We start from the raw sequence: 55,456 nt of genomic DNA, 5'->3' as shown, positions 1-55,456 counted from the left end.
CCGGAAATGCCCGCGCCCCTTGTGCGGGGGGCGCGGGCTTTGCCGCGAAAGGGCGCGCCCACCCGGTGTACCCTCGGCTCGAATCCGCTCGCACATGATCACTCACCGGAGCCGCCGATGGTGCGCCCCTGGCGCCGGGCCGGCCTGGCGGTGGTGCTGGCCGCCTGCCTGGTGGCGCCCTCGTCCGCCGTCCACCGGGAGCCCCCCGCCGTGGAGGACTACGTCACCGAGCAGCTGACCGTCGCCGCGCGGGCCTTCCTGGCACGCCGCTCCCAGGCCCTCGTCCACGCGCAGGACCGCCGCGCCATGCCGGTCGAGGTCCAGGGCGTGCGGATCTCCCCGACGCTGGCGCGCGCGCAGGAGCGGGCCGTCCGCGAACTGGAGACCCGCAACCGCGCCCCCGTGGCGGGCGGCCCCGCCTACACCGGCGCCCGCACCCGCCTGGACGCGAGCCGCGCCGTCCGCGACGGGAACCGCATCACGCTGGAGGCGGTCGAGCACACCGAAGTGAAGTACGGCGGCGGCAAGTTCACCCAGTCGGTGCGCCGCCGGTTCGAGTTCCGCACCCGCGGCGAGCAGATCATCATGGTCGCCGAGCGCGTCCTGGACCCGGGCGCCCGCCCGGTCAACGACCCCGTCACCCCGGACCGCTGACCGCGCTTTCGGCGCGATCTGAAATTCCCTTGACGCACAGTAAGTATGCGCGTCACAAGCCCGTGGTGGCCACATCCGGACAAGCCGAGATGGCGGGAATATGGCCGTTTCGGGGGAGGTGCGGCTGGATTGACGTGATCGATGGGGCGTAAGCTGGCGCCATTCTTTGCGCAGCACACGGCAAAACGTTCGGCGATCAGCGACGAAAGGGCCGGAGCGATGGGCGACAAGCGCGGAGCCAACCTCGGCGAACTCGAGGAACTGTCCCGCATCTTCAGCAAGCACTCCCGCAACCTCGACGCCCTGATCAAGGACCTCAACGGCCGCACGGTCAGCAGCAGCGCCGCCTGGTGGGGGCCGGGCGCCGACCGCTTCCGCGCCGCCTGGGCCGAGGCCAAGACCGCCTTCGACAAGATGGCGCTGGCCCTGGAGCAGGGCAGCCAGGACATCCGCAAGTCCCAGCAGAACATCGAGGCCGCCACCCGCTGACCTCGTCCTGAGCCGCGGGTCCCGGCCCATCCCCCCGAGGTCGGGACCCGCATTCAGCCCCCCGCCTTCGCTCCCGCTCCCGGCGACCCCGCGGCCGGACCCACGCCAGAGGGATCCTCGTGAGCACACCTTCGCCGCTGCAACTGCAGTTCCTCCTCGGCCGCATCCAGATGCTGTCCGACGAGCACTGGCACCTGTTCACCGCGTCCCGCCGGGCCATGGACGACCACGCCTGGGTCGGCGGCACCGCCTCCCGGGCCTTCGCCCGCGAACTCGACCGGAGCGACGCCGCCCTGCACGCCGAACTGCGCAGGGCGCTCCAACTCGTCCGAGATGAACTGAACCGCCCGTGACCTGGTTAGACCCCGACACCTGCGGCGTGAAGCTGGCAGAGTTCGAACAGATGACCCGCCAGCTGACCCAGGCCGCCCCGAAACTGGCCGACCTCGCCGACGAACTCTGGCAGGCCCTGCACGCCGCCCAGGTCAGCACCGCCCCCGCGATGGAGATCAAACGCATCGCCGCCTGGGCCGACCGGGCCGCCTCCGACCTGCGCCGCCGCAACCAGCTCGCGCACGACCTCGACCGCCAGCACCTCGCCTTCACGATCTGCCGCCCGGACGGCGACTACCTGAAGCTCCCCGACCGCTACACCGACCAGGTCGGCTACGCGGCCGGCCGCCGCAGCGCCGACCTCTTCCGCCGCGCGGCGTCCGGCGACCCCGCCGCCAAGGCCGCCCTGCGCGCCCTCCGCCCAGACGACATCACCCCGATGTTCGCCAAGGGCCTCCTGGAGTCCCTGGGCCCCGAGGCCCTCCTGAAGCTCCCGATGGACCTGACAGTCCCGCTCACCGCCGACGTCCGCCACGACCGCGAAGGCGTAGACGCACGGGCCGCCGAAACCCGAGCGATCCTGGCCCTGTTGGGCCGCAGCCTTGCCCTGTCGACCCGTCCCGGCACCGCCGCGTACCTGGGCGACGACTACCTGCGCAACCTCACCCGCGCGGGCCGCGCGAACTTCCCGCCCCTCAGCACACCCCCGCACGGCACGGCGGGCTACCAGTCCCTCTCAGCCCTCCTGGCCGCCGCCGGCGACACCCGCTTCTCCACCCACTTCATCGACACCGTCGGCAGCGACATGATCGCCTACGACGGCCGCCTCCGAAAAACCCTCGGCGAAGAACCGCTCCCCACCCTCGCCGGCAAGGCGGGCCTGGGCAACGCCCTAGACCCGACCACAACAAAGGTCGTCCCCAACGACAACAGAACAGACTTCCTGGCGGCCCTCCTCACCGCCGCCGCCCACTCCGGCAAGGAAGCCTCCCAAGCCCTCCTCACCCACACCTACATGGGCCCCTTCGAGCAGGGCACCGAACCAGGCTTCAAGGCCACCACCCTCCAATACCTCCTCCACGACCGCCGCCCCGTCTGGTCCGCCACCGACCACGGCACCGCCCTAGGCGAAGCAATCCAAACCGCCGCCACCGGCCAAGACGCAGAATCCACCCGCCTGGCCTTCGACGCCGCCAAGATCCTCATAGCCGACGCCCGCAAGAACTTCGTGGTCAAAGACGGGATCCTGCAGATCCCCGAACGGGGCCCGGCCGACGCCCTGGCGCATGGTGAGTTGGGCGACGCGATCGCCCGCCCGAAGCACTACGACGAACTCTCCGGCCTGCGCCCCGCCATGGCGACCGTCCTCGTCGCACACCTGGAAAAACTGCACGACATCGTCCAACTCTCCGAGTACACGGCCAAAGCACCGCCGGGAGGGCTCACCGGCGATGATCTGGACTACCTTCTCTTGGACGTGACCCGGGACGCCGCCGCCTACGAGCGCCTGCTCATGGGCCAGATCGCCCATTCCAAGCTCGCGATCGACCGGGCGGTCGCCGGCCACCACGATGTGGCCGACGCCATCAAGCGCGAGGGCTGGATGTTCGGTCACCTGGTCGAAGCCCGCAACCAGGCGATCGGCGCGGAGGAAACACGGCGCACCGAAGATCTCAACCGCATGCGCAAGTACGTCGGCACGGCGGTCGGGCTGGTGCCGATCGCGCCGACACTCGTCGCGGAGCGAATCCCGGGTGCGGGAAAGGCCGCAGAGGCCTCCTTGCTGGCGATGACCGGAAAGCTGACCGATGTCGCGGCGAAGAGAATGGTGGACGAGGCCGACCAGACGATCCTGGCCTCCACGACGGAGACGGAGGCGGTGGAGCAGTTGTTCAACCAGATGGTTCTGTCCTCGCTGGTGAGCCACGGCCGCCTCGACGGCCCCGGCCTGGCCGGCCAGCCGTTTGCCACAAAGGGGCCGCATCCCAAAGTTCGTCCGCTTGAATCGCTGAGCAGGGCTGAGTTGGCGCAACTCCTACGTTGGGCTAGGAGCAGATTGAGCCTAGGGGACCTCGCTGATTCGGTGAGAAATTCGATGCGCAACGGACGGGAGAAGACCGCAGGGCACTATACCGGTCCGGATGGCGCGAACGTCCCTGTCAGCCCCCAGCGGTGATCTCGGTGCGGCGACGGGTGTCGAGCCTCCTTCTCGTGCTCATGGTGATGCTGGTCACCGGGTGTAATGGTGGCGGTGCCGGGGGAACGAAGGTGTCGCCTGATGTGCGACCAGTGGTGGATGGTGCTCCCTACCTCTGCGACCTGGTGCCCGAGCCTTCTTTTCAGCGTGCAACGGGAGTGACTGCTCGGTTGAGGAATTATTGGAGTGGGCTTCAGAAAGATGGTGGGCTTTGTGTTGCGCTGCCTCAAAAAGGGGCGAGTGTACTGGGGCTCGAGTGGTCGTACAAGGACGGTGAGGAGATTCTTCGGACGCAGCGGAATAACTGGGCGCACAAGTCATCTCAGCGGCTCCCGGCGGAGTTGGGGCGGGGGCTGGCCGGATATGACCCGAGCGGTGGTCTCACCGGGCTTCCCAACTACGTGATCGCGTTGTTCAGGTGCGGGCAGAAGAAAGCGTGGATCAGCATCGACTTCGCGCGGGTGGTGCGGGGGCGGGATGCGGTGCAGGACATGTTCGAGTTCATGCGGATCGCGGAGAAGCGGTTCGGCGAGCTCCACAAATGCACGCCGAGGGCGTCATGAGCAGAGGTCCCGCGACTGCCCGCGTTGTTGGTGGTCGTTCGTTTATTGAGAGTGACGGACAGCGCTCGCGAGGGCTCGCGTGGCGCGAAGTTCCGGTAAGCCTCCAGCGATGATCTCGGTGCGACGACGGGCGCCGAGCCACCTTCTCGTGCTCATGGTGATGCTGGTCACCGGGTGCGATGGTGGGGGCACTGCCGGAACGAAGGCGTTGCCCGATGTGCGGCCAGTGGTGGATGGTGCTCCCTACCTCTGCGACCTGGTACCCGAGCCTTCTTTTCAGCGTGCAACGGGAGTGACTGCTCGGTTGAGGAGTCACTGGAGCGGGCCTCAGAAGGATGGTGGGCTTTGTGTTGCGCTGCCTCCGAAAGGGAGGAGTGCACTAGGGCTCGAGTGGTCGTACAAGGACGGCGAGGAGATTCTGCACACGCAGCGGGAGAACTGGACGCACAAGTCATCTCAGCAGATCCCGGCGGAGATGGGGCGAGGGCTGGCCGGCCATGACCCGAGCGGTGGTCTAACCGGGCTTCCCAACTATGTGATCGCGTTGTTCAGGTGCGGGCGGAAGAAAGTGTGGATCAGCATCAACTTCGCGCGGGTGGCGCGGGGGCGGGATGCGGTGCAGGACATGTTCGACTTCATGCGAATCGCGGAGAAGCGATTCGGGGAGCTCCACAAGTGCACGCCGAGGGCGTCATGAGCAGAGGTCCCGCGTTAGGCGTTGCCGAGTTCGAGCGATGGCGTGCGCGGCATGGCTGGTATGGATCCCTCGTTCGGGACAGTCGACCGGCACTATCAGTCAGCGGTGAGGTAGGACGGCCGCGCCGCAATCTCGCGGCTCCGCACTACCAGGGGTCGTCCCTATCGACAGCTGTTGCCCGCGCGTCACATCCCGCACCGCCCCTCGCCGTTTCCGCTTGTCGGGGTTAGTCGGTTGGGGGGAGGGCTACTTGGATTTGGGTTGTGGTGCCGGTGGCTACGAAGAGGCCGCGGCCGGTGGGGCCGCCCAGAGGGGCGTTGCGGGGGAGGCGTAGGCCGAAGAGGTCGCCGTCGTCGGGGGAGTCGATGGACAGCAGGACGCCGGAGCGGGAGCGGCGGGTGTCGGAGAGGAAGCCTCGGTAGCCGCGGCCGAGGTCGGCGGTGGTGCCGCCGATGATGACGGCGTGCTCGCCGTCGCGGGCGGTGCGGAGGACGTCGCGGAGGGCGTCGTCCAGGTCGGTCTCGTCGAGGAGTTCGGCGTCGTCGACGATGACGGCGTAGCGGTGCTCGTCGCCGATGGCGTCCGCGAGGTCGTCGGGGTCGGAGTCGGCGGTGAGGACGCCGAGGACGCCGGGGCGGTCCGCGAGGGTGCGGAGCGGGGAGCGGCGGGGCGTGACCAGGACGACGGGGACGAGGCCGCCGCCCACGGCCGGGTCGAGGAGCGAATGGACGATCGTGCGGAGGGTCGTGGAGCGGCCCGAGCGGGGCGGGCCGGCGACGGCGAAGCCGGGGCCCTCGTTGAGGAGGTCGACGCCGACGGGGGCGAGGGTGTCGCCGCCGACGCCGACCAGGGCCCACAGGGGTGAGGGGGCGGTGAACTCGGGGTCGAGGGACATGGCCTCGCGGTAGGTGACGCGGACGGGCAGCTCGTCCACGTGGAGGGGGCGACGGCGGCGGGGGAGGCGGCCGTAGCGGGACACGCAGGTGCGGGCGATCTCCTGGAGGACGGCCACCTGGGACGTGCCGGACGGGTCGTCCCCGAGGAGGCAGATCTGGGATTCGCGCGGGGGCGCGTTCGGGGCGGTGGGTTCGAGGGCGCGGCCGGGCGGCATGGCGGCGGGGATCTGGCGGTCCTGGAGGCCGCCGTAGCCGTAGTCGTTCGGGTCGGCCATGCGCAGCAGGAGGCGGCGGTCGAAGACGGTGGAGATCTGGCCGCCGAGGCCGGAGCGGTCGCCGGTGAAGACGGCGCGGAGGCCGACGGCGGCGCCCTCGCGCAGGAGGTGGACGGCCTGGTCGACGAGGCGGCCGTAGTCGTAGTGCTCGAACGCGCCGAGGAAGCCCTCCCAGCGGTCGAGGAGCAGCACCATCCAGGGGAGGCGGTCGGTGGCGGCGACGGCGGCGCGCTGCTCGGCGAGGGTGGCGAAGCCGGCCTCGGCGAGGAGCTGCTGGCGGCGGGCGACCTCGGCGGTGAGGGCGGTGAGGAGGCGTTCGCAGCGGTCGAGCTGGTCGCGGGTGACGACGGCGCCGCAGTGCGGCAGGGACACCAGGGGGAGCAGCGCGTTGGCGCCGCAGTCGATCGCGTACAGGTGGGCGTCGTAGGGGGAGCAGGACGAGGCGAGGGAGCCGGCGATGGTGCGCAGCGCGGTGGAGCGGCCCGACTGGGCGGACCCGGCGAGGTAGAGGTGGCCGCCGGCGGTGAGGTCGAGGGCGAGTTCCTCGCGGGACTGGACGGCGGGCAGGTCGGTGATGCCGAACCGGATCGGCGGGACGTCCACGACGGAGCCGCCCGCGGCGGTGCGCGGCGTCAGCTTGATCATGTCCGGCAGCGGGCTCAGCCACGGGGACGGCCGGCGGGCGATGCCGGCGCGGCGGGCGGCCTCGTCGACGGCCTGGACGAGGACGCCGAGGTCGGTGGCGAGGGTGGTGTCGTCGGCGGCCTCGCGGGGCGCGGGCAGCGGGTGGCCGAGGCCCTGCCAGGGCAGGGCGAGGACGGTGGTGCCGGGGCCGGCGGGGCCGCTGCGGCGGCCGCCGATCCGCGCGGACTGGACGGGCTGCGGCGCCGCCATGCCGGAGCGGACGTAGCAGCGGCCCGGGGTCGACTTGGAGATCTGCGCGGCTTCGGGCGAGTCGAGGACGTCGGTCGATTCGTCCGGGTCGGTGACGCGGAGCGCGATGCGCAGGTTGGTGTTGGCGCGGATGTCGGCGGTGACGACCCCGGCGGGGCGCTGGGTGGCGAGGATGAGGTGGACGCCGAGGGAGCGGCCGCGGCGGCCGATGTCGACGAGCCCGGTGACGAAGTCGGGCAGTTCGGTGACCATGGCGGCGAACTCGTCGATGATGAGGACGAGGCGCGGCATGGCGGGCAGGCCGGGGTCGGCGGTGCGCAGGTCGTTGTAGTCGTCGATGTCCTTGGCGCCGGCGTCGAGGAGGATCTCCTCGCGGCGGCGGAGTTCGGCGGCGAGGGATTCGAGGGCGCGTTCGGTGGCGTGGCCGTCGAGGTCGGTGACCATGCCGACGGTGTGGGGGAGGCGGGCGCAGTCCTTGAACGCGGCGCCGCCCTTGTAGTCGATGAGGACGAACGTCATCTCGTCCGGGCGGTTCGCCACGGCGAGGGAGGCGATGAGGGTTTGCAGTAGTTCCGACTTGCCCGCGCCTGTGGTTCCGGCGATGAGGCCGTGGGGGCCGTCTGTGCGGAGGTCGATCTCGTAGGGCTGCCCTGAGCCGAGGCCGATGGGGACGCGTGTGGTGCGGCCCGTCCTGCCCCATGACTGGAGGATGTGCTCCGCTGTGGGTTCGGGCATGCCGAGGATGTCGAGGAGCCGTACGTCGGCCGGGATGGAGTCGGCCGGGTCTTCGCGGGACACGTCCCGGACGGGGGCCAGCGCGCGCGCCACCCGGTCTGTCCAGGCCGGGGAGACCTGGTCGGCGAGCACCGGGCCGACTACTTCGAGCCCTTGCCCTTGGAGGCGGAGCTGGGACGGGCGCTGCGGGTCCCAGGCGGCGACCAGCTGGCACTCTTCGGGGAGCAGGCGTTCCTCGTCGTCCACGCAGATGGCGTAGAGGCCGTACTCGGCGCCTCGTGACAGGAGCATCGGCATGCCGGGCAGGCGACGCAACGCGCGCGCGCCGTCGAGCACGATCAAGATGTTGTACGGGACGGACGGCACCGCGTCCTGCCCGAAGAACGACGACTCGGCCTGTGCGGTACGGCGCCGTTCGGTGACGCGGATCGCGAGTTCGGTGATGCGGTGCGCGGCCGACTCGGTGTCGGCCCCGACGAGGGCCACGCAGTCCTCGCCTTCGCGCGGCGCGCAGTGCGGCAGCCAGCGCACCCAGTTCCACTCGTCCCCCGCCTGCTGGTCGGCGGAGAGGACGACGATGGCGAGGTCGCGGGGGCTGTGCAGGACGGCGGCCTGCGCGACCATCCACCGGGCCAGCGCGCGAGAGGCGTACCGGGGGCCGGTCAGCCCGACGACGCCGAGTTCGCGGAGCGGCAGCGCCACCGGGACCCGCCGGGCCGCCGGGATCGGCACCGCGCGCGGGTCGCCGGTCAGCTCGATGCGGGCGGGCAGGTCGGCGAGCCCGACCCGCAGGTGCAGGACGTCGGCGTCGTCGCGGCGCCGCTCCCACAGGCGGCGGCGCGGGCCCGTGGCGGTGAGCAGCACCTCGGCGGGGTCGGGGTGCAGGGCGCGCCGCTCGGCCTCGTCCGCGCGCCGCAGCCGCTCCAGCTCGCCGTCGAACTCGCCCGCTCTGCGGTGGTACTCCTTCAGCGCCTTCTTGTACGACTTGCGGCCGTGCAGCCGGTCGCCGATCCACTCGCCGACCGTCATCACCGGCCAGGCCAGCGCGAACAGCGCCCACCACCACTGGCCGAGCGCGAACGCCATGACCAGGCCGAACGCCGAGAACAGCAGCGCGCCGAACAGCCGGAGCCGTTCGCGCGGGTTGCGTTCGGGGCGCTTCGGGACGTCCAGCGTCCGCACCCGGTCGGCCGGGTGCAGCCGCGGCGGCCGGTTGAACGCGAGCCCGCCCTCGGGGAGCGGTTCGAGGTGGGTGTCGGGCGCGGCGCTCGGGGCGAGCGCGAGCACGCTGTCGCCGACCGTCAGCAGCGCCTCGGCGGGCCAGGCGGTCTTCGCGCCGAGCGGCGTGCCGTCCAGCGCGGCGGCGCCCTGCATCGTCATCGCGGACGCCTCGACCTCGACGGTGTCGCGCGCGACCGTGAGCCGCAGGGACCGCGCCGGGACGGACGGGTCGTCCAGCACGACGTCCACGTCCCGCCCGGAGCCGATGGTGCTGGTGCCGAGCCCGAGCCGGTGCACCGACCCGGCGGCCGGGCCGCCGATGACCCGGACCTCGACGAGGCCGGTCGGCTCGGCGAGGACGGTGGCGGCGGCGCCGCGCTGCTCGACCGCGACGACGGCGCCGTCCCGCAGCTCCTTGACGGCGAGGGCCTGCGGGTCGAGCATCCGGCCGTCCATCCACAGGGCCTTGCGCGGGCCGCGCCCGTCCTTGGCGAGCAGCGCGGCCTTGGAGAAGCGCGGAGTGAGGGCCGGCGGGGCGCCGTCGAGGACGGCCGCGAGCGACTGCGCGATCCCGCCGACGGTGGCCTCGGCGTCGACGTCGATGACGACATCGCGAGGACCGCCGCCGGTCAGCGCCGTGAACGAGATCCGCATCCGAGCCTCCGACGTCCGCTGGTCGACCGGAGTCAGCTTAGGCATCAACCCCGGCGGACTTCCGGTAGGCGGCGATGATCGTTTCGAGGGCGTCGTCCAGCGGGGTGGGAGCCATCCCGAACGTCGCCTGAAAAGCGGAGGAGTCGAGAACGTACGGTTCGTCGAACTGGTAGCGGGTCTCCCGCAGCTCCTTCAGCAGCGGGGAGAACAGCCCGAGCGCGCGGAACACGGCGCGCGGCACCTCGGTGACCCGCGGCTTCGGCGCGCCCGCGATCGCGCACAGCCGCTCCGCGACCTCCAGCGTGGACACCGCCGGCGCCGTCGGGACGTGCCAGACGCGGCCGAGCGCCCGCTCGTCCGTGCCGGCGATGGCGAGGGCCTCGGCGACGTCCGGCAGGTACGTCCACGAGTGCGGGACGGACGGGTCGCTGAAGTACAGCACCCGCTTGCCCGCCAGCAGCGGCTTCACGAACCGGGTCTCGCCGATGTACGCCTGGTCGGTGCTCCGGGGCCCGTAGTAGTCGGACGGCCGCAGCTCGGTGGTCCGGATGCGGCCCGCCTTGTGCGCGGCGAAGGCGTCCTGCGACATCTTCGCCCGCACCTGCCCCTTCGTGCCGGGCGCGGCGAGCGGCAGGTCCTCGGTCATCGGCCCGTCGACCGGCCCGTACAGGTAGAGATTGCTCAGCGTGACCAGGACGGCCCCGGTGTCCTCGGCGGCGCCGAGGAAGGACGCCGCCATCGGCGGCCAGTCCTGCACCCAGCGGTGGTACTGCGGGTTGACGCAGTTGTAGAGGGCGTCGGCGCCCTTGGTGATCTGCGTCAGCCGGGTCCGGTCCGCGACGTCGGCGGCGATCCGCTCGACGCCCTCGGGCCCCGATCCCGACCGCGTCACGACGACGACGTCATGTCCGCGCGCGGTGAGCCGCTCGGCGAGGTGCGCCCCGACCTGCCCCGCTCCGACGATCACGTGCTTGCCCATGTCCCTGCTCCTTCGGTTCGGTGCTCTGCAACGAGAGCGATGCTCTCTCACGAGAGCGGTGTTGTCAAGAGCAGTGCTCTCGCTTCAGTGCAACGCTCTGTTAATCTCGGGGCATGAGCGAACCGAACCGGGGCGCGACGGCCCCGCACGGGAGGCCCGCATGAGCGCGGGACGGACGGCGCGCGAGCGGGTGCGGGCCGAGCTGATCAGGGAGATCACCGAGATCGCGCGGCGGCAGCTCGCCACCGAGGGCGCGGCCGGCCTGTCGCTGCGCGCGGTCGCCCGCGAGATGGGCATGGTGTCGTCGGCGATCTACCGGTACTTCCCGAGCCGCGACGACCTGCTGACCGCGCTGATCATCGACGGCTACAACGCGGTCGGGGAGGCCGTCGAGCGCGCCGACGCGGTGACCGACCCCGGCGACTTCGCCGGCCGGTGGCTCGCGGTGTGCAGGGCCGTCCGGGGGTGGGCCCTGGAGCGCCCGCACGAGTACGCGCTGCTGTACGGGTCGCCCGTCCCTGGCTACACGGCGCCGCAGGACACCGTCCCCGCCGCCGTCCGCGACACGCTGGTCTTCACGCGCATCATCAGCGAGGCGCACGCCGCCGGTGCGCTCGATCCCGCAGGACCGCTCCCGCCCGCGCCGCCCTCACTCGCCGCCGACCTGGCCCGCGCGCGCGCCGCGCTGCCCATGGATCTCCCCGACGACGTGATGACTCGGGCCTTCACCGCATGGGCCGGCTTGTACGGAACTGTCAGCTTTGAATTGTTCGGGCAATTCAACAACGTGATCGAGGAGGAACGGTCCGCCTACTTCGACCACTCCATGTCCCTGCTCGGCCGCCTCGTCGGCCTGGAACCGTGACGCGGCGCGGCCTCCCCGGGCCTCGCGCGGTCTCGCGGGGCATCCACGGACGTGTCCAGCATGTGGTCAGTGACGCATGTGACTGGTGGTAAGTAGCCATGTGACCAAAGAATTCGCAGGTCACCACCGTCCGCCCGGATACGGAACGGCTTCACCTCACCGAATCCATTGACGGGACCTTGCCGCCCCCGCAAGCATGGATCGCTCGGCATGCGCGGAATCCCTGGGACGGGGGCCGCGGAAGGGCGGGAAGGAGCGCGTGGGCAGCGCGATGAAGGCCAACCAGTCGACCATCTCCGGCGGTGGGGCGGCGGGCTCGTCCGGCGGGACCGCGGGGCTCGGCCGGTCGGGGCTCGGCACCTCCGGGGGGCAGCGGCTTCCCACCTCACCGCGCGAGCGCAAGCCCGCGCTGGCGGCCCTCGCGGTGCTGCTGATCCTCGGCGGCGCCCTCGCCAGCGCCTACCTGGTGATGGCGAGCGGTGAGCGGGTGTCGGCGATCCGCGTCGCGCAGCCGGTCGCCGCCGGGCAGCCGATCCCGGCGAGCGCCCTGGAGGAGGTCCAGATCGGCGACACCGGGATCCAGTACCTCGCCTGGACGGAGCGGGCGAAGGTCACCCGGCACATCGCGGCCGTCCCGCTGGTGAAGGGCGCGCTGCTGACCAACGGCATGATCAGCCCGGCGACCGCCCCGGAGAGCGGGCGGGTGATCGTCGGGCTCGCGCTCAAGGCCGGCCAGCTGCCGTCCGGGGACGTCGTCCCCGGCAGCCGCGTCACCCTCTACGCGGTCGGCGGCGGGCAGAACGGCGGCCCGCGCCCCGGTACCGTCCTCGCCCAGGAGGCCGTCGTGGTCGGGATCGGCGGCCGCGACGACGGCGGCCCGACCCGGCTCCGCTCCGACCAGACCAGCGTGGACGTCGCCGTCCTCCCGGCGGACGCCCCGCAGGTGGCGCAGGCGGCCTCCGCCGGCGCGGTCGCGCTCGCGCTGCTGCCGCCCGGGACGAAGCCGGCCCCGGCCAAGAAGCCCGCCCGCCAGGAGACCGGCGGCACCGGGGGCGTCGACCCCGTCCCCGGCGGGACGCCGAACACCGGCGGCACCCCCGGCACGGGCGGCACCCGCCAGGGGACGGGCACGGGCCCAGGCACGGGCGGTAACTGACGGTGGCACTCATCGCGCTCGCGGCCGACAAGGGGGCGCCGGGCGTCACGACCGCGGCGGTCGCGCTCGGCGCCGTGTGGCCGCGGCCCGTGCTGGTCGCGGAGTGCGACCAGGCGGGCGGCGACCTCGTGTACCGGCTGCCCGCCGCCGCGCCGGACGGCGGCGACGGCGACGGCGGCATGCTGAACCCGTCCCGCGGGCTGCTCAGCCTCGCCGCGACGGCCCGCCGCGGCCTGCGCCCCGACCAGATCGCCGAGCACTGCCAGCGGCTCGTCGGCGGCCTCGACGTGCTCGTCGGGCTCACCAACGCCGAGCAGGCGCAGGCGATGACCTGGCTGTGGGGGCCGCTCGGCCGGGCGTTCGCCGGGCTCGCCCCGGTGGACGTGATCGCCGACTGCGGGCGGCTCGGCGCGGGCGGCCCGCTGCTCGACCTGCTGCGCGAGGCCGACCTCGTCGTCCTGCTCACCCGCGCCACCCTGGAGCAGGTCGCGCACCTGCGCGAGCGCGTCACCGCGCTCACCGAGGAGCTGCGCGGCGGCCCGCCGATCGGGGTGCTGGTCCTCGCCGACCCGCGCGACTTCCGCGGCTCCGTCGCCGAGGTCGACCGGATCATCGCGCGCAACCGCGTCCCGGCCCCCGACCCGGGGCAGGGCCCGCCACCGCCCGGCGTCACCGTCCTCGGCGGCCTCGCGCTCGACCCGAAGGGCGCCGAACTGCTGTCCGGGCGGTGGGGCGGCCGGCTGGACCGGTCGCTGCTCATCCGGTCGGCGCGCGAGGTCGCGGCCGACCTCACCGGCCGGATCACCGCCACCGGGCCGGCGCAGGCCGCGCCGATGGCGCCGCCCCCGGAGGCGGCCGCGCACGTCCCGGCGGGCGTTCCGCAGGAGGGGAGGCGCTAGATGGACCACGGGCTCGTCAAACGCCTCCGCCAGGAGGTCGGCGACCGGCTGGCGCAGCAGCGCCGGCTGGACGCGGCGAACGGGCTGCAGCCGATGTCCGCCGAGGACGAGCGGCAGTTCGCCCGCGCGCTGATCGGCCAGGTGCTGGAGGAGTACGCGCGCGGCGAGATCACCTCCGGGCGGCGCCCGCCGAACGCCGAAGAGGAGGAGGCGCTCGCCGCCGGGGTGCACGCCGCGCTGTTCGGCGTCGGCCGGCTCCAGCCGCTCCTCGAGGACCCCGAGATCGAGAACATCGACATCAACGGCTGCGACCGGGTGTTCATCGGCTACGCCGACGGCCGCGAGGTGATGGCCGAGCCGGTCGCCGAGAGCGACGAGGAGCTCGTCGAGCTGATCCAGATTCTCGCCGCCTACAGCGGGCTGTCGTCGCGCCCGTTCGACACCGCGAACCCGCAGCTCGACCTGCGCCTGCCGGACGGCTCGCGGCTGTCGGCCGTGATGGACGTGACCGTCCGCCCCGCGCTGTCGATCCGCCGCGCCCGGCTCGGCAAGGTGTTCCTCGCCGACCTGGTCGGCAACGGCACGTTCACGCCGGAGATCGGGCAGTTCTTCCGCGCCGCCGTGCTCGCCCGCAAGAACATCATGATCGCGGGGGCGACGAACGCGGGGAAGACGACGCTGCTGCGCGCCGTCGCCAACGAGATCCCGCCGCACGAGCGGCTCATCACCGTCGAGCGCGCCCTCGAACTCGGCCTGGACGCCTTCCCCGAGCTGCACCCGAACTGCGTCGCGTTCGAGCAGCGCCTGCCGAACTCCGAGGGGCAGGGCGCGATCTCGATGGCGGAGCTGGTCCGCCGGTCGCTGCGGATGAACCCGTCCCGGGTGATCGTCGGCGAGGTGCTCGGCGACGAGATCGTCACGATGCTGAACGCGATGACGCAGGGCAACGACGGGTCGCTGTCCACGATCCACGCGAACTCCTCGGTCGAGGTGTTCAACCGCGTCGCGACGTACGCGATCCAGTCGGAGGAGCGGCTGCCGGTCGAGGCGACGCACATGCTGATCGCGGGCGCGATCGACTTCGTCGTGTTCATCGAGAAGCGCAACGACTACGCCTCCGGCGGGCGGCTGCGCCGCTACGTGGCCAGCATTCGGGAGGTCACGGGCGTGGACGGGCGGGTCCTGTCGTCGGAGGTGTTCGCGCTGGGCCCCGGCGGGTTCGCGGTGCCGTCCGCGCCGATCGCGTGCGCCGCCGAGCTGGCCGAGCACGGCTACGACCCCGCCGCCGGAGGTGCCTGGTGACGGGGTGCCTGGTGAGGGCCGGGGGTGGGCGCTGATGTACGCGCCGGACGTCCTCCTCGCCATCGTCGCGGGTGCCGTGGCCGGCGGCGGCCTCCTGCTGCTGGTCGTCGCGCTGCGCGGGCTGCCGCCCCGGCGCGGGCCCGCGCGCGGCCGCAGCCGCGAGGACCTCATCCGCACCCTCACCACCCGCACCGCCGTCGCCGTCATCGTCGGCTTCCTCGTGCTGATCGTGACGCAGTGGCCGATCGCCGCCGCCGGCACCGGGGCGCTCGTCCTCGCCTGGGAGGGCCTCGCGGGCGGCGCCGCCGAGGAGCGCCGGGGCATGGCGCGGCTGGAGGGCCTCGCCGGCTGGACGGAGTCGCTGCGCGACACGATCGCCGGCGCGGTCGGCCTCGAACAGGCCATCCCCGCCTCGCAGCGCGCCGCCGCGCCCGCCCTCCAGCAGCCGCTGCGCGACCTCGTCGACCGGCTGCACACCCGCGTCCCGATGCCGGAGGCGCTGCGCCGGTTCGCCGACGACATCGACGACCCGTCCGCCGACCTGGTGATCGCCGCGCTGATCCTGAACGCCAAGCTGCGCGGCCCCGGCCTGCGCGACATGCTGAGCGCCCTCGCGGCGTCCGCCCGCGCCGAACTCGACATGCGGCGCCGCGTCGAGGCCGACCGGCGCGCCACCCGGCGCAGCGTCCGCATCGTCGTCGCCGTCTCCGTCGGGACGGCCCTCGCGCTCGCCGTGTTCAACCACTCCTACGTCGAGCCGTACGACGACTTCCTCGGGCAGCTCGTCCTGTGCATCGTCGTCGCGCTGTACGGGGCGGCGTTCCTGTGGCTGCGCCGGCTGGCGCGCTACGAGCTGCCGGGGCGGTTCCTCAGCGAGCCGCGCCGGACGGCCGAGCCGGGCGTGCCCGGCGAGGTGCCGAGCACGGTCGCCGGCTGGCAGGGCTCCGACGGCGGCCGGCAGGGCGCGCAGGAGCCGCCGCTGCGCGGCCGGCACACGATGGACGCCGGAGGGGGTGGCGCCGCGTGAACGGTGCGATGCTCGCGGGCGCCGTCGTCGGCCTCGGCCTGTACGTGCTGGTCCGGGCGCTGTTCCCGGCCCGTCCCGGCCTCGCCGCGCGGATGGCCGCGCTCGACGCCGCCCGCCGCCGCGACCTGGAGGAGCAGCGGCTCGGGAGGATGTCACCGACGCTGGAACGCGTCGGCGGGATGCGCGCCAAGATCGGCCGGGAGCTGGCGAAGTTCTGCGAGTCGCGCGGCTGGCGGCTCCGCTCCGTCCGCGCCGACCTGGCGATCACCGAGCGGTCGCTGGAGGCGTTCCTCGCCACCAAGTTCCTGCTCCCGGCGGGCGCGCTGCTGTTCATCCCGCTGATCCTCGCCTACTTCACGCTGCTCGGGCTCGGCTCTTCCGTCGCCGTCCCCGCGTGGATCTGCGTGCTGTTCGCCGTGCTGTTCTTCTTCTACCCCGACATGCAGCTCCGGCAGGAGGCGCAGGCCCGCCGGCAGGACTTCCGGCACGTCGTCGGCGCGTTCCTCGACCTCGTCTCGATGAACCTCGCGGGCGGGCGCGGCGTCCCCGAGGCGCTGATGACCGCGTCGAACGTCGGCGAGGGCTGGGCCATGCACCGCATCCGGGACGCCCTGTCCAACGCCCGCATCACCGGCCAGACGCCCTGGCAGGCGCTCGGCCGGCTCGGCGAGGAACTCGACGTCGCCGAGCTGCGCGACCTCGCCGGGGCCCTCGCGCTCGTCTCCGACGACGGCGCGCAGATCCGCAAGTCGCTCGCCGCCCGCGCCGCGTCCATGCGCAGCCGGGAGCTGTCGGAGCTGGAGGGCAAGGCCGGCGAGCGCTCCCAGTCGATGCTCGTCGCGCAGCTGTTCCTGTGCGCCGGATTCCTGATCTTCCTCGCCTACCCGGCCCTGATGCGGGTGCTCGCGTCATGACCCGCCGCGCAGCAGCCCAGGGCCCGTGCCCGAACCCCGTGGAGGTGTCCGAATGGAACCGCTGAACCCCCTGGACCATCCGTCCGTCCTGTACCTGCGGGCCGTGCTCGGCGCGCGGGTGGCCCGGCTGCGCGCCGAGGAGGACCGCAGCCGCGGCGCGTCCGCGATCGAATGGGCGATCATCACCGCGATCCTCGCGCTGATCGCGATCACCATCGGCGCGGTGATCCAGAAGAAGATCCAGGACAAGGCCAACAGCATCAACACGGGCTGACCGCGATGCGGCCCAGGGACCGAGCGGCCTCCCTCCTGCGGTCCGACGTCGGCGTGTCGTCGATGGAGTGGGCGCTGCTCACGCCGATCCTCATCCTGGTGATGCTCGTCGTCGTGCAGTTCGCCATGGTCTTCCACGCCCGGCACGTCGCGCTCGCCGCGGCGCAGTCGGGCGCCCGCGTCGCGCGGACCTCCCCGGTCGGCGGTGGCTGGGAGGGCGCCGCGACCGCGAAGGCGGCCGGGTCGGTCCGCGAGATCGGCCCGGACCTGCTGAGCGGCCTCCAGGTGCGGGCGGGAGAGGAGAACGACGAGCGGTGGGTGGAGGTCAGCGGCGAGGCCGTCCAGGTCGTGCCGTTCATGACGTTCCACGTGTCGCAGCGCTCGCAGGGGCCGATCGAGTGCTTCCGGCCGGACGTCGGCTCCGGCACCGCCTGCCAGCGGGGAGCGGGGCCGTGACGGGCGGCGCCGCCGAGCGGGGCTCGATGTCGCTGGAGATGGTGCTGGTCACGCCCATCTTCATCGCGTTCCTGCTCTTCCTCGCCGGCGCGGGCCGGATGGTGGACGCCAAGAGCCAGGTGGACGGCGCCGCCCGGGACGCCGCCCGCGCCGCGTCCATCGCCCGCAGCGCCGGGTCCGCGCAGGACCTCGCCGCCGACACCGCCGCCGCCGGGATGCGCGGCACCGACTGGTGCTCGGGCGGCCCCGTCGTCCGGACCGACGTGTCCGACTGGGGGCCCGGCGGGAGCGTCGGCGTGACCGTCACCTGCGACGTCGACCTCGGCGACCTCGCGTTCATCGGGCTGCCCGGCAGCAAGCGCCTGCAGGGCCACGCGATCGCGCCCGTCGACACCTTCACCAACCGCGGCACGGACGAGGGCGGCGCCGACGACCCGGGAACCGCGCCATGAGGCCCGTCGAGCGCGGGGACGACCGCGGCACGATCGCGATGTACACGGTGCTGTTCACACCGGTCGTCCTGCTGCTGGCGGGGCTGCTGGTGGACGGCGGCCTCGCCATCCACGCCCGGCAGCGGGCCGCCGACATGGCCGAGCAGGCGGCGCGGGCGGGCGCCAACCAGATCGACGACGCCGCTTTGCGCGAGACCGGCGACCCCGTCCTCGACCCAGGCCGGGCCCGCGCGGCGGCGTGCGACCTGCTCGCCGCCTACCCGGACCGGGTGACCGCGTCGCGGTGCGACGCCGACGAGCAGGAGGTCGCGGTCTCCGTCCAGATCAGCGTGCGGCCGCAGCTCCTCGGGATCATCCCGGGCTTCGGCGAGTTCCAGATGACCGCCGGCGCCACCGCCCGGCCGGTCACCGGAGACGAGGGCCCGTGAGCGATCGCGACAACACGTCTACGATGAGGGCGACCTCCGGCGGAACGGCAGGGACGCGATGGTGACGCGGCATGGTCGGCGGGCTCCCGTCCGGGTGAACGGGCGCCGCGGCGCGGGCGACGTTCTGGCCGGGATCGGCGCGGTCATCGCGCTGGCCGCACTGCTCGTCGGGGTTCCGTTCGCGCTGTTCACGGCGTTCGGGTCGCCGCTGCCCGACCACCTGCCGACCGCGTCCGACCTCACCCAGAAGGTCGGGCCGGGCTCGCTGATCGCGATCCTGGTGGCGCTGGTGTGGCTCGCCTGGCTGCAGCTCGCGGCGTGCGTCGTCGTCGAGGTGTACGCGGGGGTGCGGGGCGTCGGCGTGCCCGCGCGGGTGCCGCTCGCGGGCGGCACGCAGTCGCTCGTGCACCGGCTCGTCGTGGCCGCGCTGCTGCTGTTCACCGCCACCACCACGATCATGCCGGCGTTCACGGCCGCCGGGCTCTCCCAGCGCCCGGCCGCGGCCGCCGAGGCGCCCGTGCAGGCGCAGCCGCAGGCGCAGGGGTTCCGCCAGGTCGCGGACGCCCCCGAGCATCCGGCCGCCGCCGAACGGGTCGCGGCCGACCTCGCCGCGGACCCGGTGGAGAAGTCCGCCACCACGAAGATCTACCGGGTGCAGCCGCCGGAGGGCCGGCACCACGAGAGCCTGTGGGAGATCGCCGAGAAATGCCTCGGCGAAGGCCGCCGCTACAAGGAGATCTACGCCCTCAACAAGAACCACATCCAGCCGGACGGGACGCGGCTGACGATCGCGAGCCTGATCCGTCCAGGCTGGATCCTGGAGATGCCGGCGGACGCCAAGGGCGCGAAGGTCATCCCGGTCAAGGACCTGAACGACTACTTCCGGTACGGGCACGCCGTCCCGGACGAGCCGGAGCAGCCCGCGCCCGAGCCCGCCCCGGCCCCGCCGAAGCAGCAGCAGCCCACCCAGCCGTCCGCGAGCCAGCCCCCCGCGACGCAGCCGCCCGCGTCCCAGCCTCCGGCCTCGCAGGCGCCTCCCGCGACGCAGACCCCGGCGCCCGAGAACACCCCGGCGCCGCAGCAGAGCCGGACGCCGGAGCAGCAGGCGCCGCGCGAGTCGGAGCCCGCGCACCCGCCCGCGCACGCCGAAGGCCCGTCCGGCGAGATGGGCGGCCAGGCCGGCAGCGGCGGCGCGGACGTCCCCGGCCAGGTCGGGCAGCAGCAGGAGGACACCGGCGCCGCGTTCGACCTCGGCTGGCCGCAGGGCCTCGCCGCCGCGTCGCTGATCGCCGCCGGGCTGCTCGGCGTGCTCGGCCGGCGCCGCCGCACCCAGCTGTGGAACCGCGCGTTCGGGCACATGGTCGTCCGGCCCGAGGGGGCGGCGGCCGAGGCGGAGCGGGCGCTGCGCATCGGCGCCGACGACGACGCGGCCACGCTCCTCGACCTCGGGCTGCGGCACATGTCGAAGTCGATGGCGGCGGGCGGCCGCGCGCTCCCCACCGTCTACGGCGTGCACATCGGGCGCGGCAGCCTCGACCTGTGGATCGCGCCCGCCGACCGCAACCCGCCCGCCCCCTGGCAGGCGTTCGACGACGGCCAGGTGTGGCGGCTGCGCGACGACGCGCTGCCCATGCTGGAGGCGTCCGACCTCGGCGACGTCCTCGCCCCCTACCCGGGCCTCGTGTCGATCGGCACCAACGCCAACGGCCGCATCCTCGTCGACCTGGAGGCCGCGCACGGGCTGATCGCGCTGCGCGGCGACGAGGACGCCCGCCGCGCCGCCCTGTCGGCGATCGCGCTGGAACTGGCCACCAACCGCTGGTCCGACCACATGCGGATCACGCTCGTCGGGTTCGGCGCCGAGCTGGGCGAGGGCCTCACCGAGATCGCCCCCGACCGCGTCCGCGCCGTCCCGACCCTGCACGACGCGCTGCCGGAGCTGGAGGGGCGCAGCGAGGAGGTGCGGCAGGCGCTCGCCGCGTCCGGCGTCGACTCCGTGCTCACCGGACGCTGCCGCGGCGTGTTCGGCGAGGCGTGGATGCCGCACTACCTGATCATGGCGGACCGCCCCGACGAGCAGGAGGCCGACCGGCTCGTCGCGCTCGCCCGCACCGGCACCCGGATGGCCGCCGGCTACATCGTCCCCGGCGACGTGCAGGGCGCCACCTGGACCTGGGACGTCGACGCCGCCGGCCGCCTCCAGGCCGGCGTGCTCGGCTTCGACGTCGAGGCGCAGCTCGTCCGCGACGACGACTACCGCGGCGTGTTCGAGCTGTTCCGCACCGCCGGGCGGCTCGAATCCGTGCAGCTGCCCGGCCTGGCCGGCGGCGCCGAGCCGCCGACGGCGCAGCAGTCCTCGGTCGACATCCGGCTGCTCGGCCCCATCGAGGTCGACGCGCCGGGGCCGATGGACGAGAGCCGCCGCGAGCTCTGCACCGAGGTGCTGGTGTTCCTCGCCGCGCACCCGGAGGGCGTCCACCCGACGGTGCTGTCCGGCGCGGTGTGGCCGCGCGGCGCCAGCGCCGGCGTCCGCGACGCGACCGTGGCCCGCGTGTCGGACTGGCTCGGCCGGGACGCGCGGGGCCGCCCCAACCTGTACCACGACGAGCGCGGCCGGATCCGGCTCGGCTCGGAGGTGCGGGTCGACATCGCCGTGTTCCGCTGGCTGGTGTGGCGGTCGGCGGCCGAACCCGCGTCCGAGACCGCCTACATGGCGTACGCGCTGGACCTCGTCCGCGGCCCGCTGCTCGCCGACCGGCCCCGCGGCCGGTACGCGTGGCTGGCGAACCACGACCTGGAGTACGAGACGCCCGCGCGGATCATCGACGTCGCGCACCGGCTCGTCGTGCTGCGGCTGGAGGAGGGCGACCCGCGCGGCGCCGTGAGCGCCGCCCGCGCCGGGCTGCGGCTCGCGTCCGACGACGAGGGCCTGTGGCGCGACCTGCTCCGCGCGACCCACGCGACCGGCGACGTCGCGCAGGTCAGGGTGGTCGTGGACGAACTGCGCTCCCGCATCGCCCGCGACCCCTACCTCGACCAGCTCCAGCCGGAGACCGAGGCCCTGGTGGAGGAGCTCGTCCCCGACTGGCACCGCGTCGGGTCGCGCTAGCGGTAGAGGCCGGTGCCGCCGAGCGAGTACCGGCCCGGCTGCGGGTGGACGCACAGCCCCGCCGGACGGCCGCCGACCCGCACCGTCCGCAGGACGCGTCCGGTGCGGGTGGACACGGCGTAGACGGTCCCGGCGGGGTCGGCGAGCCACAGCCTCGTCCCGTCCGACGACACGCCGCCCGGCACGGGGGAGCCGCCGCCGGGCAGCGGCCACCGAGACACCACACGCCGCGTGCGGAAGTCGACCGCGGTCAGCGCGCCGTCGCCCACCACGAACAGCCGCCGCGCGTCGCGGCTGACCGCGAGGCCGCGAGCGCCCGGCGCGGTCCGGACGAACCCCAGCAGGGCGAACCGCCTCGCGTCGACCAGCCACACCCCGCCTTGCGCCGCGTCCGCGACGAGGAACACGGTGCCGTCGGGCGACAGCCGCAGATCACCGGGCCGCGCCCCCTCCGGGAGCCGCAGCGTCCCCGCGACGCGCCGCCCGGCCAGATCGACAAGTGCCAGTTCACCGGCGGCCGTGCACGTCGCGACCAGGGACCGGCCGCGCAGGGAGAAGTCGGCGTGGCCCGCCGAGCACGGCATCGGCACCGACGCGCGCAACGCCATCGTGCGCGGGTCGCGCACGTCGATACGGCGCGGCCGGCGCGCCGGGACGAGGGCGTCCCGCCCGTCCGGCGTGAAGTACAGCCCGGCCGGACCGGGGACCCGCACCGGCCGCCCGCGCCGCCCGCCGTGCGGCCGGATCGGGACGAGCAGGCCGCGCCGCCGGTCGGCCGCCCACAGCCGCCGCAGATCCCACGACGGCACCACCCGCGACGCCGCCGCCCCCGTGCGGTACCGCCCGACGACCCGGGCCGCGGCGGGATCGACCACGTCGATGTACCGCCCGTTCGCGACGTAGATCCTGGGCGGCAGCCCGCGCGCGTTCGGCGCGATCATGCCGGGCCCGGTCGCGGCGTACACCCGCCCGCCGGCTGGTGCGAGCGGCACCCCGCCGGGATCGGCCGCGCCGCGCTTCCCGTCCGGTCGCACCCGCTGGTACGGCGCCGGCCCGCCCAGCCCCACCACGGGATCGTCCGCGGACGGCTCCGCGGGACGGTGGAACGGCACGGGCGACTCGCACCCGGCCAGCACCCCGGACGCCATCGTGAGGGCCGCGGCGAACGGCAGCGCGGCGGCCCGTGCTCGTGCCCGCATCACGGCCGGACCCTACCGACCGGCGACGCTCAGTGTCCGCCCAACAGCAAAACGTATCTACCGACGCCTGTTGCTAGTCGCTCTTGCCTGTGGGGGACGACCCCCACACCCCCGGTTGGCTCCGGCTGCCCGTCGCCTTCCGCTCCGCTGGCGCTCCGCTCCAGGCGCCGGTCAGTCGCTGTTGCCTGTGGGGGACGACCCCCACACCCCCGAGGGGCTCCGACTGCCCGTCGCCTTCCGCTCCGCTGGCGCTCCGCTCCAGGCGCCGGTCAGTCGGAGGTGCCGATTCCTATGCCGAATTCGCGGTAGACGCGTTCCCAGAAGCCGTCGCGGAGCCAGGTGCGGGCCTCCTGGTAGGGGCGGAGGGAGGAGCCCAGCTCCTTCTCGGCCTCGATCAGCAGTTCCTTGTCGATGACGGGCGGCAGGATGGGGCCGGGGAGCAGGTCGCGGATGTTGTCGCGGCCGCGCTCGAAGATCCACTTCTGGGCGACGTGCTCGCCTATCTCCAGCATGTGGTCGCGGTCGGGGCCGAGCTTGCCGTCGGTCTGGGCGGCGGTGGAGTTCAGCGAGGCGGCGACGGTGGCGGGGGTCGCGGCGCCCGGGACCGGGACGGTCGCGCGGACGGCGGCGGGGACCGGCTTCACCGACGGGGGCTTGCCCGCGAACACCTGGGACGGGGACGGGACGGGGTTCGCGCGCTGCGCGGCGGCCGCGGCGTCCCGGACGGCGGCGGCGCTGCCCGGCGCGGGCACCGGCAGCACCTTGGCCTTGGTGAAGTACGGGCGGAGGAACTCGGCGGGCAGCACCTCGACGGTGTCGGACTCCCACACCAGCCATTCGGCCTGGTTGGAGCCGTGCGTGGGCTCGACGCCCCACAGGTGCACGCGGACGCCGTAGCGCTGCGCGGCCTCCACGGCGGGCAGCATGTCCTCGTCGCCGGCCAGCAGCACCGCGTCGGTGATCGCGCGGTGCCGGGCGAGGGCCTCCAGGTCGGCGCGCAGCTGCGCGTCCACGCCCTTCTGCTGGCCCTGCGCGTTCAGGTTGCCGAGCCGCAGCTTCACCAGCGGCAGGTTGGCGATCACGCGCTGGTCGACCGTCGGCTGCTTCTTCGGCGCGGCGTCGAACCAGTACACCCGCAGCAGCTCGCCGCGCCGCTGCCCGTCGGCGTGGTCGGTCAGCGCCTTGATCAGTTTCTCGGCGGCGACCCGGTACTCGCGCCGGGATCCGCAGCCGAGCAGCAGCGCACCGGAGGCCGCGTAAAGGTATCCCGCGTCGACGAAGATGGCGTATCGCGCGGGCTGGGCAACGTACTCCGAGGTGGCCATGGCCTTCCACCTTATTCGTGCGGAGGCCCCCACTGGGTGCGAACCACGGTTACATCTCGCTGCGGGCGGTCCGCGGGGAGTCGGTGCGCGGCCCGCCGCGGGCGGGCCGCGCCGCGGCTCATCGGGCAGGTCAGCGCGGTAGGGCGCTCGCCCGCCAGGCGCCCGGGCCGCGCGGCCCGAGGTCGCCCGCGAACGTGTTGCGGACGAGCCGGGACCGGTCCGCCCACCGGGACGGGCGGGCCGGGCCGCCGCCGTCCCGCGCCGCCGCCGCGGCCTGCGCGCGGGCGGTCAGCACGGCGACGAGCGCGGCGATCTCCTCCGGCCCCGGGTCGCCCCGGACGATCTGCAGGAACGGCTTCTGCTCGGAGCTCACGAAAACCGGCCTTCCAGGAGAGTCCGGGTCACAGCGGGATGTTCCCGTGCTTCTTCGGCGGCAGCGTCTTGCGCTTCTCGCGCAGCGACCGCAGCGCCCGCACGACCTGCCCGCGCGTCTCCGACGGCTTGATCACGTTGTCGACGTAGCCGCGCTCGGCCGCGATGTAGGGGTTGGCGAGCGTGTCCTCGTACTCGGTGATCAGCTCGGCGCGGCGGGCGTCCGGGTCGTCCGCGGCGGCCAGCTCGCGCCGGTACAGGATGTTGACCGCGCCCTGCGCGCCCATCACCGCGATCTGCGCGGTCGGCCACGCCAGGTTGATGTCGGCGCCGAGGTGCTTGGACCCCATGACGTCGTAGGCGCCGCCGTACGCCTTCCGCGTGATGATCGTGACGAGCGGGACGGTGGCCTCGGCGTAGGCGAACAGCAGCTTCGCGCCGCGCCGGATGATGCCGTTCCACTCCTGGTCGGTGCCGGGCAGGAAGCCGGGGACGTCCACGAAGGTCAGCACCGGGATGTTGAAGGCGTCGCAGGTCCGGACGAACCGGGCGGCCTTCTCGGACGCGTCGATGTCGAGCGTCCCGGCGAACTGCATCGGCTGGTTCGCGACGATGCCGACCGAGTGGCCCTCGACGCGGCCGAACCCGACGATGATGTTGGGCGCGAACTGCTCCTGGACCTCCAGGAACTCGCCGTCGTCCAGCACCCGCTCGATCGCGGTGTGCATGTCGTAGGGCTGGTTCGGCGAGTCGGGGATGAGGGTGTCGAGCTCCTCGTCCAGCTCGGTGACGTCCACCGGCACGTCGAACGCGGGCGCGTCCGACAGGTTGTTGGACGGCAGGTACGACAGCAGCGCCTTGACGTACTCGATCGCGTCGTCCTCGTCCGACCCCTGGTAGTGGGCGACGCCGGACTTGGAGTTGTGCGAGTGCGCCCCGCCCAGCTCCTCCATCGTGACCTCTTCACCGGTGACCGTCTTGATCACGTCGGGGCCGGTGATGAACATGTGGGACGTCTGGTCGACCATGACGATGAAGTCGGTGATCGCCGGGGAGTACACCGCGCCGCCCGCACACGGGCCCATGACCAGCGAGATCTGCGGGATGACGCCGGAGGCGTGCACGTTCCGCTTGAAGATCTCCGCGTACAGGCCGAGCGCGACCACGCCCTCCTGGATCCGCGCGCCGCCGGAGTCGTTGATCCCGATCACCGGGCAGCCGGTCTTGATCGCGTGGTCCATGACCTTGCAGATCTTCTCGCCGAAGACCTCGCCCAGCGATCCGCCGGAGACGGTGAAGTCCTGGCTGAACACCGCGACCGGGCGCCCGTCCACCGTGCCGTAGCCGGTGACGACGCCGTCGCCGTAGGGCCGGTTCTTCTCCATCCCGAAGTTGGTGGAGCGGTGCCGCGCCATCTCGTCGAACTCCACGAACGAACCGGGGTCGAGCAGCGCGTCGATCCGCTCCCGGGCCGTCATCTTGCCCTTGGCGTGCTGCTTCTCCACGGCGCGCGCGGATCCGGCGTTCACCGCCTCGTAGCGCCGCCGCTCCAGGTCCGCGATCTTCCCCGCCGTGGTGTGGAGGTCGTAGTCCACGGGGGGCTCAGGGGCTTCCGTCGCCATGCCGGTCAGGGTAACCGGCGACTGATGCGGCTCTTGCGGCCGGGTGCCGGTGACCGGGACGAACCCCGCCCCGGCCTGGCTCGTTAGGCTTGGTCGGGTGGCTACGAAGACGCGTGAAACTTTTCGGCAGGACATGCCCGAGCCGCTGCGCCGCGACGTCCGGCTGCTGGGCGCGATGCTCGGCGACGGGCTCGTGGAGTACGGCGGGAAAGAGCTGCTGGACGACGTCGAACGGCTCCGCCACGCCGTGATCGCGGCGCGCCGCGGCGAGACCGGCATCGACGAGGTCGCCGCGCTCGTCGACGGCTGGACGCTGGAGCGCGCCGGGCTGGTGGCCCGCGCCTTCACCGTGTACTTCCACCTGACGAACCTCGCCGAGGAGCACCACCGCATCCGGACGCTGCGGGAGCGCGACACCGGCGACACCGTGCCGGGGTCGGTGGCCGCCGCGATCGAGGAGATCCGCGCGTCCGGCGACGGCCGGCCGACGGAGATCGTCGAGGGCCTGGAGTTCCGGCCCGTCTTCACCGCGCACCCGACCGAGGCGCGCCGCCGCGCCGTGGTCACCGCGATCCAGCGGATCAGCGACCTGCTGACCCGGCTGAACGAGGCGCCCGGCGCGTCGGAGCGGGAGGAGACCGAGCGCAGCCTCCGCGAGGAGATCGACCTGCTGTGGCGGACGGCGCTGCGCCGGCACACCCAGCTCGACCCGCTGGACGAGGTCCGCACCGCGATGGCCGCGTTCGACGAGACGATCTTCCGGGTCGTCCCGCACATCTACCGGGCGCTGGACCGCGCCCTCGACGGCGCGGAGACCGGCACCCGGCCCCCGAAGGCGCACCCGTACCTGCGGTTCGGCAGCTGGATCGGCGGCGACCGCGACGGCAACCCCTACGTCACCGCGCAGGTCACCCGGGACGCCGTCATGATCCAGGCCGAGCACGTCCTGCACGCGCTGGAGAACGCGACCGCCCGGATCGGCCGGGAGCTGACCGTCCACGAGACGACCACGCCCGCCTCGCCCGGCCTGCTGGACGCCCTCGCCGCCGCCCGCACCGCGCAGCCGGGCCTGATCGCGGAGATCGCCAAGCGCTCGCCGGGCGAGCCGCACCGCCAGCTCCTGCTGCACGCCGCGGCCCGCATCGCCGCGACGCGGGAGCGCAACGCCGACCTGGCCTACGCGTCCCCGGAGGAGCTGCTCGCCGACCTGCGCGCCGTCCAGGACTCCCTCGCCGCCGCGGGCGCCGTCCGGCAGGCGTACGGGCGCGTCCAGCAGCTGATCTGGCAGGTCGAGACGTTCGGTTTCCACCTCGCCGAGCTGGAGATCCGCCAGCACTCCGAGCTGCACGAGCGGGCCCTCGCCGAACTCGACGGCGAGCGGTCGGAGATGACCGAGGAGATCCTGGAGACCCTCCGGGTCGTCGCCTGGATCCAGCGGCGCTTCGGCGTCCGCGCCTGCCACCGCTACATCGTCTCGTTCACCCGCTCCGCCCAGGACATCGCGAACGTGCACGCGCTCGCCGAGTCCCTCGGCGAGGGGGCGCCGGTGCTGGACGTCATCCCGCTGTTCGAGACCGGCGAGGACCTGGAGCACGCCCCGGCCGTCCTGGACGGGATGCTGGAGATCCCCGCCGTGCGGCGCCGCCTGGACGACACCGGCCGCCGCCTGGAGGTCATGCTCGGCTACAGCGACTCCGCCAAGCAGCTCGGCCCGACCAGCGCGACCCTCCGCCTGTACGACACGCAGGAGGCCCTCGCCGCGTGGGCGGCCCGCCACGACATCAAGCTCACGCTGTTCCACGGACGCGGCGGCTCGCTCGGCCGCGGCGGCGGTCCCGCGAACCGCGCGATCCTCGCGCAGGCGCCCGGCTCGGTCGCGGGCCGGTTCAAGGTCACCGAGCAGGGCGAGGTCATCTTCGCCCGCTACGGCCACCGCGAGATCGCGCGCCGCCACGTCGAGCAGGTGACCAGCGCCGTCCTCCTCGCCTCGACCGACCCCGTGCAGGACCGCGCCCGCGAGGCCGCCGCCCGGTTCCGCCCGCTCGCCGACAAGATCAGCGACGCGGCGCGGTCGGCGTTCCGCGCCCTCATCGAGACCCCGGACTTCGCCGTCTGGTTCGCCCGGGTGAGCCCCCTCGAAGAGATCTCCGAGCTGCGCATCGGCTCCCGTCCCGCCCGCCGCAAGGCCGCCCGCGGCCTGGAGGACCTGCGCGCCATCCCCTGGGTGTTCGCCTGGACGCAGACCCGCGTCAACCTGCCCGGCTGGTACGGCCTCGGCAGCGGCCTTGCCGCCGTCTCCGATGACGGCCGCGACCTCACCGAGCTCCGCGAGGCGTACGAGGCGTGGCCGCTGTTCAACACCCTCCTCGACAACGCCGAGATGAGCCTCGCCAAGTCCGACCGGGCGATCGCCGAGCGCTACCTGGCCCTGGGCGAGCGGCCCGAACTCTCCGAGACCGTCCTGGCCGAGTACGACCGCACCCGGCGCCTGGTGCTCGCGGTAACGGGCCACGAACGCCTCCTGGAGAACCGCCGCGTCCTGTCCCGCGCCGTCGAGCTGCGCAACCCGTACGTGGACGCCCTCTCCCACCTGCAACTGCGGGCCCTGAAGGCCCTCCGCGCGGGCGTGGAGAACGACGACGAGCGCGCCCACCTGGAAGAAGTGCTCCTCCTGTCGGTCAACGGCGTCGCCGCCGGCCTCCAGAACACCGGCTGACCGGGGCAGAATCGGCTGCATGAGGTACGCACTGCTGATCTGCGACGACGAGAAGGTCTCGCCGTCCAACGCGGAGATCGCGGCCGACCCGGGGCACCGGGCGTGGCTCGCCGACCTGGAGCGGCGCGGCGCGGAGCGCTTCGGCGTGCGGCTGCGTCCCGTCGCGGACGCGACGACGGTCCGGGTCCGGGACGGGGAGACCCTCGTCTCGGACGGGCCGTACGCCGAGACGAAGGACTTCGTCGGCGGCGTCGTGATCATCGAGTGCGCCGATCTGGACGAGGCCATCCATATCGCCGCGGGCCATCCCTACGCGCGGTGGGGCGGAGTCGAGGTCCGTCCCGTCTGGGAATGACCGCGCCGGACGGCGTGCGCGCGGCGGTCGACGCCGCCTACCGGGACGAATGGGGCCAGGTCGTCGCGACCCTCATCGGCCTGACCGGGGACTGGGACCTCGCCGAGGACTGTGCGCAGGACGCGTTCGCCGCCGCCCTCGCCACCTGGCCCCGCGACGGCGTCCCGGACCGCCCCGGCGCCTGGCTCACGACGGCGGCCCGCAACCGCGCCGTCGACCGGCTGCGCCGCGACGCCGCCGGCGCGGCCAAGCTGCGCGCCCTCGCCGCCCCGGCCCGCGACCCCGGCCCGCCGCCGGACGACGACATCCCGGACGAGCGGCTGCGGCTGATCTTCACCTGCTGCCATCCGGCGCTGCCGCTCCCGGCCCGGGTCGCGCTGACCCTGCGCACGCTGGCCGGGCTCAGCACCGCCGAGATCGCCCGCGCCCTGCTGACCGCCGAGCCCGCGATGGCGCAGCGCCTCGTCCGCGCCAAACGCAAGATCCGGGAGGCGGGCGTCCCGTACCGGGTGCCGCCCGCCGAGCTCCTCCCGGAGCGGCTCGACGCCGTCCTCGCCGTGCTGTACCTGATCTTCAACCAGGGGTACGGCGAGCCGGACCCGGCCCGCCCCCTGGCGGCCGAGGCCGTCCGCCTCGCCCGCGTGCTCGTCCGGCTGATGCCGTCCGAACCCGAGCCGAGCGGCCTGCTCGCGCTGATGCTCCTGCACGGGGCGCGGCGCGCGACCCGCACGGCCGGCGGCGTGCTCGTCCCGCTGGAGGACCAGGACCGCTCCCGCTGGGACCGCGCGCTGATCGACGAGGGGGTGGCGGTGCTCGACCGGGCGATGGCCCTGCGGCGGCCCGGGCCGTACCAGGTGCAGGCCGCGATCGCCGCCTGCCACGCCACCGCGCCCGACACGGCGAGCACGGACTGGCCGCAGATCGCCGCGCTCTACACCGAACTGGCGCGGCTGGCCCCGTCCCCGGTCGTGGACCTCAACCGCGCCGTCGCGATCGCGATGGCGGACGGGATCCAGGCGGGGCTGGCCCTCGTCGACGAGCTGACGGCGTCCGGCCGGCTCGCCGGCTACCACCTGCTCCCCGCGACCCGGGCCGACCTGCTCCGCCGGGCGGGCCGTCCCGCCGAGGCCAGGGCCGCGTACGAGGAGGCGCTGGAGTTGGCGCCGACCGAAGCCGAGCGCCGCTACCTGGCCGGACGCCTCCGCGAACTCTGATTCCAAGATTTTTTCCCGGCGATGTCGATCCGGGGCGGCCGCCCTTCGTCGGTGGGGTGAAAGTCCATCGAGAGCGAGGGAAGATCCCATGGACACCGACACGACTCCGCTGCCCGACGTGGTCGACCGGGCCGCCTTCCAGGCCGAACTGGACGCGCTGCGCGTCCGCGAGAAGGCGCACACCCGCGCGGGCGACGCGATCGCGGCCGCCCGGCGCCGGCTGCCGATGGTCGAGGTGGACGCCAAGGCCCCGCTGACCGGCCCGGACGGCCCGCTCACCCTGCTGGACGCGTTCGAGGGCCGCAGCCGGCTGATCGCCTACTACATGATGTGGCACACAGGCCACCCCGCCGCGGAGCAGTGCGAAGGCTGCACGTACTACAACGGCCAGGTCCGCGAGCTGGCCAACCTGCACGCCGCGGGCATCACCTACGCGACGTTCTGCCAGGGCCCCTACGAGGAGAGCGTCCGGTACCGCGACTTCATGGGCTGGACCATGCCCTGGTACTCCGTCCAAGACCCCGCCGAGACCCTGCTGACCGGCCGCACCGCGGGCATGTTCCACCTGGTCTGCTACCTGCGCGACGGCGACCGGGTCTTCGAGACCTACTGGACGAACGGCCGCGGCGTGGAGGCCATGGACATCGCCTACTCGCTGATGGACATGACCGTCTACGGCCGCCAGGAGACCTGGGAGGACTCACCCGCGGGCTGGCCCAGGGCGGGCTCGGTCGACGGCGGCTTCTTCCGCACCGACGGCCGTCCCACCGCCCAGTGGCCCCGCCTGCGAGCAGGCCACTCCGACGACCTGGGCGCCGCCTGAGCGGCAGCCCGCGCCCGATCAGCCCGCGCCCGATCAGCTCGGCCAGTTCGGCTTGCGCTTCTCGTTGAAGGCGGCGATGCCCTCGCGGCGGTCGGGGGAGAAGGCGACGGTGCGCCAGGCGTTCTCCTCCAGGTCGAGGCCCGCGTCCAGGCCGACGCCGCCGCCGAGGCGCATCGCGCGCTTCGCGGCGCGGACGGCGGCCGGGGAGTTGCGGGCGATCGCCTTGGCGATGCCGAGGGCCTCCTCGCGGGCGGTGCCGGCGGGGACCTTGCGGTCGGCGAGGCCGTAGGCGAGGGCCTCGCCGACGGCGAGGCGGCGGCCGGTGAAGACCAGGTCGGCGGCCTTGCCGGGGCCGAGGCGGCGCAGCGCGAGCTGGGTGCCGCCGCCGCCCGGCACGAGGCCGACGCCCACCTCGGGCAGCCCGAACACGGCCGTCTCGTCCGCGACGATCATGTCGCAGGAGAGCGCGAACTCGCAGCCGCCGCCGAGCGCGTAGCCGTGCACGGCCGCGATGACGGGCTGCGGCAGGTTCAGCACGCCGCCGAACGCGGCGCGGAAGACGGGCCGCTGCGCGAGGATCTCGTCGTCGGTCATCGCGTTGCGTTCCTTGAGGTCGGCGCCCACGCAGAACGCCTTCTCCCCGGCCGCGCTCAGCACGACGGCGCGGACGGCCGGGTCCGCCGCGACCTCGGCGCAGGCGCCGGTGAGGCGGCGGGCCATCGCCGTCGACAGGGCGTTGAGGGCCTCGGGGCGGTCCAGCACGATCTCCGCGACATGCCCGTCGCGCCGCAGCGTCACTCCATCCATAAGCCGCACCCTAACGAGGACCGGGCCCCCTACCCGACGTCCGGCCCCAAGATCAAGACCGTCATCGGGTTGGATGGAGGCGTGGACTCAGCGTATGGGGATCTCGGACGGCCGCCGCTGCACGAGGGCGCGCTGCGGCGTGCGCTCGTCCGGGAGGGCGGGTTGTGGCGGGAGATCGGGATCGTGGACGAGACCGGCTCCACCAACGCCGACCTCGCGGCGCGGGCCCGGGAGGGCGCGCCGGAGGGCACCGTGCTGGCCACCGAGTGGCAGACGGCGGGCCGGGGCCGCAAGGGCCGGGCGTGGACGGCGCCGCCGCGGTCCGGGCTGGCGTTCTCCATGCTGGTGCGGCCCGCGGTGCCGGTGCAGCGGCTGGGCTGGGCGTCGCTGCTGACGGGCGTCGCCGTCGCCACCGCGATCCGCCGTATGACCGCCTGGTCGCAGCGGGGGGAGCGGTTCCTCGGCGCGGACGCCGACGGCGACACGGCCGTGGACGCCCGCCTCAAATGGCCGAACGACGTGCTCGTCGGCGACCGCAAGCTCGCCGGGATCCTCGCCGAGCGGGTCGACGACGGCCTGGTGATCGGCGTCGGGCTGAACGTGGGCCTGCGGGCCGAGGAGCTGCCGGTGCCGACCGCGACGTCGCTGGCGATCGAGGGCGCGCCGCTCAGCGACCGGGCGCCGCTGCTGCGCGCGATCCTGCGCGAGTTCGAGACCTGGTACCGGGAGTGGACGGCGCTCGGCGGCGATCCGGACACCAGCGGGCTGCGCACCGCCTACCGGGACCTGTGCGTGACGCTCGGCCGCGACGTCCGGGTGGAGCTGCCCGGCGACCAGCGGCTGACCGGGCGGGCACGGGACGTGGACGAGACGGGCCGCCTCGTCGTCGCGGGTCCGGGCGGGGACAGCGCGGTCAGCGCCGGCGATGTGGTGCACGTCCGTTGAACGGGGAACGAGGATCCGCGGTCCGGGCGTTGATCCGAGTGCTGATCTGCAACGATGTGCACGGCGAGTTCCAACTCTTGGGGTTGCTGGTGAGCTGCACTGATATGTCCGGAGATCGACTGATGACGCCGCCGCCGCGGCCCCCGGCGGCGGCGGGCTGAGGGGCGGGAGATGGCGGCCGGATTGCCCGATCCGAAGGAGATCGAGGAGCTCCTGCTCGGCGGCGAGCTGCGGTACAACCGCGTCCAGGCCGTCCGGCTGGCCGGGGTCACCCGCGACTTCGCGGGCCGGATCTGGCGGGCGTTCGGGTACCCGTCCATGCCGGACGAGACGATCGCCTACACCGAGGGCGACGTCGCGGCGCTGGACCGGCTGCGCCGGCTGGTCGACGACGGGATCCTGGACGAGGACGGCGTGGTCCGCCTGGTCCGCGCGTACGGGCAGACGATGACCCGGCTCGCGGAGTGGCAGGTCAACCTGCTGCGCAGCATGCTGACCGGCGACCCGCACGAGACGCCGTCCGCGGAGGCGGTCGACACGGTCGTGGACATCGCCGAGAAGCACATCGGCGAGTTCGAGCCGCTGGTCGTGCACGCGTGGCGGCGGCAGCTCGCGGCGGCCGGCACCCGGGCGCTGGCCGCGGCGGCGAGCCGCGACAACGGCGACCCGGCGGGTCGCCCGATGACCACCGTCGGGTTCGCCGACATGGTGTCCTTCACCCAGGTCAGCCGGGAGCTGGAGGAGATCGAGCTGGCCCGGGTGGTGGAGTGGTTCGAGGAGACCGCCGCCGACATCATCGCCTCCTGCGGCGGCCGGCTGGTGAAGACGCTCGGCGACGAGGTGCTGTTCAGCGCGGAGTCGCCGGAGGTCGGCGCGGAGATCGCGCTGACGGTCGCGGCGGCCATCCAGGACGAGACCGAGGTCCCGGACGTCCGGGTCGGCGTGGCCCACGGCCCCGTCCTGCCGCTGATGGGCGACGTGTTCGGGACCACGGTGAACCTCGCCGCCCGGCTCACCTCGCTGGCCCGCCCGGGCTCCGTCGTGATCGACAGCGAGCTGGCGGCCTGCCTGGAGGGCTCACCGGCCTACGAGGTGACGCGGATCGTGCGGCGCCCGGTCCGGGGCCTCGGCATCGTCCAGCCGTTCGTGCTGCGCCGGAAGGCGGCGTCCGCGGAGACGCCGCGCGACTAGGCGCGGGTCAGTAGGCGCTGGAGCCGCTCTCGGTGGGGGAGTCGGTGAGGCGCTGCAGGTAGTTCTGCTCGCCCAGCGCCTCGACGAGGCTCAGCTCGGTCTCCAGGTAGTCGATGTGCTCCTCCTCGTCGGCGAGGATGTGCTCGAAGAGCCGGGCGGACGTGACGTCGCCGCGCGAGCGCATCAGCTCGATGCCGGGGCGGAGCCGCGCCACGGCCTCCATCTCGATCTCTAGGTCGGCCTTGAGCTGCTCGAAGATCGTCTGCCCGATGCGCAGGGTGCCGAGCTTCTGGTAGTTCGGCAGGCCCTCCAGGAACAGGATCCGGTTGGTGAGCCGCTCCGCGTGCCGCATCTCGTCGAACGACTCGTCGCGGGTGTGCTTGGCCATGCGGAGGAAGCCCCAGTTCTCCTGCATCTTGGAGTGCAGGAAGTACTGGTTGATCGCCGTGAGCTCCGCGGTGAGCTGCTCGTTGAGCAGCGCGATGATCTCTCTGTCGCCTTCCATGGCCCCCATGCTTCCATGGCCGCCGAGTTGGGGACAGCACTAACCCCCGCCCGGCGCGTGTCCGCCTCCTCGGCGGGGCCGTGCGGGGCCGCGGTTTCGTTCAGGCGGCGGTCGGCGGGGCGGCCCCCTCGGCGGTCGGTTCCGCGGCGAGCTCCGCGGCGATCTCGGACGGGGCCGGGGCGGCCTGCTCCGGGACGGCCTGCTCCGGCACGGCGGTGAGCGCGAGCGGGCCGCCGGTCAGGGCGTCCGCCAGCTCGTTGGCCGTCCGGTACTGGCTGACCATGGTGTGGATGCGCTTGGTGCACATGCCGCAGCCGGGCTTGAAGCCGCAGGCGGCCTTGACCGCCTTGGCGGTCGTGCAGCCGCTCGCCATGCAGCCGTGGACGTCGTCCTCGGTGACGGCGTTGCAGATGCAGACGTACATGCCGGTGGGAGACCTTCCGTGCGGCTGGAGCTGGCCCGACGCGCCTCCCCTCGGGCACTTAGGGCGCCCTTATTGAGGTTAGGCTCCCCTAACGTAGCTCAGGAGTGTCCGTTCTGGCCAGTGGACTCCCAATCGGTGTGACTCAAGCCTCAGGGGGAAGGGCTTCCGGCGTGCGCCGCCGGGCCCGCGTCGGCAGCCGTGCAGTCGCCATGGCGCCGGGGCCCGTCGCGGTCCGGACGGGAGGGCGGGACAAGTGGCACAGGTTTGGCCGGGCGACGCGTATCCCCTCGGCGCCCGGTTCGACGGCGCGGGGACGAACTTCGCCGTGTTCTCCGAGGCGGCCGAACGGGTGGAGCTGTGCCTGTTCGACGGGCCGGCGGGCGACGGCGAGGAGACGCGGCTGACGCTCCCCGAGGTGGACGCGTTCGTCTGGCACGGCTACCTGCCGGGCGTCATGCCGGGCCGGCGGTACGGCTACCGGGTGCACGGGCCGTTCGACCCGCGCCGCGGGCAGCGCTGCAACCCGGCGAAGCTGCTCCTCGACCCGTACGCGCAGGCCGTCGAGGGGACGATCGACTGGGACGAGTCGTGCTTCGGCTACGAGTTCGGCGACCCGTGGTCGCGCAACGACGCCGACTCGGCGGGCCACACGATGCGGTCGGTGGTCGTCAGCCCGTACTTCGACTGGGGCGACGACCGGCCGCCGCGCATCCCGTACCACGAGACCGTGATCTACGAGGCGCACGTGAAGGGCCTCACCGCCCGGCACCCGGAGATCCCGCCGGCGCTGCGCGGCACCTACGCGGGCCTCGCCCACCCGGTGATCACCGATCATCTGCGCTCGATCGGGGTGACGGCGGTGGAGCTGATGCCCGTCCACCAGTTCGTCCACGATGACGTGCTGGTGCGGCGCGGCCTGCGCAACTACTGGGGCTACAACACGATCGGGTTCTTCGCGCCGCACAACGAGTACTCCTCGTCCGGGCAGCGGGGCGAGCAGGTGCTGGAGTTCAAGGCGATGGTGAAGGCCCTGCACCAGGCCGGGATCGAGGTGATCCTGGACGTCGTCTACAACCACACCGCCGAGGGCAACCACCTCGGGCCGACCCTGTCGTTCCGGGGCATCGACAACGCGTCCTACTACCGGCTGGCCGACGACGACCCGCGCTACTACACCGACACGACGGGCACCGGGAACAGCCTGCTGATGCGCAGCCCGCACGTCCTGCAGATGATCATGGATTCGCTGCGGTACTGGGTGACCGAGATGCACGTGGACGGGTTCCGGTTCGACCTCGCCGCGACGCTGGCCCGCGAACTGCACGCGGTGGACCGGCTGTCGGCGTTCTTCGACCTCGTCCAGCAGGACCCGGTCGTCTCCCAGGTGAAGCTGATCGCCGAGCCGTGGGACGTCGGCGAGGGCGGCTACCAGGTCGGCAACTTCCCGCCGCTGTGGACGGAATGGAACGGCCAGTACCGCGACACCATGCGCGACTACTGGCGCGGGCAGCCCGGCGCCATGCCCGACTTCGCGTCCCGGCTGACGGGCTCGTCCGACCTGTACGCCGACGACGGCCGCCGCCCGATCGCCTCGATCAACTTCGTGACCTGCCACGACGGGTTCACGCTGCACGACCTCGTCTCCTACGACCACAAGCACAACGAGGCGAACGGCGAGGGCAACCGGGACGGCAGCGACGACAACCGCTCGTGGAACTGCGGCAACGAGGGCCCGACCGACGACCTCGACATCGTCGCGCTGCGGGAGCGGCAGAAGCGCAACTTCCTGACCACGCTGTTCCTGTCGCAGGGCGTCCCGATGCTGCTGCACGGCGACGAGATCGGCCGCACCCAGGGCGGCAACAACAACGCCTACTGCCAGGACACCAAGATCTCGTGGGTCGACTGGACGGGCCTCCGCGACGACACCTTCTTCGACGAGCGCGGCCCCATGCTCGACTTCGTGCGGCGGCTCTCCAGGCTGCGCACCGCGCATCCCGTCTTCCGGCGCCGCCGGTTCTTCCTCGGCGACCAGCGGACGAAGCGCGCCCGCAGGGCCGCGCGGCGGATGGGCGAGGCCGAGGCGGAGTCCGAGGAGCTGCCCGACCTGGTGTGGTTCACGCCGGGCGGCCGGGAGATGGCCGACCGGGACTGGTCCGCGGGCTTCAACAAGTCGCTGAACGTGTTCCTGAACGGCGACGCGATCAGCGAGCCCGACCCGCGCGGGCGGCCGGTCCGGGACGACTCGTTCCTGCTGCTGTTCAACGCGCACGACGGCGACCTGACGTTCACTCTGCCGCCCGCCGTCTACGGGCAGATGTGGATCAAGATGCTCGACACCGCCGACCCGCTGCTCGCCGAGGAGGAGTCGCCCGTCGTGAAGGCCCGCGAGAACGTCCCGGTCGGCGCCCGCTCGATCCAGGTCCTGCGCCGCGTCTGACCCCCATGCGCCCCGCCGCCGAGAGCCCCGCCGCCGAGAGCCCCGCCGCCGCCGAGACGAACGACGAGATGGACGCCGAACCCGCCGCCGAGGAACCGCTCCCCGCCGACCCCCCAGAGGAAGCCGTGTCCGAGGACCACAGCACCGAGAAGGACCAGGCCGACACCCCCGGCCTCGACCCGCTGACCGCACCGCCGTCCGGCACCTACCGCCTCCAGCTCCGCGGGACGCCCGAGGAGCGCTTCGGCTTCGCCGAGGCCGCCGCGCTCGCGCCCTACCTGGCGTCCCTCGGCGTGTCCCACGTGTACCTGTCCCCGATCCTGCAGGCCGCGCCGGGCTCCGCACACGGCTACGACGTCGTCGACCACTCCCGGCTGTCCGAGGAGCTGGGCGGCGCCGAGGCGTTCGGCGCGATGGCCACCCGGTTCCGCGCGCACGGCCTGCGGCTGCTGGTCGACGTCGTCCCGAACCACATGGCGATCCCGGACCCCCACGACCTGAACCTGCCGCTCGCACGGGTCCTGGAGGACGGGCCGGGCTCGCCGTTCGCGCGGTGGTTCGACGTCGACTGGGACGCGGGCGGCGGCCGGATCGCGCTGCCCGGCGAGGGCGAGCCCAACTACCGGCGGTTCTTCGACATCTCCGGGCTCATCGGGCTCCGCCAGGAGGACCCCGAGGTCTTCCGGCGTACGCACGCGCTGCTGCTCGGCCTGGTCGAGCGGGACCTCGTGGACGGCCTGCGCGTCGACCACCCGGACGGCCTCGCCGACCCGCGCGGCTACCTGCGCCGGCTGGCGGAGGCCGCGCCGGGCCGCTGGCTGCTCGTCGAGAAGATCACCGAGGGGGAGGAGCGGCTGCCGCCGGACTGGCCGTGCGCGGGCACCACCGGGTACGACTCGCTCGGCATGGTCGGCGGGCTGTTCGTCGACCCGGCCGGGGAGAAGCCGCTCACCGACTACTACGTGTCGCTGACGGACAATCCGGCCGAGTTCGAGGAGGTCGAGCACGAGGCCCGCCTGCACGCCGCCACACACGGGCTCAAGCCGGAGATGGACCGGCTCCTGCGCGTCCTCCACCGGGTCGTGGGCGAGCGTCGCCCCGGCATGGAACGGGCCCTGGTCGAACTGCTCGTCGCCATGCCCGTGTACCGCGCCTACGTCGTGCCCGGTGAGGACGCTCCACAGCAGGCCGTGGACGTGTTAACGGAGGCCGCAGACCGTGCGCGCACTCACCTTCCCGAGGAGCTCCACAGCGACCTGGAGGCCGTCGTAGACCTCGCTCTGGGACGGGGTGAGCGCACCGACGCCGAGTTCATCGTGCGGTTCCAGCAGACGTCCGCGCCGCTCGCCGCCAAGGGCGTCGAGGACACCGCGTTCTACCGGTGGAACCGGATGGCCGCGCTGAACGAGGTGGGCGGCGCCCCAGAGCGGTTCTCCGTCAGCCCGGAGGACTTCCACGCGTACTGCATCAGGCTCGCCCGCGACTGGCCGCAGACGATGACGACCCTCTCCACGCACGACACCAAGCGCGAAGAGGACGTACGGGCGTGGCTGTCGGTCGTGGCGGAGATCCCGGGCGAGTGGAAGGAGGCCGTGGAGCGCTGGCGGACGTGGGGCCCGACCCCATCACCGCTGGAGCCCGACCTTGAATACCTCCTCTGGCAGACCCTCGTCGGCGCCTGGCCCATCACCCAGGATCGTCTGGAGGAGTTCCTCACCAAAGCGATGCGGGAGGCCAAGACCCGCACGTCCTGGGTCGAGCAAGACGCCGACTACGAGAAGGCCGTGCTCGCGTATGCGCGGGGCGTCCTGTCCGACCCCGACCTCATCACCGACATGACGTCGTTCGTCGCCAGGCTGGCCCCCTACGCGCGCGTGAACACGCTGGGGCAGAAGCTCGTCCAGCTGGCCATGCCGGGCGTCCCGGACGTCTACCAGGGCTGCGAGCTGACCGGCCTGGCGCTGGTCGACCCCGACAACCGCCGTCCGGTCGACTACGGGCGGCGCCGCGAGCACCTCGCCCGGCTCGACACCGGCCGCCGCCCGAAAGAGGTCGACGACGAGAAGCTGCTGGTCACGTCGCGGACGCTGCGGCTGCGGCGCGCCCACCCCGAGTGGTTCGGGCCCGGGGGCGCGGGGGGTCGTCCCCTCGCGGGAAGCCCGTACGAGCCGGTCGCGGCGCGCGGGTCGGCGGCCGAGCATCTGATCGGGTTCGCGCGGGGCGGCGCGGTCGCGCTCGCCACCCGGCTGCCCGTGGGGCTGGAACGCCGGGGCGGCTGGAACGGGACGCGGGTGGACGTCCGCCACCAGGGCTGGCGGGACGTGCTGACCGGCTGCACGCACATGGGTCCCTTCCTGGACGCGGACCGCGTCTTCGAGCATCTGCCCGTCGCGCTGCTCGTCCCCAGGGAGTTCGGTAGTTGAGCACCATGTTCGCCGTGTGGGCACCCGCCGCCGACCGCGTCGAAGTCGTGGTCGGCGGCACGGGCCATCCGATGGAGGCGCGGCCCTCCGGCTGGTGGGAGGCCAGCGTCGCCGACGCCGGCCATGGGACGGACTACGGCTTCGTCTTGGACGGCTCAGACGAAGTACTGCCCGACCCTCGCTCGCCTTGGCAGCCCAACGGTGTGCACGGCCAGAGCCGCGTCTACGACCACGGACAGTTCGCATGGACGGACCAGCATTGGCATGGCCGTCCGCTCCCCGGGAGCGTCCTCTACGAGATGCACGTCGGCACGTTCACGCAGGAGGGGACGTTCGACGCCGCTACCGACCGCCTCGACCATCTGGTGGCGCTCGGCATAGACGCGGTGGAGCTGCTGCCCGTCGCGTCCTTTCCCGGCCGTCACGGATGGGGGTACGACGGTGTCCACCTGTGGGCGCCCCATGAGCCCTACGGCGGCCCAGACGGTCTGAAGCGCTTCGTAGACGCCGCCCATGCGCGCGGCCTGGCCGTCGTCCTCGACGTCGTCTACAACCATCTAGGCCCGGACGGTAACCGCCTGGGCAGCTTCGGGCCGTACTTCACCAGCGCCCACGCCACCCCCTGGGGCGACGCGGTGAACTTCGACCAGGAAGGCTCGGACGAGGTCCGCGCATTCGTCGTGCAGAACGCGCTGATGTGGCTGCGCGACTACCACTTCGACGGGCTGCGGCTCGACGCCGTCCACGCCATCACCGACCACAGCGCCACGCACCTCCTCGAAGAACTGGGGCGCGCCGTGGCGGCGGAATCCGCCCACCTGGGGCGGCAGCTCTTCCTCATCGCCGAATCCGACCTGAACGACCCGCGCCTGGTGACGTCCAGGGAGGCCGGTGGATACGGCCTGGACGCGCAGTGGAGCGACGACTTCCACCACGCGCTGCACGCCGCGCTCACCGGTGAACGGCAGGGCTACTACTGCGACTTCGGCTCTCTGGAAACGCTGAAGAAGGCCCTTACCAGAGTCTTCGTTCATGACGGGACCATGTCGACCTACCGGGGCCGGCACCACGGGCGGCCGGTGAACGTCCGGGAAACGCCCGCACACCGTTTCCTCGGCTTTCTGCAGAACCACGACCAAGTCGGCAACCGCGCCTCCGGCGACCGCATCGGCGCGCTCTTGCCGTCCCCAGGGCTGCTCAAAGTGGGCGCGGCACTGCTTTTGCTCGCGCCCTTCACGCCGATGCTGTTCATGGGCGAGGAGTGGGGCGCGTCCACCCCCTGGTGCTACTTCACCGACCACCGCGATCTGGAGCTGGCCCGCGCCGTCAGCGAGGGGCGCCGGCGGGAGTTCGCCCGGCACGGCTGGGCGGGCGAGGTCCCCGATCCACAGGCTGTGGACACCTTTCGCCGATCCGTCCTCGACTGGACCGAGCCGGACGACCCGTACCACGCTGACCTGCTCGAATGGCATCGCGCCCTGATCGCGCTGCGCCGCTCCGAACCCGACCTGAACGACCCCCGGCCGGCCGCGGTGCAGGTCGGGACGGACGAGAGCACGGCGCGCTGGCTGGTGATGCGGCGCGGCGGGATCGGTGTGGCGGCGAACCTCGGGGACGTGCCCGTCGCCCTCCCGGCGGGGCCGCCCGGCGCGCGCCCCCGGCTGCTGCTCGCGTCGGATCCGGCGATTCACCTCGACCCCGGCGCACTCGGCGATTCCGGAAGGGTCGCCGTGGAGCTGCCCGCGGCCTCGATCGCGATTTTTCGCTGACCCGTGGACGCGTCTATTGCGGCGAAGATACGGGTACTGACGGATATGTCGTGTTCGGTAATGTACTACGAGTGGCAAACCGCAGGTCAAGAGCGCGGCGGCAGCCCGGTAATGGTCAAGAATGGTCATACGATCGGTTCATGACCTCAGTACTGCTCGCCGAGGACGACACGTCCATCTCCGAGCCTCTCGCCCGCGCGCTGCGTCGCGAGGGGTACACCGTCGAAGTAAGCCCGGACGGCCCGCAGGCGCTGGAGCGGGCGCTCGGCGGCGGGGTTGACCTGATCGTCCTCGATCTCGGCCTGCCCGAACTGGACGGCCTTGAGGTGGCCCGCAGGGTGCGGGCCGAGGGGCACGGCGTGCCCATCCTGATCCTGACCGCCCGGGCCGACGAGGTCGACACCGTCGTCGGGCTCGACGCGGGCGCCGACGACTACGTGACCAAGCCGTTCCGGCTGGCCGAGCTGCTCGCGCGGGTGCGCGCGCTGCTGCGCCGGGGCAGCACCGAGACCCCGATCGTCCAGGGGGTGCGGATCGACGCCGAGTCGCGCCGCGCCTGGATGGGCGACCAGGAGCTCCAGCTGACCACCAAGGAGTTCGACCTGCTGCGGGTGCTCGTCCGCGACGCCGGCAAGGTCGTGACCCGCGAACAGATCATGCGCGAGGTGTGGGACACCAACTGGTGGGGTTCCACGAAGACGCTCGACATGCACATTTCCTGGCTGCGCCGCAAGCTCGGCGACGACGCCGGCAGTCCCCGCTACATCACCACGGTGCGGGGCGTCGGCTTCCGGTTCGAGCGCGGCGACTAGCACCGGCCGCCGCGGCCGGGCGGAACGACCGGGGGCCTTCCCGAGAGGCCCCCGGGCAGCGTGCTGCGCCGTCCGCGGCCCCACCCCTAAGGAGCCCTGATGAGGCGCCGACTCCTCCTGTCGACGCTCGCGGTGGCGGTGGTCGCGATCCTCCTGCTCGGCATACCCCTCGCCTACGCCGCACACAAACTCGTCTACGAGGAGGCCGGCCGGTCGCTCGACCGGGAGGCGTCCTCCATCGCGGGCAGCGTCGGCTACAGCCTGGAGAAACCGCAGCCCGTCACCGGCGCGATCATCGCCCGCGAGTACCCCGGCCGGCAGATCACCGTCACGCTGCCGGACGGCCGCACCCTCAACGCCGGGCCGCCGCGCCGCGGCCCCGTCCTCAGCGCCACCGCCGCGCACGGCGCGGTGCGGGTCCGGGTGGCGCGCCCGGAGGCGGAGGTCCGCGACGCCGCGCTCCGGCTGATCCTGCTGATCGGCAGCCTGGCGCTGCTCGGCGTCGCCGTCACCGTCGGCCTGGCCATGGTGCAGGCCCGCAAGTTCATGCTGCCGCTCCGCGAGCTCGCCGAGACCGCCGACCGGCTCGGCAGCGGCAACGCCCGGCCCCGCCCCCGCCGCTACGGCATCCCGGAGATCGACCAGGTCGCCGAGGTGCTGGACCGCAGCGCCGTCCGCATCACCGACCTCGTCGTCGCCGGCCGCCAGTTCGCCACCGACGCCAGCCACCAGCTCCGCACGCCGCTCACCGCGCTGTCGATGCGGCTGGAGGAGATGATCGAGGCCGCCGAGTACCCCGACGTCGTCCGCGAGGAGGGCGCCGCCGCGGTCGCGCAGACCGAGCGGCTCGTCGCGGTCGTGGAGCAGCTGCTCGCCCGCGCCCGGCACGACCCGACCGGCGGCGCCGTCCCGTCCCCGATCGACGAGATCATCACCCAGCAGGTCAAGGAGTGGCGGCCGAGCTTCCGCAAGGAGGGCCGGGACGTGCGGATCGTCGGCGAGCAGGGCCTGATCGGCCTGACCAACCCCGAGGGCCTCTCCCAGATCCTCGCGACCCTGCTGGAGAACTCGCTCACCCACGGCGCCGGGACCGTCACCATCCACACCAAGCCGGGCGCCGGGTCGGTGGTGGTCGAGATCGGCGACGAGGGCCCCGGGATCCCGGCCGAGCTGGAGCCCCGCATCTTCGACCGCAGCGTCAGCGGCGGCCACGGCACCGGCCTCGGCCTCTACCTGGCCCGCTCGCTCGCCGTGGTGGACGGCGGCCGCCTCGAACTGATCCAGTCCCGTCCCGCGGTCTTCGGGGTCTTCCTCCGCCAGCCCGCCGAGGCGCGCCTGGCCGCCGAGCGGGTGGTCATGGGCCCCGCCTGACGGGCGGCGGCCGCGCCGTTCAGATCTCGGCGTAGTCCTCGCTGGGGGCGTCGAGGGGGTGGCCCAGGCGGGGGGAGCGGCCGTTCGCGCGGTGGACGCCCGGCGCCTCCGGGCCGGCGAGGCCCGCAGAGTCGGCGGAGCCGGCGGCGGGGGCCTCGGGCAGGCCGGACGCGGGGTCGACCGCCGGCGCGCTCGCCGGCAGGAACACCCACTTCTTGTACGACCAGAAGCGGAACAGCGTCGCCACGCCGGTGCCGATGACCAGGGCGATGTTGTAGAAGACGGCGCCGTCCAGCTTGAGGACGTAGTGCGAGAAGCCGATGAACAGCTCGGTGATCACCAGCCCGACGCCGTTCAGCGCGAAGAACAGCACGTACTCGCGGCCGAGCCCGGTGCGGTCGCGGTGCCGGAACGTCCAGTACCGGTTCGCCAGGTAGGAGAACGTCGTCGCGATGATCGTCGCGACGCCGTTGGAGGTCAGCGGGCCGACGCCCATCCCGGTGTGCAGGCCGTTGCCGATCACGACCGTGATGACGAACGCGATCGCGCCCACACTGCCGAACTTGGCGAGTTCGTGCACGAGGTGCGCGAACCGCCGATGGAGTTTGGCGACCAGGCTCACGAAGGGGAACCGTCCTTCCGGACTTCGTCGAACGCCACGGCCGACGGCGCGGCGGCTGATGCGGAGGCACCACGAGAATAGACGCCTGTTGCCGCGGAGACGTCGGAACATGAACGTTTCACGCTGTCCACGCGTTCCCTGCCCATTGTCACGACCCCCACACACCTGTGACGCCCGCCGCCGGGGATTCGTTCGCCCCGATCGGCCGATAGCCTTCTGACGTGAGTGTTCCACCGGATTCCCCGAGGGGGGACGACCTCCCGCGCCCCCCGGCCCGGCTCCGCCGGGGTGAAATGCCCGTCGTGGGCATGGCGGGCGGCGGGCAGCTGGCCCGGATGACCCAGCAGGCCGCGATCGCGCTCGGCGTGTCGCTGCGCGTCCTCGCCGGGGCGCTCGACGAGTCGGCGGCCAAGGCCGTGTCCGACGTCCGGGTGGGGGACGACCGGTCCCGCGACGACCTGCTGGCGTTCGCCAAGGGCTGCGACGTGGTCACGTTCGACCACGAGCACGTCCCGGGCCCGCACATCCGGGAGCTGGAGGAGTCGGGCGTCCCGTGCCGGCCGGGCGCGGCGGCCCTCGCCCACGCCCAGGACAAGCTCGTCATGCGGGAGCGGCTCAGCGGCCTCGGCGTCCCGTGCCCCGCGTACGCGCCCGTGCCCGCGTCGGAACCCGCCGCCTTCCTGGCGGACTTCGGCCGCGAGCACGGCTGGCCGCTGGTCCTCAAGGCGACCCGCGGCGGCTACGACGGCAAGGGCGTCTGGATCGTGGACGAGCCGTCCGGCGAGGTGGAGCGGCTGCTCGCGGAGGGCGTCGACCTGATGGTCGAGCAGCACGTCCCGTTCCGGCGGGAGCTGGCCGCCCTCGTCGCGCGCTCGCCCTACGGGCAGGGCGCCGCGTACCCGATCGTGGAGACCGTCCAGGAGGGCGGCATCTGCACCGAGGTGATCGCGCCCGCACCGGGCCTGTCCGACGACCTTGCCGCCGAGGCGCAGAGCCTCGCCCTCCGCGTCGCGGAGGAGCTCGGCGTCGTCGGGCTGCTCGCGGTCGAGCTGTTCGAGACCGACGCCGGGCTGCTGGTGAACGAGCTGGCCATGCGCCCGCACAACTCCGGGCACTGGACGATCGAGGGTTCCCGGACGTCGCAGTTCGAGCAGCACCTGCGGGCCGTCCTCGACCTGCCGCTCGGCTCCACCGAGCCGACCGCCCCGTACACGGTGATGGCGAACGTGCTCGGCGGCGACGACCCGGACGTCTACTCCCGCTACATCCACGTGATGGCCCACGACCCGGCCGTCAAGGTGCACATGTACGGCAAGGAGTCGCGTCCCGGCCGCAAGATCGGCCATGTGACGGCGCTCGGCACAGACCTCGACGACGTCCGGGAACGGGCCCGTCATGCCGCGGACTACCTGCGTTGGGGGACGAAGATGGGGGAGAAGCGGAAATGACTGAGCCGGTCGTCGGCGTGGTGATGGGCAGCGACTCCGACTGGCCCGTCATGGAGGGCGCCGCGCAGGCGCTGGCGGAGTTCGGCGTCCCCTACGAGGCCGACGTCGTGTCCGCGCACCGGATGCCGCACGACATGATCGCCTACGGGGAGGAGGCCGCCGGCCGCGGCCTCCGCGTGATCATCGCGGGCGCGGGCGGCGCCGCGCACCTGCCCGGCATGCTGGCGTCGGTGACGCCGCTGCCGGTGATCGGCGTCCCGGTGCCGCTGAAGTACCTCGACGGCATGGACTCGCTGCTGTCGATCGTGCAGATGCCCGCGGGCGTCCCCGTCGCGACGGTCGCGGTCGGCGCGGCCCGCAACGCCGGGCTGCTGGCCGTCCGCATCCTGGCCGCGTCCGACGAGGGGCTGCGGGCCAAGATGGAGGTCTTCCAGAAGGACCTCTACGGCCAGGCCAAGGCGAAGGGCGCCCGGCTCCGCGACAAGCTCTAGCGTCCTGCCGCCACCCGCCGCGGACTCCCCGGCGATCCTTCTGAGCGACCGATTCGAGTTCGCGTCAAAGGACATCAGGGTCCGCGAGAGGTGATGTTGGGGCCCTATGGCCCTAGGGGGCCGGACGTCATTCTCCATACATTTTCTCCAGTGATCGGGCGGCTAATCGGAAAGCCCGACAATGGAAGGAAGTGTGGAGAAATGCACGAGGAGAAGTCTGAGCCGCGCAAGCCGTCGCGGCGCCGCGCCGCGATCGCCGCGGCGGTGGGCGTCACCGCGCTGAGCGGCGCCATCACCGCCGGCGTGCTCGTGGGCGGTCAGTCGGAGTCCGGGCCGGTCGGCAAGGTCTCCGCGGTGTCCGACCAGCAGGCGCCTGCCGTGCTGGGGGGAGCCGCGGTGGGCACCGGGGCCGAGTCGGGCACCGGGGCCGAGTCGGGCACCAGGGCCGAGTCGGGCACCAGGGCCGAGTCGGGTACTGGGGCCGCGGCGGGCGCCGGGAGCGCCGGGAGCGCCGGGACCAAGACGACGGCCGGCGCGAAGGCGAAGGAGAAGTGCAACACGGTCGACCGGTACATCAACTCCAACACCATTCCGACGAACTACCAGTGGCACTCGAGCGTCAAGTACTGCTGGAACGGCAAGAAGGTGCGGATCATCCGGGCGAGCAGCTACCTGAAGAAGGCGGGCTTCAACGTCAGGGAGGAGCCGAAGCAGAACCGCATCATCTTCAACAAGAAGCACTCCGCCGTGACCGTGATGATCAGCGCGGACGTGATCCGGCCGAACGCGTGGACCGATGTCGTCCGGCACCCCAAGGTCCAGTACCGCATGTGGGCGATCAACGGGGCCCACACCTACAAGATCATCGACAACGAGGCCTAGCCGGCCGGCGGCCCCCGAGCGCGGTCGGGGGCCGCCGCCGCGCCTCGCGGAAGGCCGCTGCTGTCCCTAGCGGCGCAGCGCCCATTCGACGGCGGGGCAGCGGTTCATGACGACGTCCAGCCCGGCGTCCTTCGCGCGCCGGGCGGCCGCCTCGTCGATCACTTCGAGCGGCAGCCACACGGCCTTCGCGCCGGCCGCGATCGCCGCGTCCACCGCCTCACCGGCGTGCTCGGCGCGCCGGTAGACGCCGACCACGTCCACCTTCTCCGGGACGTCGGCGAGCGACGCGTAGCCCCGCTCGCCGAGCACCTCCCGCCCCGCCGGATGGACGGGGATGATCCGCTTCCCGCGCTGCTGCATCAGCCGGGCCTGGGTGTAGACCTCGCGGTCGGGGTTGTCGCCGAGCCCGACGAACGCCCACGTCCCGGTCTCGTTCAGCAGCCGCCGGATCACGTCCTGGTCGGCGAATTCGTCTGCCATGTCCACGACAACAGCGCCCGCGATCCTTTGCTTCCCGCGGCGCTCAGGGGCGTCCGAGCGCGCGGTAGTTCCAGCCCGCCGCGCGCCACCGCTCGGGGTCGAGGGCGTTGCGGCCGTCCACGATGTTGCGTTCGGCGACGGCCTCGGCGAGCGCGGCCGGGTCCATGCCGCGGAACTCCGGCCACTCGGTCAGCAGCAGGACGACGTGCGCGTCCCGGGCCGCCGACAGGGCCGAGTCGCCGTACTCCAGCGTCGGCTGGGCGCGGCGCGCGTTCCGCATGGCCTGCGGGTCGTACACGGTCACCTTGGCGCCCTGCGCACGGATGGACGCGGCCACGTCCAGCGCGGGGGAGTCGCGGACGTCGTCGGAGTTCGGTTTGAACGCGGCGCCGAGGACGCCGACCGTCCGGCCGGCGAACGAGCCGCCGAGCAGCTGCCGGGCGAGGTCCACCATCCGGATCCGGCGCCGGATGTTGATCTCGTCGACCTCGCGCAGGAACGTCAGCGCCTGGTCGGCGCCGAGCTCGCCCGCGCGGGCCATGAACGCCCGGATGTCCTTGGGCAGGCAGCCGCCGCCGAAGCCGAGCCCGGGGCCGAGGAACTTGCCGCCGATCCGGTCGTCGTAGGACAGCGCCTCCGAGAGCTTCGTCACATCGGCGTGCGCGGCCTCGCAGACCTCCGCCATCGCGTTGATGAACGAGATCTTGGTGGCGAGGAAGGCGTTGGCGGACACCTTCACGAGCTCGGCCGTGGGGAAGTCGGCGGTGATGAACGGCGTGCCCTCGGCGATCATCGTCCGGTAGACCTCGCGGAGCACCTTCTCGGCGTGCTCGGCCGCGCCCTGCTCGGCGGGCAGGCCCGCCACGATCCGGTCGGGGTGCAGGGTGTCCTGGACGGCGAACCCCTCGCGCAGGAACTCGGGGTTCCAGGCGAGCACGGCGTCGCCGCCGACCGGCGCGACCCGGGCGAGGATCTCGGCCAGCCGCGCGGCCGTCCCGACCGGCACGGTCGACTTGCCCACGATCAGGCAGGGCCGGTTCAGCAGCGGCGCGAGCGAGGCGACGGCGTCGTCCACGTAGCTCATGTCGGCCGCGTACTCGCCGGCCTTCTGCGGCGTCCCGACGCACAGGAAGTGGACGTCCCCGAACTCGGCGGCCTCCTTGTAGGACGTCGTGAACCGCAGCCGCCCGGTCTCCAGGCCCCGGCGCAGCACCGGTTCCAGGCCGGGCTCGTAGAACGGCAGGTCACCGGCGGCGAGCCGCGCGATCCGCTCGGCGTCCACGTCCAGCCCGAGGACCTCGAAGCCCAGGTCGGCCATGCAGGCCGCGTGGGTGGCGCCCAGATAGCCCGTTCCGATGACCGTCAGCCGGTGGGTCAAGACCCGCTCCCTTCGATTAGCCGTCGCCGACTAGCGGCCTCTTCTGACACGTGCCCACTGCGGGCCCGTACCTGCCCTGCCCGCCAGTCCCTACTGGCGGGTAGCATCTGCGGCATGAGTTCTGACTTTCCCACGTATGCGCCGTCGGAGGAGCATGAGCTGCTGCGGCGCACGGTGCGTGAGCTGGCCGAGGCCAAGATCGCTCCTTTCGCGGCGGAGGTGGACGAGGAGTCCCGGTTCCCGCAGGAGGCGCTGGAGGCGCTGGTCGCCAACGATCTGCATGCGGTGCACGTGCCCGAATCGTACGGGGGCGCTGGAGCGGACGCGCTGGCGACGGTGATCGTGATCGAGGAGGTCGCGCGGGTGTGCGGGTCCTCGTCGCTGATCCCGGCGGTGAACAAGCTGGGCACGGTGCCGGTGCTGCTGGCCGGTGGGGAGGAGCTCAAGAAGAAGTATCTGGCTCCGGTCGCGCGGGGGGAGGCGATGTTCTCCTATGCCCTGTCGGAGGCGGATGCGGGGTCGGATGCGGCGGGGATGAAGACGCGTGCGGTGCGTGACGGGGAGCAGTGGGTGCTCAACGGCGCGAAGATGTGGATCACCAATGCGGGGGTGTCGGAGTACTACACGGTGATGGCGGTCACCGACCCGGCGGCGGGTGCGCGGGGGATCTCGGCGTTCGTGGTGGAGAAGTCGGATCCGGGGGTGTCGTTCGGGCCCAAGGAGCGCAAGCTGGGGATCAAGGGGTCGCCGACCCGGCAGGTGATCTTCGAGGACGCGCGGATCCCGGCGGACCGGCTGATCGGTGTGGAGGGTACGGGGTTCAAGACGGCGCTGGCGACGCTGGACCACACGCGGATCACGATCGCGGCGCAGGCGCTGGGGATCGCGCAGGGCGCGCTGGACTTCGCGCTGGGGTATGTGAAGGAGCGGCGGCAGTTCGGCAAGTCGATCGCCGACTTCCAGGGTGTGCAGTTCATGCTGGCCGACATGGCGATGCGGCTGGAGGGCGCCCGGCAGCTGACCTACCACGCGGCGATCAAGTCCGAGCGGGCGATGAGCGGTGAGAAGGTCGCGGACCTGACGTTCGTCTCCTCGGCCTGTAAGGCGCTGGCCTCGGACGTGGCGATGGACGTCACCACCGACGCCGTCCAGCTCCTCGGGGGCTACGGGTACACGCGGGAGTTCCCGGTGGAGCGGATGATGCGCGACGCCAAGATCACTCAGATCTACGAGGGCACCAACCAGATCCAGCGCATGGTGATGGCCCGCCAACTCCTCAAGTAGCCGGGTCACGCGACCCACGACGGGACGATCTGCGCCAGCCGGGCCGGATCGGTCAGGCCGCGGATCGCGGTGACGACACCGTCCTTGACCGTGAAGGCGAGGACGGTGACCGGCCGTCCGCCGACCGTGATGAGCACGCCGGGGACGCCGTCCAGAAGAGCCGGATGCGCCCGCGCGCCCGGCGCCGCGAAACTCGCGGCCTGGGCGGCGACCTTCTCCGCGCCGCGCACGAGGACGGCCCCCTGCGGCCCCTGCCCCCGCAGCACCACGCCTGGGGCGAGCACGTCGAGCAGCCCGCCCACGTCCCCCTCGCCCACCGCCGTGAGGAACGCGTTGATGACGTCCCGCGCGGCGGCATGGGCATCGGCCACCGGAGCACCGAGCCGCAGCCGCCCCCGGGCCCGGCTGGCGAGCATCTTGGCCGCCGGTGTGCTCCGCCCGAGGATCGCTGCGACCGCGTCGAACGGGACCTCGAAGACATCATGGAGGACGAACGCCACCCGCTCCGCCGGAGTCAACGCGTCCATGACGACGTACAGGGCGAGGCCGACGGAGTCGGCGAGCAGGGCCTCCCGCTCGGGGTCGCCCCCGTCGTCCCCGGCCGGCAGCCCGATGTCGAGTTCGAGCGGCTGCTCGCCCCGCACCTTGCGCCTGCGGAGCAGGTCCAGGCAGATCCGCCCGGTCACCGTGGTCAGCCAGCCGCGCAGGTCGTCGATGCCGCCACCGGCCCGCGCGAGCCGCAGCCACGCCTCCTGAACGGCGTCGTCCGCGTCGGCGTGCGACCCGAGCACCCGGAACGCGATCGCACGCAGGTAGGGCCTTTGCGCCTCGAACTCCGCGGCGAGCTGCTCTTCTTCGGTCACGATCCCCCTCGGCGTACAACGGTGTCACTACCAGGACGCGCCGCACACCTCTGAGGTAACGCGTTACCTTGTCCCGCTCCCGGACGTCGTAGTGCCGTTCAACGACCCTTGGAGGGGAAATGACGGCACGCATTCAGAACACGGCCGGCCAGCCCAGCATCATGACGGGCGTCCAGCACCTGTTTAAGGAGGTGTACAGCGGCGGCGTACCGAACCAGACGCTCGAACTGGTCCATCTGCGCGCCAGCCAGATCAACGGCTGCAGTGCCTGTGTCGACGCCGGCGGTAAGAGCGGGGCCAAGGCGGGCGTCAGTCCCGAGAAGCTGCTCGCAGTGGCCGCCTGGTACGAGAACCCGCTCTTCGATGACGCCGAGCGCGCGGCCCTGGCACTGACCGAGGCCGCCACCCGCCTCGCCGACCGACCGGGCGCGGTCACCGACGAGATCTGGGCTGAAGCGGCCCGCCACTACAACGAGCGCCAACTCGGCGCCCTGGTCCTGATGGTGGCGATCACCAACTTCTTCAACCGCATCAATACCACCTTCCGCATCCCCGCCGGCACTACCTGGGAGTAACCCCCAACCCACCAGGCCCGGCATGACCCATGCCGGGCCCTGGGCAGCCTCGGTGCGGGGTGCGAAGGAGCGTTCTCGGTGATGGTGGTCAGCCGCGGGTGGGCTGCGACCCGGTGCTGAAGATCAGGGCGGCGGCGCGGTTGAGGACGTCCGCACGGTCGCGGCCCTCGTGGTCGGCCGCGAGGGAATGGTGTCCGATCGCCACGCAGAAGGCGATGAGGGAGCGGGCCTCGACCTCGTCGGGATCGGAGCAGAAGGTGCCGATCACTTCGCGCAGGAGCCCCATGCGCCGGTCGTCCACCCGCCGCAGGCGTTCGGCCACCGCCGCGTCCCGCCGGGCCCAGTCCCGGACGGCGAGGTCGATGGGGAGCAGCCGCTCGCTGGAGAAGGTGAGCATGCCCGCCCGCCGCGCCTTGGTCTCCGGGGCGCCGCCCTCCTTCTCGACGCGGTCGATCACCTCGTCGACGCTCTCCCGCTCCCAGGCGTCCAACATGGCCTCCAGCAGCGCGTCGCGATCGGCGAAGTACCCGTAGAACCCGCCCTTGGTGACGCCGAGCCTCTTGGCCAGGACCTCGACGCGCACGGCGTCCGGGCCGCCCGTGGCCAGCGCGCGCAACCCTTCTTCGATCCAGTGGTCCCGCGGTGTCCGGGGAACGCCCATCGAGTGCCTCACCTCACATATACGCCACCGTATAAACGCGTTAGCCTGCTGTTATACGCAACCGTATACCTGCTGAGTGCGGTAAGACGGCCACCGACGTCAGTGCCCGCACCCCTATGAGGTGAAGATGCGGCTCTCCAAGTCAGCCCACGTGCAGCAGCCCTGGCGAATCCACGCGATCGCCCCCGACTTCCAACTGCAGGATGTGTGGTCCTACCGCACCCCCGGTGCGGGACCGGACGACTTCCCCGTAGTGCTTGCGCTGTTGCAGAACGCCGGGGGATTCAGCAAACAGCCCAGGCCGGTCAAGTTCCTGTTCGCGGTGCGCTGGAAACTCGGTCGCCTCCTCGGATGGGACGAGCCCGGCACCGGCCTCGGAACCAGAGTCGAATCGGTTCGCGATCGCCTGCCGGACGACCTCGCCGAGACCACCGTCCCGGATTCCGCAGACTCGCTGTTCTCGCCCGTGTACCGGCTCGGCAACGAGGACGTCCGTGAACTGGCGAACAAGACCGTCCACGGCATCATGCACCTGGGCTGGGCGCCGGCCGCCGGCGGTGACTACGAGCTGCGAATGGCCGTCCTGGTCAAGACGAACGGCCGGTTGGGCCGGCTCTACATGGCCCTCATCGCACCCTTCCGCCACCTGGTCGTCTACCCGATGCTGACCCGCCAATGGGAACGCGCCTGGAGAAACCGTCCTCCGACCACCAAGGCCCACCGGCCTTGATGCCGATGGCCCGGTTGTAGACGAAACTCCCGCTGCAAATCAGAGGTCGTGGCGGCCCTGTTTGATGGCTTCGATCATGGTCTGGGCCGTTGCGGTGCTGACGATGAGGCGAGGTCCGCTGGGGTCCTTGGAGTCTCGGACGGCCAGCCCGTCGGCGAGCGGCGCGAGTTCGACGCAGTCCCCTCCATCGCCCTGACTCCGGGACGACTTCCGCCAAGTGACGTCATCAATGAAGGGGGTGGACGTCGTGTGATGTGGAGGTGTGGGGCCCATCAAGTCTCATCTCTTACTTTGCCGAGGAGCCGGGTGAGATACCGAACGCTGGTGTCCTTGTCAAAGGCAGTGGCCTGAAGATGCTGAAACTTGAGTCTATGACTCTCTATCTCGTCTGCCTTCTCTAGATAGAGAGCGTTGGGCCCCATTTCGATGTGGACGATCGTCGGATCACGTGCGTACTCCAGCAGTGTGAAGCTCGAAGCCAGGCCGACGTGCATGCCCGCGGAGAAGGGGATGACCTGCACCGTTATGTGTTCGCTCTCGCCGGTGTCGATCAGTCGCCGGAGTTGCTCTTCGCGGTCGTCCTTGGTGCCGAAGGGGCGGCTGACGGCGGCCTCGTCGATGACCGCCCACAGTTCCGGTGGGTCTGCGTGCTGGAGAATCCGCTGCCGCGTCAGCCGGTAGTCGATGCGGCGTTGGATCTCATCGGGGTCTCGGATGAGGCCACCGCGGATTGCCGCGCGGGCGTAGGGGACGGTTTGCAGGAGGCCCGGGATCACTAGGGGCTGGTAGGTGTAGATGCGGGCGGCCTCGGCCTCGAAGCCCGCGTAGGCGCTGCCGAGGACGTCGCCGAAGTCCCTCTCCCACCAGCCGCGTTCGCGTGAGAGGCGAGCGAGGTTGAGCAGGGCTTCCCGCTCGTCGTCGGCGACCTTGTAGTAGTCGAGCAGGACGCGGATGTCGCTGATGTTCGGCTGCGGGCCGATGCCCGTCTCCAGCCGGTTCATCTTGCCCTGGCTCAAATCGATGTCACCGCGGACCTTGTCGGCCGTGAGCCCGGCGTCGTGGCGCAGCCTGCGCAGCTCCCGGGACAGGCGCCGGCGAGCGATGGTGGGGCTGCGGCGGTCGGCGGTGGCGGACATCGGTCGCTCCAAGGGCCGGACGGGGTCGGGGGCCGTCCAGCATCGTAGTCACTCTCCGGAACGGACACATTACAATCAATCGGACGACTTCCAGAATGGAACTTCCAAAGTCAAGGATGTTGGGCCATGCTGAGGGTGCTGTCACTGTGCGTCGGTGCACGTGCGCGCCGGGTTGCCGTCACTGAGGGCGAGGCTCTGGTGGCCAAGGGTCCGAATCGTCCTGGTGAGTATGGCGCATCTGCGGTCGGTGGCTTGACCCCCGGGAGCGAAGGAGACGATCGATGTCGGTGTCCGTCGGCGCTGTGGTCGAGGCGCGGCCGCCGGTGAGCGGTGGGGCCGTTCGGGTGGAGGCGCTCGGTGTGGCCGCCCTGCCGTCCGCGGTGCCGGTCGCGCGGTACTTCGCTCGGGCGCTGCTCGGGGCGTGGGAGGTGGGCGAGGCCCGCCGGTGGGCCTGCCAGCAGGTTCTCTCGGAGTTGGTCGGCAATGCGCTGGAGGCGACGGGCGAACCGGGCGGGACGGACATCGAGGTGCGCGGTACAGCGATGATGTTCGTCCGGTTCCAATTGTGCGCCGCGCATCTGGTCGTCGAGGTGCGTGATGACAGTGCGGCGCTGCCGAAGGCCCGACAGGCCGCTCCACTCGACGAGGGCGGGCGGGGTCTCATGCTGGCCGAGTCCCTCGCGTCGGGCTGGGGGTCGTACACGCTGCCCATCGGCAAGGTGGTGTGGGCTGCGTGGGACGTCGCCTGATGCTTCGGCGTGCATGACGGTCAAAGCCCATGCGTTCGCCCTTGACTTTCGCACATTGGAGATGTTCGATCTCACATGTGGAGAGTTCGGAGAGAGTTGCTGCGCTCATTGAGCGGTTGCGGACCACCGAGCGGGTGACGGTGGGGGAGCTGGCGGAGGAGACCGGGGCGTCCGAGATGACGATCCGGCGCGACCTCGATCAACTCGCGGAGCGCGGGGTGCTGCGGCGGGTGCGGGGCGGGGCGGTGAGCCTGCTGCTGCGCGGTGAGGCGATGCCGTTCGCCGTCCGCGAGCAGGAGGCGGTCGGCGTCAAGGAGCGGATCGCCGCCGAGGTGGACGGGCTGCTCGCCGACGGGGAGGCCGTCATCCTGGACGG

General features: G+C 72.6%; 52 protein-coding genes (1 of these 52 running past the window's edge). 36 read left to right on the top strand and 16 right to left on the bottom strand.

Annotation, left to right across the window (positions count from 1 at the left end; genetic code table 11):
- The first annotated feature begins 117 nt into the window (after positions 1-117).
- The 6 genes from ACGFI1_RS20520 (at position 118) to ACGFI1_RS20495 (ending at position 4,933) form a co-directional block, all read left to right on the top strand.
- Positions 118-654: a hypothetical protein gene (locus ACGFI1_RS20520; RefSeq protein WP_301175163.1), complete on the top strand. Its 537-nt coding sequence runs from the start codon at positions 118-120 to the stop codon at positions 652-654.
- Positions 655-873: 219 nt separating this feature from the next.
- On the top strand, positions 874-1,143 hold the full coding sequence (locus ACGFI1_RS20515; protein WP_067795563.1) for a WXG100 family type VII secretion target: 270 nt from the start codon (positions 874-876) through the stop codon (positions 1,141-1,143).
- 119 nt (positions 1,144-1,262) lie between these two features.
- Positions 1,263-1,496: a hypothetical protein gene (locus ACGFI1_RS20510; protein WP_301175164.1), complete on the top strand. Its 234-nt coding sequence runs from the start codon at positions 1,263-1,265 to the stop codon at positions 1,494-1,496.
- A 26-nt stretch (positions 1,497-1,522) separates the two neighbouring features.
- The gene (locus ACGFI1_RS20505; protein WP_392787100.1) at positions 1,523-3,652 is read left to right on the top strand and encodes a hypothetical protein; all 2,130 of its coding nucleotides are present in this window, start codon (positions 1,523-1,525) and stop codon (positions 3,650-3,652) included.
- Positions 3,653-3,687: 35 nt separating this feature from the next.
- Positions 3,688-4,236, top strand: coding sequence for a hypothetical protein (locus ACGFI1_RS20500; protein WP_392787098.1), 549 nt, complete (start codon positions 3,688-3,690; stop codon positions 4,234-4,236).
- A gap of 109 nt (positions 4,237-4,345) precedes the next feature.
- Positions 4,346-4,933, top strand: coding sequence for a hypothetical protein (locus tag ACGFI1_RS20495; protein WP_392787095.1), 588 nt, complete (start codon positions 4,346-4,348; stop codon positions 4,931-4,933).
- 226 nt (positions 4,934-5,159) lie between these two features.
- On the opposite strand, the gene ACGFI1_RS20490 is transcribed toward ACGFI1_RS20495, so the two are convergent.
- Entirely contained in the window at positions 5,160-9,608 is a 4,449-nt protein-coding gene (locus tag ACGFI1_RS20490) for an FtsK/SpoIIIE domain-containing protein (RefSeq protein ID WP_392787093.1), read from the bottom strand.
- 37 nt (positions 9,609-9,645) lie between these two features.
- Positions 9,646-10,587, bottom strand: coding sequence for an NAD-dependent epimerase/dehydratase family protein (locus tag ACGFI1_RS20485; RefSeq protein ID WP_392787091.1), 942 nt, complete (start codon positions 10,585-10,587; stop codon positions 9,646-9,648).
- A gap of 160 nt (positions 10,588-10,747) precedes the next feature.
- On the opposite strand from ACGFI1_RS20485, the gene ACGFI1_RS20480 reads away from it, so the two are divergent.
- The 11 genes from ACGFI1_RS20480 (at position 10,748) to ACGFI1_RS20430 (ending at position 21,468) form a co-directional block, all read left to right on the top strand.
- A complete protein-coding gene (locus ACGFI1_RS20480) occupies positions 10,748-11,452 on the top strand; it encodes a TetR/AcrR family transcriptional regulator (protein ID WP_392787089.1) in 705 nt (234 codons plus the stop codon).
- Between the two features lie 259 nt (positions 11,453-11,711).
- Complete coding sequence (locus tag ACGFI1_RS20475) at positions 11,712-12,608, top strand: hypothetical protein (RefSeq protein WP_387078220.1); 897 nt, start codon at positions 11,712-11,714, stop codon at positions 12,606-12,608.
- Between the two features lie 2 nt (positions 12,609-12,610).
- Complete coding sequence (locus ACGFI1_RS20470; protein ID WP_386873598.1) at positions 12,611-13,507, top strand: hypothetical protein; 897 nt, start codon at positions 12,611-12,613, stop codon at positions 13,505-13,507.
- A complete protein-coding gene (locus ACGFI1_RS20465) occupies positions 13,508-14,809 on the top strand; it encodes a CpaF family protein (RefSeq protein ID WP_364550700.1) in 1,302 nt (433 codons plus the stop codon).
- A 4-nt stretch (positions 14,810-14,813) separates the two neighbouring features.
- Positions 14,814-15,836, top strand: coding sequence for a type II secretion system F family protein (locus ACGFI1_RS20460; RefSeq protein ID WP_386873599.1), 1,023 nt, complete (start codon positions 14,814-14,816; stop codon positions 15,834-15,836).
- Positions 15,833-16,750, top strand: a complete 918-nt coding sequence (locus ACGFI1_RS20455) for a type II secretion system F family protein (RefSeq protein ID WP_301175176.1) — start codon at positions 15,833-15,835, stop codon at positions 16,748-16,750. The genes ACGFI1_RS20460 and ACGFI1_RS20455 overlap by 4 nt, the downstream gene beginning before the upstream one ends.
- A 52-nt stretch (positions 16,751-16,802) precedes the next feature.
- A complete protein-coding gene (locus ACGFI1_RS20450; protein ID WP_301175177.1) occupies positions 16,803-17,024 on the top strand; it encodes a Flp family type IVb pilin in 222 nt (73 codons plus the stop codon).
- 5 nt (positions 17,025-17,029) lie between these two features.
- Positions 17,030-17,479, top strand: coding sequence for a TadE family protein (locus ACGFI1_RS20445; protein WP_392787085.1), 450 nt, complete (start codon positions 17,030-17,032; stop codon positions 17,477-17,479).
- The gene (locus tag ACGFI1_RS20440) at positions 17,476-17,931 is read left to right on the top strand and encodes a TadE family protein (RefSeq protein ID WP_392787083.1); all 456 of its coding nucleotides are present in this window, start codon (positions 17,476-17,478) and stop codon (positions 17,929-17,931) included. The genes ACGFI1_RS20445 and ACGFI1_RS20440 overlap by 4 nt, the downstream gene beginning before the upstream one ends.
- On the top strand, positions 17,928-18,359 hold the full coding sequence (locus ACGFI1_RS20435) for a pilus assembly protein TadG-related protein (protein ID WP_364550691.1): 432 nt from the start codon (positions 17,928-17,930) through the stop codon (positions 18,357-18,359). The genes ACGFI1_RS20440 and ACGFI1_RS20435 overlap by 4 nt, the downstream gene beginning before the upstream one ends.
- A gap of 58 nt (positions 18,360-18,417) precedes the next feature.
- Entirely contained in the window at positions 18,418-21,468 is a 3,051-nt protein-coding gene (locus ACGFI1_RS20430) for a hypothetical protein (protein WP_392787080.1), read from the top strand.
- Here the strand turns inward: ACGFI1_RS20430 and ACGFI1_RS20425 are convergent.
- The 4 genes from ACGFI1_RS20425 to ACGFI1_RS20410 form a co-directional block, all read right to left on the bottom strand.
- The gene (locus ACGFI1_RS20425; RefSeq protein WP_392787533.1) at positions 21,465-22,667 is read right to left on the bottom strand and encodes a YncE family protein; all 1,203 of its coding nucleotides are present in this window, start codon (positions 22,665-22,667) and stop codon (positions 21,465-21,467) included. The two genes, ACGFI1_RS20430 and ACGFI1_RS20425, sit on opposite strands and share 4 nt — an antisense overlap.
- Positions 22,668-22,936: 269 nt before the next feature.
- On the bottom strand, positions 22,937-23,992 hold the full coding sequence (locus ACGFI1_RS20420; RefSeq protein ID WP_301175183.1) for an NYN domain-containing protein: 1,056 nt from the start codon (positions 23,990-23,992) through the stop codon (positions 22,937-22,939).
- A 130-nt stretch (positions 23,993-24,122) separates the two neighbouring features.
- The gene (locus ACGFI1_RS20415; protein WP_138641635.1) at positions 24,123-24,365 is read right to left on the bottom strand and encodes an acyl-CoA carboxylase subunit epsilon; all 243 of its coding nucleotides are present in this window, start codon (positions 24,363-24,365) and stop codon (positions 24,123-24,125) included.
- A gap of 28 nt (positions 24,366-24,393) precedes the next feature.
- Positions 24,394-25,986 (bottom strand): acyl-CoA carboxylase subunit beta, encoded by a 1,593-nt coding sequence (locus tag ACGFI1_RS20410; RefSeq protein ID WP_138641634.1) that lies wholly within the window; start codon positions 25,984-25,986, stop codon positions 24,394-24,396.
- A 133-nt stretch (positions 25,987-26,119) separates the two neighbouring features.
- Here ACGFI1_RS20410 and ACGFI1_RS20405 point away from each other — a divergent pair, with 133 nt between their 5' ends.
- The 4 genes from ACGFI1_RS20405 (at position 26,120) to ACGFI1_RS20390 (ending at position 31,094) form a co-directional block, all read left to right on the top strand.
- Complete coding sequence (locus ACGFI1_RS20405) at positions 26,120-28,702, top strand: phosphoenolpyruvate carboxylase (RefSeq protein ID WP_392787530.1); 2,583 nt, start codon at positions 26,120-26,122, stop codon at positions 28,700-28,702.
- Positions 28,703-28,721: 19 nt separating this feature from the next.
- Positions 28,722-29,057, top strand: coding sequence for a YciI family protein (locus tag ACGFI1_RS20400; protein ID WP_392732547.1), 336 nt, complete (start codon positions 28,722-28,724; stop codon positions 29,055-29,057).
- Positions 29,054-30,271 carry an RNA polymerase sigma factor gene (locus ACGFI1_RS20395; RefSeq protein ID WP_392787078.1) on the top strand — a complete coding sequence of 406 codons (1,218 nt, stop codon included), beginning with the start codon at positions 29,054-29,056 and terminating at the stop codon, positions 30,269-30,271. The genes ACGFI1_RS20400 and ACGFI1_RS20395 overlap by 4 nt, the downstream gene beginning before the upstream one ends.
- Before the next feature lie 88 nt (positions 30,272-30,359).
- Positions 30,360-31,094 (top strand): DUF899 family protein, encoded by a 735-nt coding sequence (locus ACGFI1_RS20390; RefSeq protein WP_392787076.1) that lies wholly within the window; start codon positions 30,360-30,362, stop codon positions 31,092-31,094.
- A gap of 33 nt (positions 31,095-31,127) precedes the next feature.
- Here ACGFI1_RS20390 and ACGFI1_RS20385 read toward each other — a convergent pair whose 3' ends face one another.
- Positions 31,128-31,901, bottom strand: coding sequence for an enoyl-CoA hydratase/isomerase family protein (locus tag ACGFI1_RS20385; RefSeq protein ID WP_392787073.1), 774 nt, complete (start codon positions 31,899-31,901; stop codon positions 31,128-31,130).
- A gap of 81 nt (positions 31,902-31,982) precedes the next feature.
- On the opposite strand from ACGFI1_RS20385, the gene ACGFI1_RS20380 reads away from it, so the two are divergent.
- Both ACGFI1_RS20380 and ACGFI1_RS20375 read left to right on the top strand, forming a co-directional pair.
- The gene (locus ACGFI1_RS20380; RefSeq protein WP_364550677.1) at positions 31,983-32,846 is read left to right on the top strand and encodes a biotin--[acetyl-CoA-carboxylase] ligase; all 864 of its coding nucleotides are present in this window, start codon (positions 31,983-31,985) and stop codon (positions 32,844-32,846) included.
- 171 nt (positions 32,847-33,017) lie between these two features.
- Complete coding sequence (locus ACGFI1_RS20375; RefSeq protein ID WP_387078239.1) at positions 33,018-34,037, top strand: adenylate/guanylate cyclase domain-containing protein; 1,020 nt, start codon at positions 33,018-33,020, stop codon at positions 34,035-34,037.
- Between the two features lie 7 nt (positions 34,038-34,044).
- Here the strand turns inward: ACGFI1_RS20375 and bfr are convergent, their stop codons facing one another.
- Together bfr and ACGFI1_RS20365 are read right to left on the bottom strand one after the other, a co-directional pair.
- A complete protein-coding gene (bfr, locus tag ACGFI1_RS20370; protein WP_138641021.1) occupies positions 34,045-34,542 on the bottom strand; it encodes a bacterioferritin in 498 nt (165 codons plus the stop codon).
- A gap of 100 nt (positions 34,543-34,642) precedes the next feature.
- Positions 34,643-34,966, bottom strand: a complete 324-nt coding sequence (locus tag ACGFI1_RS20365) for a (2Fe-2S)-binding protein (RefSeq protein ID WP_364550674.1) — start codon at positions 34,964-34,966, stop codon at positions 34,643-34,645.
- A gap of 253 nt (positions 34,967-35,219) precedes the next feature.
- Here ACGFI1_RS20365 and glgX point away from each other — a divergent pair, with 253 nt between their 5' ends.
- From glgX to ACGFI1_RS20340, 5 genes are all read left to right on the top strand, one after another.
- Entirely contained in the window at positions 35,220-37,406 is a 2,187-nt protein-coding gene (gene glgX, locus ACGFI1_RS20360; protein ID WP_301177505.1) for a glycogen debranching protein GlgX, read from the top strand.
- A gap of 5 nt (positions 37,407-37,411) precedes the next feature.
- On the top strand, positions 37,412-39,829 hold the full coding sequence (treY, locus tag ACGFI1_RS20355) for a malto-oligosyltrehalose synthase (RefSeq protein WP_392787072.1): 2,418 nt from the start codon (positions 37,412-37,414) through the stop codon (positions 39,827-39,829).
- Positions 39,830-39,834: 5 nt separating this feature from the next.
- Positions 39,835-41,598, top strand: coding sequence for a malto-oligosyltrehalose trehalohydrolase (gene treZ, locus ACGFI1_RS20350; protein ID WP_392787527.1), 1,764 nt, complete (start codon positions 39,835-39,837; stop codon positions 41,596-41,598).
- 140 nt (positions 41,599-41,738) lie between these two features.
- Positions 41,739-42,410: a response regulator transcription factor gene (locus ACGFI1_RS20345; protein ID WP_019629095.1), complete on the top strand. Its 672-nt coding sequence runs from the start codon at positions 41,739-41,741 to the stop codon at positions 42,408-42,410.
- Positions 42,411-42,509: 99 nt separating this feature from the next.
- Complete coding sequence (locus ACGFI1_RS20340; protein WP_301177502.1) at positions 42,510-43,781, top strand: ATP-binding protein; 1,272 nt, start codon at positions 42,510-42,512, stop codon at positions 43,779-43,781.
- Positions 43,782-43,800: 19 nt separating this feature from the next.
- On the opposite strand, the gene ACGFI1_RS20335 is transcribed toward ACGFI1_RS20340, so the two are convergent.
- The gene (locus ACGFI1_RS20335) at positions 43,801-44,403 is read right to left on the bottom strand and encodes a GtrA family protein (RefSeq protein WP_392787069.1); all 603 of its coding nucleotides are present in this window, start codon (positions 44,401-44,403) and stop codon (positions 43,801-43,803) included.
- A gap of 293 nt (positions 44,404-44,696) precedes the next feature.
- Here ACGFI1_RS20335 and ACGFI1_RS20330 point away from each other — a divergent pair, with 293 nt between their 5' ends.
- The 3 genes from ACGFI1_RS20330 (at position 44,697) to ACGFI1_RS20320 (ending at position 47,224) form a co-directional block, all read left to right on the top strand.
- Entirely contained in the window at positions 44,697-45,851 is a 1,155-nt protein-coding gene (locus ACGFI1_RS20330; RefSeq protein ID WP_392787066.1) for a 5-(carboxyamino)imidazole ribonucleotide synthase, read from the top strand.
- Positions 45,848-46,342 carry a 5-(carboxyamino)imidazole ribonucleotide mutase gene (gene purE, locus ACGFI1_RS20325; RefSeq protein ID WP_138641959.1) on the top strand — a complete coding sequence of 165 codons (495 nt, stop codon included), beginning with the start codon at positions 45,848-45,850 and terminating at the stop codon, positions 46,340-46,342. The genes ACGFI1_RS20330 and purE overlap by 4 nt, the downstream gene beginning before the upstream one ends.
- A 201-nt stretch (positions 46,343-46,543) precedes the next feature.
- Positions 46,544-47,224 (top strand): hypothetical protein, encoded by a 681-nt coding sequence (locus ACGFI1_RS20320; protein WP_392787063.1) that lies wholly within the window; start codon positions 46,544-46,546, stop codon positions 47,222-47,224.
- A 66-nt stretch (positions 47,225-47,290) separates the two neighbouring features.
- Here the strand turns inward: ACGFI1_RS20320 and ACGFI1_RS20315 are convergent, their stop codons facing one another.
- Entirely contained in the window at positions 47,291-47,704 is a 414-nt protein-coding gene (locus ACGFI1_RS20315; RefSeq protein WP_386873618.1) for a CoA-binding protein, read from the bottom strand.
- A 43-nt stretch (positions 47,705-47,747) separates the two neighbouring features.
- Positions 47,748-49,082: a UDP-glucose dehydrogenase family protein gene (locus ACGFI1_RS20310; protein WP_386873619.1), complete on the bottom strand. Its 1,335-nt coding sequence runs from the start codon at positions 49,080-49,082 to the stop codon at positions 47,748-47,750.
- Between the two features lie 114 nt (positions 49,083-49,196).
- Between ACGFI1_RS20310 and ACGFI1_RS20305 the strand changes: the two genes are divergently transcribed.
- Positions 49,197-50,366, top strand: a complete 1,170-nt coding sequence (locus ACGFI1_RS20305) for an acyl-CoA dehydrogenase family protein (RefSeq protein ID WP_392787058.1) — start codon at positions 49,197-49,199, stop codon at positions 50,364-50,366.
- A 5-nt stretch (positions 50,367-50,371) separates the two neighbouring features.
- On the opposite strand, the gene ACGFI1_RS20300 is transcribed toward ACGFI1_RS20305, so the two are convergent.
- A complete protein-coding gene (locus tag ACGFI1_RS20300; RefSeq protein ID WP_392787056.1) occupies positions 50,372-51,229 on the bottom strand; it encodes a sigma-70 family RNA polymerase sigma factor in 858 nt (285 codons plus the stop codon).
- 119 nt (positions 51,230-51,348) lie between these two features.
- Between ACGFI1_RS20300 and ACGFI1_RS20295 the strand changes: the two genes are divergently transcribed.
- On the top strand, positions 51,349-51,804 hold the full coding sequence (locus tag ACGFI1_RS20295; protein ID WP_386873622.1) for a carboxymuconolactone decarboxylase family protein: 456 nt from the start codon (positions 51,349-51,351) through the stop codon (positions 51,802-51,804).
- Positions 51,805-51,892: 88 nt separating this feature from the next.
- Here ACGFI1_RS20295 and ACGFI1_RS20290 read toward each other — a convergent pair whose 3' ends face one another.
- Positions 51,893-52,465, bottom strand: coding sequence for a TetR/AcrR family transcriptional regulator (locus ACGFI1_RS20290; protein WP_392787053.1), 573 nt, complete (start codon positions 52,463-52,465; stop codon positions 51,893-51,895).
- A 127-nt stretch (positions 52,466-52,592) separates the two neighbouring features.
- Here ACGFI1_RS20290 and ACGFI1_RS20285 point away from each other — a divergent pair, with 127 nt between their 5' ends.
- Complete coding sequence (locus ACGFI1_RS20285; protein WP_392787051.1) at positions 52,593-53,195, top strand: DUF2867 domain-containing protein; 603 nt, start codon at positions 52,593-52,595, stop codon at positions 53,193-53,195.
- A 39-nt stretch (positions 53,196-53,234) separates the two neighbouring features.
- Here ACGFI1_RS20285 and ACGFI1_RS20280 read toward each other — a convergent pair whose 3' ends face one another.
- Complete coding sequence (locus tag ACGFI1_RS20280; RefSeq protein WP_392787048.1) at positions 53,235-53,468, bottom strand: DUF397 domain-containing protein; 234 nt, start codon at positions 53,466-53,468, stop codon at positions 53,235-53,237.
- Positions 53,468-54,331 carry a helix-turn-helix domain-containing protein gene (locus ACGFI1_RS20275; RefSeq protein ID WP_392787046.1) on the bottom strand — a complete coding sequence of 288 codons (864 nt, stop codon included), beginning with the start codon at positions 54,329-54,331 and terminating at the stop codon, positions 53,468-53,470. Before ACGFI1_RS20275 ends, ACGFI1_RS20280 begins: the two co-directional genes overlap by 1 nt.
- 281 nt (positions 54,332-54,612) lie before the next feature.
- Between ACGFI1_RS20275 and ACGFI1_RS20270 the strand changes: the two genes are divergently transcribed.
- Both ACGFI1_RS20270 and ACGFI1_RS20265 read left to right on the top strand, forming a co-directional pair.
- Positions 54,613-55,080: an ATP-binding protein gene (locus ACGFI1_RS20270; RefSeq protein WP_392787043.1), complete on the top strand. Its 468-nt coding sequence runs from the start codon at positions 54,613-54,615 to the stop codon at positions 55,078-55,080.
- 29 nt (positions 55,081-55,109) lie between these two features.
- Positions 55,110-55,456, top strand: the 5' portion of a protein-coding gene (locus ACGFI1_RS20265; protein WP_392787040.1) for a DeoR/GlpR family DNA-binding transcription regulator. It continues 460 nt past the right edge of the window; 347 of the gene's 807 nt are visible here — the first part of the coding sequence; its start codon is at positions 55,110-55,112; its stop codon lies beyond the right edge, outside the window.

Source organism: Actinomadura geliboluensis (assembly GCF_043197915.1).
In the GTDB taxonomy this organism is placed as follows: domain Bacteria; phylum Actinomycetota; class Actinomycetes; order Streptosporangiales; family Streptosporangiaceae; genus Spirillospora; species Spirillospora geliboluensis.
The sequence above is the reverse complement of the archived record's forward strand: the minus strand, read 5'-3'. Positions and strand labels throughout refer to the sequence as shown.

What these genes read in the sequence shown, in the direction of transcription:
- ACGFI1_RS20520 (WP_301175163.1), top strand. Translation starts at nt 118, where the DNA reads ATGGTGCGCCCCTGGCGCCGGGCCGGCCTGGCGGTGGTGCTGGCCGCC.
- ACGFI1_RS20515 (WP_067795563.1), top strand. Translation starts at nt 874, where the DNA reads ATGGGCGACAAGCGCGGAGCCAACCTCGGCGAACTCGAGGAACTGTCC.
- ACGFI1_RS20495 (WP_392787095.1), top strand. Translation starts at nt 4,346, where the DNA reads ATGATCTCGGTGCGACGACGGGCGCCGAGCCACCTTCTCGTGCTCATG.
- ACGFI1_RS20490 (WP_392787093.1), bottom strand. Translation starts at nt 9,608, where the DNA reads ATGCGGATCTCGTTCACGGCGCTGACCGGCGGCGGTCCTCGCGATGTC.
- ACGFI1_RS20485 (WP_392787091.1), bottom strand. Translation starts at nt 10,587, where the DNA reads ATGGGCAAGCACGTGATCGTCGGAGCGGGGCAGGTCGGGGCGCACCTC.
- ACGFI1_RS20480 (WP_392787089.1), top strand. Translation starts at nt 10,748, where the DNA reads ATGAGCGCGGGACGGACGGCGCGCGAGCGGGTGCGGGCCGAGCTGATC.
- ACGFI1_RS20465 (WP_364550700.1), top strand. Translation starts at nt 13,508, where the DNA reads ATGGACCACGGGCTCGTCAAACGCCTCCGCCAGGAGGTCGGCGACCGG.
- ACGFI1_RS20450 (WP_301175177.1), top strand. Translation starts at nt 16,803, where the DNA reads ATGGAACCGCTGAACCCCCTGGACCATCCGTCCGTCCTGTACCTGCGG.
- ACGFI1_RS20445 (WP_392787085.1), top strand. Translation starts at nt 17,030, where the DNA reads ATGCGGCCCAGGGACCGAGCGGCCTCCCTCCTGCGGTCCGACGTCGGC.
- ACGFI1_RS20435 (WP_364550691.1), top strand. Translation starts at nt 17,928, where the DNA reads ATGAGGCCCGTCGAGCGCGGGGACGACCGCGGCACGATCGCGATGTAC.
- ACGFI1_RS20430 (WP_392787080.1), top strand. Translation starts at nt 18,418, where the DNA reads ATGGTGACGCGGCATGGTCGGCGGGCTCCCGTCCGGGTGAACGGGCGC.
- ACGFI1_RS20425 (WP_392787533.1), bottom strand. Translation starts at nt 22,667, where the DNA reads ATGCGGGCACGAGCACGGGCCGCCGCGCTGCCGTTCGCCGCGGCCCTC.
- ACGFI1_RS20420 (WP_301175183.1), bottom strand. Translation starts at nt 23,992, where the DNA reads ATGGCCACCTCGGAGTACGTTGCCCAGCCCGCGCGATACGCCATCTTC.
- ACGFI1_RS20410 (WP_138641634.1), bottom strand. Translation starts at nt 25,986, where the DNA reads ATGGCGACGGAAGCCCCTGAGCCCCCCGTGGACTACGACCTCCACACC.
- ACGFI1_RS20405 (WP_392787530.1), top strand. Translation starts at nt 26,120, where the DNA reads ATGCCCGAGCCGCTGCGCCGCGACGTCCGGCTGCTGGGCGCGATGCTC.
- ACGFI1_RS20400 (WP_392732547.1), top strand. Translation starts at nt 28,722, where the DNA reads ATGAGGTACGCACTGCTGATCTGCGACGACGAGAAGGTCTCGCCGTCC.
- ACGFI1_RS20395 (WP_392787078.1), top strand. Translation starts at nt 29,054, where the DNA reads ATGACCGCGCCGGACGGCGTGCGCGCGGCGGTCGACGCCGCCTACCGG.
- ACGFI1_RS20390 (WP_392787076.1), top strand. Translation starts at nt 30,360, where the DNA reads ATGGACACCGACACGACTCCGCTGCCCGACGTGGTCGACCGGGCCGCC.
- ACGFI1_RS20385 (WP_392787073.1), bottom strand. Translation starts at nt 31,901, where the DNA reads ATGGATGGAGTGACGCTGCGGCGCGACGGGCATGTCGCGGAGATCGTG.
- ACGFI1_RS20375 (WP_387078239.1), top strand. Translation starts at nt 33,018, where the DNA reads ATGGCGGCCGGATTGCCCGATCCGAAGGAGATCGAGGAGCTCCTGCTC.
- bfr (WP_138641021.1), bottom strand. Translation starts at nt 34,542, where the DNA reads ATGGAAGGCGACAGAGAGATCATCGCGCTGCTCAACGAGCAGCTCACC.
- ACGFI1_RS20365 (WP_364550674.1), bottom strand. Translation starts at nt 34,966, where the DNA reads ATGTACGTCTGCATCTGCAACGCCGTCACCGAGGACGACGTCCACGGC.
- treY (WP_392787072.1), top strand. Translation starts at nt 37,412, where the DNA reads ATGCGCCCCGCCGCCGAGAGCCCCGCCGCCGAGAGCCCCGCCGCCGCC.
- treZ (WP_392787527.1), top strand. Translation starts at nt 39,835, where the DNA reads ATGTTCGCCGTGTGGGCACCCGCCGCCGACCGCGTCGAAGTCGTGGTC.
- ACGFI1_RS20345 (WP_019629095.1), top strand. Translation starts at nt 41,739, where the DNA reads ATGACCTCAGTACTGCTCGCCGAGGACGACACGTCCATCTCCGAGCCT.
- ACGFI1_RS20340 (WP_301177502.1), top strand. Translation starts at nt 42,510, where the DNA reads ATGAGGCGCCGACTCCTCCTGTCGACGCTCGCGGTGGCGGTGGTCGCG.
- ACGFI1_RS20330 (WP_392787066.1), top strand. Translation starts at nt 44,697, where the DNA reads ATGCCCGTCGTGGGCATGGCGGGCGGCGGGCAGCTGGCCCGGATGACC.
- purE (WP_138641959.1), top strand. Translation starts at nt 45,848, where the DNA reads ATGACTGAGCCGGTCGTCGGCGTGGTGATGGGCAGCGACTCCGACTGG.
- ACGFI1_RS20320 (WP_392787063.1), top strand. Translation starts at nt 46,544, where the DNA reads ATGCACGAGGAGAAGTCTGAGCCGCGCAAGCCGTCGCGGCGCCGCGCC.
- ACGFI1_RS20315 (WP_386873618.1), bottom strand. Translation starts at nt 47,704, where the DNA reads ATGGCAGACGAATTCGCCGACCAGGACGTGATCCGGCGGCTGCTGAAC.
- ACGFI1_RS20305 (WP_392787058.1), top strand. Translation starts at nt 49,197, where the DNA reads ATGAGTTCTGACTTTCCCACGTATGCGCCGTCGGAGGAGCATGAGCTG.
- ACGFI1_RS20295 (WP_386873622.1), top strand. Translation starts at nt 51,349, where the DNA reads ATGACGGCACGCATTCAGAACACGGCCGGCCAGCCCAGCATCATGACG.
- ACGFI1_RS20290 (WP_392787053.1), bottom strand. Translation starts at nt 52,465, where the DNA reads ATGGGCGTTCCCCGGACACCGCGGGACCACTGGATCGAAGAAGGGTTG.
- ACGFI1_RS20285 (WP_392787051.1), top strand. Translation starts at nt 52,593, where the DNA reads ATGCGGCTCTCCAAGTCAGCCCACGTGCAGCAGCCCTGGCGAATCCAC.
- ACGFI1_RS20280 (WP_392787048.1), bottom strand. Translation starts at nt 53,468, where the DNA reads ATGGGCCCCACACCTCCACATCACACGACGTCCACCCCCTTCATTGAT.
- ACGFI1_RS20275 (WP_392787046.1), bottom strand. Translation starts at nt 54,331, where the DNA reads ATGTCCGCCACCGCCGACCGCCGCAGCCCCACCATCGCTCGCCGGCGC.
- ACGFI1_RS20270 (WP_392787043.1), top strand. Translation starts at nt 54,613, where the DNA reads ATGTCGGTGTCCGTCGGCGCTGTGGTCGAGGCGCGGCCGCCGGTGAGC.